The following is a 55,943-nucleotide window of genomic DNA, read 5'->3' on the forward strand; positions in this document are numbered from 1 at the left end:
GCGGGGCGTTGCGGACGTCACAGGGTTACCGTAGGTCACGGAAGAAGGCGCGGATGTCGGCGGTGAGCAGGTCCGGCACCTCCAGCGCGGCGAAGTGGCCGCCGCGGTCGAACTCGGTCCAGCGCGCGATCTTGTACGAGCGTTCGGCGAGCGGCCGGATCGACGGCACCAGATCTCGCGGGAAGACCGCGACGCCGATCGGCACCGGGCATGGGATCGGCAGGCCGCGGATGCCCGTATTGTCGAAATGCAGCCGGGACGACGACGCGCCGGTGCCGGTCAGCCAGTAGAGCGAGACGTTGGTGAGGATCCGGTCGACATCGATCGGGGTGGTCGGGTCGGCCCAGCTGACCATCTTGTCGGCGAGCCACGCCAACTGCCCCACCGGCGAGTCCACAAGTGCGTAGCTCAGAGTCTGTGGCCGGGTCGCCTGCTGGACGGTGTGCCCGGACGGGTTCGCGAGGAATTTCCGTACCGCTGCCACTCTTTCCGCGTCGAGCAAGGAAAATCCGGCCTGGTCTCCGGTTGGCACGGTCGGCAGGTAGTTCAGGTGGACGCCGACCACCTCGGCCGGCGCCAGGTGACCGACCACCCGAGAGATCGGCGATCCCCAGTCACCGCCTTGGGCTCCGTAACGGTGATAGCCGAGCCGGCTCATCAGCGTCACCCAGGTCCGCGCGATCCGCTCGACGGTCCAGCCCCGGTCGGGCAGCGGGCCGGCTGGTCCGTAGCCCGGCAGCGACGGGATGACCAGGTGGAAAGCGTCCGCTGGATCGCCGCCATCCGAACGCGGGTCGGTCAGCGGGCCGATCACGTCGAGGAACTCCAGGAACGAACCCGGCCAGCCGTGGGTCAGAATCAGCGGCAGCGCATCCGGTTCGACCGAGCGTACGTGCAGGAAATGCACCGTGGTGCCGTCGATTTCGGTGGTGAACTGCGGAAATTTGTTGATCTCCGCCTCTTTTTCCCGCCAGTCGTAGGACACCCGCCAGCGCTCCACCAGGTCTTTCACGTAGTCCAGCGGAAGGCCGTCGTCCGCCGCTTCCCGCGGCTGATCCGGCCAGCGGGTCCGATCCAGCCGGTCGCGCAGATCGTCCAGCCGCTCCTGTGGGACGTGCAGCTCGTACGGCCGAATGTCGTCACTCATCGCGTACCCTATCGTTGGTATCACCAATGTTGGTGCCACCAACAATAACACTGGTCATTGGGACGTCCAACGACTAGCCAGCCGGCTTAGGCGAGCAAGTCCCGGACCGCGGCCAAGTGGTGTTCGGCGTCGGCGGCCAGCTGGTCGAGGATCTCCGCGACCGGCTGCTCGGCCCGGACGAACTCGGCCGCCGAGCTGGCGTAGATGACGGCCTGCGAGTAGTCGCCGTCGCGAGCGGCCTGCGCGAGAGTCGTACGTGCCTCGGCCTGGTCGACTGAGAGCGCTTCCTCGTGCCCGTGCCAGCGGTCGGCGAAGTCGTTGCGCAACGCCCGGCCGGGATAGCGAGACGGCCACGCGAGGCCGGCGCCAATGTCGAAAACCCTGGTCAGGACGGTGTCCTCGGCGTCAGCCTCGATCACTTTCCGCTTCGCCGAAGGCTTGCCGGCGGCCTCGGTGGCGGCCAACAGCCGGGTGCCGACCAAGCCGGCCTGCGCACCGGCGGCCAGCACGGCGGCGAGGCCGCGGCCGGTGCCGATCCCGCCGGCCGCCACCACCATTGCCGAGCTGCCCTCGAGCGCCTCCAGAACCGTCTGGAGCAGCGGCAACGTGCCGATGACCGCACCGCTGTGCCCACCCGCGTCAGCGCCCTGCGCGATCACCACGTCGACGCCGGCACGCGCGGCCGCGACGGCTTCGGCGGCCGTACTCACCTGCGAGGCGACCAGCGCGCCCGCCTCGTGCAGCGGCCTGACGTACGACACGGGATCGCCGAAGGAGACCGCCACCAGGGCAGCTCCCGAGGCGCAGACCTCGTCGAACAGGCCCGGCTGGCCGTCCATCGCCCACAGCTGCAGGCCGATCCCGAACGGCGAGCCGCCGGCCGCCGCGATCGCCGCCTCCTCGCGTACGAACGCGGCGTCCGAGCGGTTCGAGACGCCCAGCATGCCGAGCCCACCGGCGGCGCTCACCGCGCGGGTCAGCGCGCCGAGCCCGGGACCGGCCATCGGTGCGCCGATGATCGGCAGTCGCAGTCCGAGCCGGCGGGTAAGTTCGGTGGCGATCATGCCCACTTTCTAGCGCGTTCTCCCGTACGAACGCTATAAGGAGCCGCAAATGCTGCCATGGTCAGCCGAACTCGCCGGCCGGCTCGACAAGCGGACGATCACCAGCGAACTGCTGCGCGACAACCCTCTCGGCGACCCGGCCGAGCGTCCGCTGTGGGTCTACACACCGCCCGGCTACGACGCGGACACCGACCGGCGCTATCCGGCGGTGTACGTGATTCAGGGCTACACCGGCCATCTGGGGATGTGGGAGAACCGAAACCCGTACAGCCAGCCCTATCCGGAGATGGTTGACCGGCTTTTCGTCGACGGGGCACCGCCGATGGTCGTGGTCTTCGTGGACGCCTGGACCGCGTACGGCGGCAGCCAGTTCGTGGACTCCCCCGGCACCGGCAAATATCACTCGTACCTATGCGAAGAAGTCGTGTCCTATGTGGACGCCCACTACCGGACGCTGGCCGATCCCGCGCACCGCGGCATCGCCGGGAAGTCGTCCGGCGGCTTCGGCGCGATGATCACGCCGATGTTGCGGCCGGACCTTTTCGGTGCGCTCGCGACCCATGCCGGCGACAGCTTGTACGAGGTGTCGTACATTCCGGAGTTCATTGGCGCGGTCCGCAGCCTGCGCGACTACGACGGCGACATTTTCCAGTGGTGGGCGGATTTCCAGAGCCGGCCGCCGTTCACCAAACCGGCCGACATCCCGCTGCTGGTGACGCTCGGCTGCTCAGCCGCCTTCTCCGCGTCTGAGGACGGGAAGCCGCAGCTGCCTTTCAAGGCGCACAGCGGTGAGCTGATCCCGGAGCTGTGGCAGCGGTGGCTGGACTGGGATCCGGTGCTGATGGCACCCAAATACGCCGACGCGCTTCGCGGGCTGAAGGCGATATGGATCGACGCGGGCAAGAACGACGAGTTCGCGCTCGACCTGGGCTCGCTGGCGTTCCGGGACGCGCTGACCGACGTAGGGGTACGTGACGAGGTCGTACATTTCGAGCTCTTCGAGGGCACCCACATGCGCATCGACTACCGCTATCCGATGGCGCTCGGGTGGCTCGCGGAGCGGCTCGCCCCTTAGCAGCTCTGCTCAGGCCTGAGCTGACTCGGCTTCTTGCACGGATTCGGGCGGGGTCCGGGCGGCGTCCCGGACCCTGCTCGACACCCGGCCGTAGAAGCCGAAGGTCAGCAGGATCAAGCCGACCACGAAGCTGAAGATGACGTTTTCCATCTGGAAGCCGAAATAGTTCAGCTGGGTCCGCAGCAGGCAAATGTTGATCAGCCCGCTGAGCAGGAACAGGATGCCGAAGGTCACGTTCGCGACCGGCGCCAAGTTGCGGCCGATCAGCGCGGAGATCAACAGCAGTGCGCCGATCACCACCGAGATGATCGAGAGCAGCCCGTTGGACGGCAGGCCCAACACCCGCTGCCCGACCAGCGCGAACAGCGGCAGCTTCTCGACCAGCCCGATCACGCCGAAGATCACCAGCGCCAGGCCGACCAGCCCGCCACCGACCCGATAGACCGCACCCAACCGGTGGTCGACCGGGAACTCGGACTCGTGCTCGGACATCGATCCATCACTCCCTCAGCGGCAATGCCCTCGCCGACCTTCTACGTACGGTCGGACTTCCTCAGGGATCACGGTATCCGCTGACCCGCCCCCGCGCCGCACCGGGCACACCAGTCCGCGCCGACATCACACCACCGCCGGTCGCCGGGCCCCTGAAACTGTCGTCCCCACCGGGAAGACTCGACTTCGGGGGCGGCTTTTCGGCGTCCGTACGAGCCGCCCCCGAAACCAGCCTGCCGCATCGCCCTGACACTTTCGCGCCCCTCACTCGTACGCTGCCGGCTGCCAGTCGCTTGCCTGATTTCAAAGCTCGGTGGACCCAGGCGTACTGCAAGCAACGGGGCGTGGCGGACTTTCCGGGAGTGGTCGGTCAGCGTCGAGTGGCGGACTTTATCCCGCACTCGGCGTCGACTGCGGGATTTTGTACCGCACTCGACGCCGCCCCAACAGCTCAAAGGCCTGGCCGGCGGAAACGTCACACCCGCGGCGAAGACTCGATTCGGGGGCGGCTTCTTTGGCGACGAAAAATGCCGCCCCCGAATCCGAGTCTTCCGGTCGGGGGCGACAGTTTTGGCGGGCGGCGGGTCAGCCTTCGATTTGCTCGCCGAGGGCGAGCCAGCGTTCCTCGGCGGCCTCGACCTGCGCTCGTACGTCCCGGAGCTTCGCGTCCAGTTCGCTGACCTTCTCGTGGTCGGTGGCGTTGGCGGCCAGGTCGGCGAGCAGGCGTTTCTCCGACTCGGCGAGCTTGGACAGATCGCGCTCTAGCCGCGACAGTTCCTTGCGGGCGGCCCGCTGCTCACCGGCCGACTTGCCACTGACAGAAGCGACCGAACTGGGAGCGACAGCGGCCGACTCGATCTTCTCCCGACGCTGGACATACTCCCCGACGCCGCCGATCAGCATGGTCAGCCGACCGTCGCCGAGCAGCGCGTACACGGTTTCGCAGACTCGCTCGATCAGATACCGGTCGTGGCTGACCACAATCAGCGTGCCCGGCCAAGAGTCGAGCAAATCCTCCAGGCCAGCCAGCGTGTCGGTGTCGAGGTCGTTGGTCGGCTCGTCCAGGAGCAGCACGTTCGGCTCGCCCATCAGCAGCCGGAGCAGCTGCAACCGGCGGCGCTGACCACCGGAAAGGTCACCAACCGGGGTCCACTGCGACGACGAGCCGAAGCCGAAGAGCTCCGCCAGCTGACCGGCGGTCATCTCCCGCTTGCCGACCTGCAGCCGGCCGGCGACCTCCTGGATCGCCTCCAAGACGCGCAGGTGGTTGGGCAACTCGACGGCTTCCTGCGACAGGTACGCGACCTTCACCGTCTTGCCGACCTCGACGGTGCCGCCATCGGGCTCGCGCTGGCCGGCGAGCGTACGCAGCAGCGTCGTCTTGCCGGAACCGTTCGGACCAAGGACGGCGACGCGGTCGCCAGGGCCGATCCGCCAGGTCGTGTCGCCGAGCAGCTCACGGCCTTCGGGCGTGGCCAGCCGCAGGTGCTCGGCGTCGTACACGCTGCGCCCCAGCCGCGCGGTCGCGAACCGGCGCAGCTCAACGGTGTCCCGAACCGGCGGCTCGTCGGCGATCAGCGCGTTGGCCGCGTCGATCCGGAACTTCGGCTTGCTCGTACGAGCCGGCGGACCGCGTCGCAGCCACGCCAGCTCCTTGCGCATCAGGTTCTGCCGCCGCGCCTCGGACGCCGCCGACTGCCGGGCCCGCTCGGCCCGCGCCAGCACCCACGCCGAGTAGCCACCCTCGTAGCTCTGCACGTTCGCGTCGACCACTTCCCACGTGGTCGTACACACCTCGTCGAGGAACCACCGGTCGTGTGTGACGACCAGGACCGCGATCTTGGCGCGCGCGTTCAGATGCCCGGCCAGCCACGCGACACCCTCAACGTCCAGGTGGTTCGTCGGCTCGTCGAGAACCAGCAGATCGAGGTCTCGTACGAGCAACGCGGCCAGGCCGACCCGGCGGCGCTCGCCACCGGACAGCGGGTCGACGACCGTGTCCAAGCCGATCCGGTCCAGCCCGAGGCCGTCGAGAATCTCCCGTACGCGCGCGTCCGACGCCCACTCGTGTTCGGCGCCGAGGTCGTCGGACAGCCAGGCGTTGCCCAGCACGACGTCTCTGACGGTGACGCCCTTCGGAAGCACCAACTGCTGGTCGAGGTTGCCCAGTCGCAGCCCGCCGCGCTGGGACGCCCGGCCGGAGTCCGGCGGCTCGGCGCCGGTCACCATCCGCAGCAGGGTCGACTTGCCGGCACCGTTCAGGCCGACGACGCCGACCCGGTCCCCGGCCGCGATGCCGAGCGAGACGCCGTCGAGGGGCACCGTGGTGCCGTAGGTCTTGCCGACGCGCTCCAGGTTGACGAGGTTAGCCACCCCTCAATCCTGCCTCACGCACGCGTACGCGCATTTACTTACCACCTACTTACTACTTTCTTGGCCGCATCGACGCGATGCGTGCGCTGGACGCACGTATCGCGTCGATGCGGACAAATGAGTTGCGGGAGTTTGTAAGCTGCTACTTATGGATGCGGAAACGGTGACGGCGGTCCGGCGGGCCACTGGCAAGTTGGCCAAGCGGTTGCGGCGGGAGCGACCGGACCGCTCGGTCAGCCCGTCGAAGATCAGCGCGATGGGCCAACTGGCTGTTCGCGGGCCGCTGACTGTGGGCGAGCTGGCCGCCGCCGAGCGACTGCAGCCGCAGGCGCTGACCCGGATCCTCGCCGCGTTGGAGGAGGACGGCTTGATCAACCGGGAGACGAGCGAGCACGACCGGCGCAGAACTGTCGTACGCCTCACCGAAGCTGGAGCTGCGGTGCTGAGGCGGGATATCGCGCAACGAGAGGCGTGGCTGGCGATGACAATGAGTGCGGAGCTCAACGAGACCGAGATCGCCCTGCTGCGGATCGCGGCGCCGCTGCTGGAGCGGCTCGCGGACAGCACGGCGGCCATGTCGCTGCGGCAGGCGTCATGACGACGGCGGTCCTGCGCGCCGAGCAGAAGGACGACGAGAAGGACCACAAGGTCCCGCTGCGGCGGATCCTGTTGCTCTTCCGGCCATATGTGCCCCAGATGGTCCTGTTGGTGCTGGTGGTGGTGCTGCAGGCGCTGGCCGGCATCGCGTCGCCGTTCCTGCTCCGGGAGATCCTGGACCGGGCGCTGCCGGCCCGCGACCTCGCCCTGGTCAGCCTGTTCGCCGGCGGCATGATCGTGGCGTCGGTGACCAGCGGCGCGCTCGGCGTGGCCACCACCCGGCTCTCCAACACCGTCGGGCAGAAAGTCATGCACGACGTACGCGTCTCGGTTTACGAGCACCTCCAGCGCCTTTCGCTGGCCTTCTTCACGCGTACCCGGACCGGCGAGATCCAGTCCCGGATCGCCAACGACATCGGCGGCATCAACAACGTCATCACCACGACGGCCACCTCCGCGGTGCAGAGCGGCACCACCGCGATCGCGGTCGCGGTCGCCCTTTTCGTGCTGGATTGGCGATTGGCGCTGCTCGCCCTGCTGGTGGTGCCGCTTTTTCTGCTCATCACGCTGCGGGTGGGCCGGGAGCGGCGCAAGCTGATCCGCGGCCGGGCGCACCGGTTCGCCGCGATGACCACGCTGATCTCCGAGTCCATCTCGGTTTCCGGGGTGCTGCTGGCCAAAACGATGGGCCAGCGGCAGGCGCTGGCGGACCGGTTCGCGGCCGAGTCCCGGCAGATCTCCGACCTGGAGGTGCAGGCCACCATGGCCGGCCGGTGGCGCGGCGCGACCCGCGGCATGAGCCTGACCATCATCCCGGCGCTGGTTTACTGGCTCGCCGGCGTGGAGTTCGCGCACGGCGCGGCGACCACCATTTCGCTCGGCACGGTGGTCGCTTTCACCAGCATGACCAACAGGTTCGTGTCGCCGGCGAGCACTTTGCAGGCCGTTGGCGCGAATGTCTCCACCTCGCTGGCGCTTTTCGGCCGGGTCTTCGAAGTTCTGGATTTGCCGATCGAGATCGCCGACCGGCCAAGCGCCACCAAACTGGCGGTGGCCAGCGGCGATGTGGAGCTGCGGGACATCTCGTTCCGGTACGAGCCCGATGCCGCCTGGACACTGAAAAACGTGTCGGCGAGGATCCCCGCCGGCACCACCACCGCGATCGTCGGTGCCACCGGCTCGGGCAAGACGACTCTCGCCTATCTGGTGGCCAGACTTTATGAGCCAGCGGAAGGATCCGTACGCATCGATGGCGTCGACATCAAGGATGTCACACTGGACTCGCTCGCCGACTCGGTCGGCCTGGTCGCCCAGGAGACCATGCTTCTGCACACTTCCATCAGGGAGAATCTGCGATTCGCCCAACCGGATGCGACCGATGAGGACATCGAGCGGGCGACTCAGGCCGCGCACATTCACGACCTGATCGCGTCGCTGCCCGATGGGTACGAAACGATCGTCGGCGAGCGCGGTTATCGGTTCTCCGGCGGGGAAAGACAGCGCATCGCGATCGCCAGGGTCCTGCTGCGCAACCCACCCGTGCTCATTCTCGACGAGGCGACCAGCGCCCTGGACAACAAGACTGAGCGAGCCGTCCAGCAAGCACTGGACGAGCTTTCCCGCGGCCGTACGACGATCGCCATCGCACACCGACTGTCCACAGTGGAAACCGCGGAGCAGATCCTGGTGTTGGAAGCCGGCGAGATCGTCGAACGCGGCACCCACACCGAGTTGCAGGCACTCGGCGGCCGGTACGCGGAGCTGGCGGCTCGCCAACTCACATCCTGATCCGCAGCGCCTCGGAATCAGTGACCGGTGGGTCGAGCGCGATCCCGTGCAGGACGTGCGCCAGCACCTCGGCCCCGCGCACGACGCGAGGTCCGGGCCGGTTGAAGTAGGCGGGTCCGTCCAGCACCCACACTCGGCCGTTCCGGACGGCGGGCAGGTCCAACCAGCCGGGCCGGTCGGTGAGGAGCGACAACTCGGCAAGCGTACGCTCCGGCGGAAACCCGCATGGCAGCAACAAAACAACGTCCGGCTGGGCGTCCACCACCGCCTGCCAGTCGACCGGGCTGGTGTGCTCGCCGGCGGCCGCGAGCAGCGGCAGACCACCGGCGCAGGCGATCTGCTCGGGCACCCAGTGCCCGGCCGGCCACACCGGGTCCAGCCATTCGATCGCGGCGACCGTCGGGCGGGCCCGACCGGCGACCTGATCGCGTACGGCCGCCAGCCGCGTGGTCAGCTGCGTATGCAGCTCAGCGGCGAGATCAGCGGCGCCCAATGCGGCGCCCAGTGGCGCCAGACAACCGAGCACCTCCGGCAGCGTGCGCGCTTCCAGACTGATCACTTTCGGCCCTCCGCCAGCCAAAACTCGTACGGCAGCGGACACCCGCTGATACGACACCGCGCAGACATCGCACAGGTCCTGGGTGATCACGAGATCTGCCGCGGCCGTCGCCAAAAGACCAGCATCGAGGCCATAGAGCGATGAGCCCCGATGGTTGGCGCCACCTACCGCCAGCGAGATTTCCCGGCTGGACATCCGATCCTGATCGATGGAGCTGGTGGTGACGACCGCGATGCCGGCCAGTGCACCGGCCGGCCAGTCGCATTCGTGCGTACGCCCCACCAGCTCCGACAGTTTTCCCAGTGCCGCCACGAAATCGGTGGCCGCAGGCAGCAGCGAGACGATCCGCATCAGACGGCCGGGATGGCGAAGCGTACGACCAGACCGCCGCCGGGCCGAGCAGTGGCGGTGACGGTGCCGTCGTGAGCGACGGCGACCGACCGGACGATCGCCAACCCGAGCCCGACGCGGCCGGTGCCGGCGGTCCGTGGCCCAAGGCGACGGAACGGTTCGAAAATCTCCTCGACGCGGTCGGCCGGCACGTCCGGACCGGTGTTGGTGACGGTCAATTCGGCATAACCACTGGAGAGTCCCATGTGGATGGTGACCCAGCCGCCAGAATTGTTGTATGTGATCGCGTTTTGCAGCAGGTTCTGCGCGACCCGCTCAAGAAGGACCGCGTCGCCGGACGCGAGCGCTGGTTCGGCTGTCAGCCGCAGGTCGACTCCGGCTTTTTCGGCTTCGGGACGGGAAAGATCGACCGCGTGCGTGATGGTCTCGGCCAGGTCGACTGGAGCGTACGCGGCCAGGCCTTCCTCGCCGCGCGCCAACGTCAACAGACCGTCCAGAAGTTTCTCGTGCCGAGCCGTCGCGGTCAGCAGTTTCTCTGAAAGTTCCCGCAGGTCCGCACAAGCGCCAGGTCGGGCGGCCGCAACCTCCAGCAGGGTGCGGTTGACCGCGAGCGGTGTTCGCAGCTCGTGCGACGCGTCCGCGACAAACCGCCGCTGGCTCCCGAAAGAGCGGTCCAGCCGGGCCAGCATCGCGTCGAAAGTGTCAGCCAGCTCCTTGAGCTCGTCCGGTGGCCCATCCAGCGCGATCCGCTCGTGCAGGGTGGAATGCGCGACCATCCGGGCGGTCGAGGTGATGCGCTGCAATGGCCGCAACGTCCGGCCGGCCAACAACCAGCCGCCACCCATCGCAAGCACACTGACCACGCCAAGCGCCACCAACGAATCCTGCAGCAACGTCCTCGTGGTCGCCGCCTCGACAGCGGCCCGTTGCGCTTGCAGGCTTTTCTCCAGCTGCGTCAGATCGACCGGCGGGGATCCCTCATACTGCCGCGGAATGGACGCCGGGGTCTTGCGTACGACATCTCCTACCAGGTTGGCGCCCTGCCGCGGCGAGACCAGCGTGGTGTCGAGATTGCGGCTCAGGGCGTTCGCGAAGAGCACGTACGTGACCCCGACCAGCAACAATCCGCTCAGCAGCAACATACCGCCGTACCAAAGGGTCAGCCGCACCCGAATGGTCGGCCGCCGGATCAGCCGAACTCGTAGCCGACGCCACGGACCGTGGTGATCAGGTCCGGCGGGCCGAGCTTGCGCCGCAACGTCATCATCGTCACCCGCACCACGTTGGTGAACGGATCGATGTTCTCGTCCCATACCCGCTCCAAAAGAGTTTCCGCCGACACCACCGCGCCGTCCGCCCGCAGGAGTTCCTCAAGAACCCCAAATTCCTTCAGTGAAAGGAAAATCTGGTGACTGTCCCGGGCCACCTCGCGGCGAGCCGGGTCCAGTCGTACGCCGGCGCGCTCCAGCAGCGGCGGCGCGGCCGGCCGGGCCCGCCGGGACAGCGCCCGGACCCTGGCCACCAACTCCACGAAAGCGAACGGCTTGCCCAGGTAGTCATCGGCGCCGAGGCTCAGCCCACCGACCCGGTCCTGCACTGCGGTCGACGCGGTGAGCATCAGGACGCGAACGTTGTTCGGCCCGTCGGCAAGCCGCCGGCAGACGTCGTCGCCGGAAATCGTCGGCAGGTCACGGTCGAGCACCACCACGTCATAGGCGTTGACCGACAGCCGTGCCAGCCCCTCGTCGCCGTCGTACGCCACATCCACCGCGATCGCCTGCTGCCGAAGGCCTTCGGCGATCGCGTCGGCGAGCAGCCGCTCGTCCTCCACCACCAACACCCGCACCAAGACCTCCTTACCCTCGCGAACTCGACGTTTTCGTTGTCGGCGACGGCGTGTCGGCTACCGAAACGTCGACTTCGCGCAGGACCGCGGCGGCGCCGCGGCCATCGGAGCGGGCGATGACGCGAGATCGGGAAACCAGGATGGCGGTTTCGGTGGCGTCGCTGACGGCCGGTACGCCAGCGGCCGCGGCGAGCGCGCCGGTCGGATCACAGACGACCTGCAGGCGCGGCCAGGCCGATGCCGGGAAAGCCTGGCGCAAGCAGACGGCGAAGTCGGCGACGGCCAGCCGCGCGAGCGGGACAAGCTCGTCGGGTGTGTGGGTGACCATGACGGCGGTGACGCTGGCGGCGGACGGCGCCACCCGGACGGCCTCCTCGGCGGCTTCCAGGCGGTGCATTCCGAGGATCGCGACGAAATCCTCGGTCAGCCGCGCGGGCTTGCCGCGTACGAGGTCAACCGCCGGCGGCGGATCCCACGGCTCGTCGACCTTGCGTGGCTGGGTCAGGTAGGGAAGCGACTGCCAACCGTCGTTGAGGTCGAGGTCGGCGAGCTGCTCGCAGGCCCTGACCACGTTGAACGGCTCCAGGAACCCGGGCGCGGCGGCGGCCAGCTGGCTCGCGCCGTGCAGTGTCGTCAGCGCCGCTTCGGCCACCCGCACCAGCCGGCGGCCGGGCCGCAAACTCTCCAGCGCCAAACCGAGCAGGATCGCATTGAGGCGCGTCAGCTGCGCGTACGCGCGCCGGGTCCGATCCTCCGCGACGATTTCCGGCAGCAAGTCCATCGCCAGCCGTGCGTCGTCCGGCCGGTCCTCGAGCAACGGCAGCCGGGTGACCCAGGCGCGGGCGAACGCGCCGAGCGCCTCTCTCACGGTCAGGCCGGGCTCGGGATGCGGCGGCTCCGCCGCGGCCTCCGCCAGCTGAGCCATGACAGCGAAGTAAAGCGCCCGTTTGCTGGGAAAGTTCGAATAGACCGCGCCACGGGTAAGCTCCGCCCGCTCCGCGATCGCGTCCACTTTCGCGTCCCGGAAACCGCGCTCGGCGAACTCGTCGCGCGCCGCCGCAAGCACCTTCGCACGGTTGCGCTCCTGCATCTCAGCCCTGCTCAGGCGCCCCATCAGCTCCCCACTCTTGCCGGCCCGCCAGTCGCCAAGATACAGTCGCCATTCAGATGATCACAACATATGATCTCAACATTTGGAGGCTTCGGTGGATGAGCTCGACCTGAGCGACCCGAGAGTTGTGGGCGATCCCGTCTGCGCGTACGCACACGCCCGCGAGTCGGGTCCACTGGCCCGGCTCGGCGCCCCTGGGATGCCACCAATATGGGCAGTGACCAGGCACGATGAGGCTCGGGCCATGCTCAGCGACCCGCGCTTCGTGATCACCTCCGGGAGCTTCATGCGACCACCCGGACTCCCCGACGAGTACCAGCCGTACCTACGGACAATGTCCGAAATGGACGGCCCCGAGCACTCTCGGCTGCGCCGCTTGGTGGCTCCCTCGTTCACGCCGCGCCGAGCCGCCGACTTCCGGCCGCGCATTCAGGCGATCGTCGACTCGCTGCTCGACAATCTGACCGGCGAGGTCGACTTGCTGGAAACCTTCGCGCGACCACTCCCGATCGAAGTCATCTGCGAACTCGTCGGCATCCCCGAGTCAGACCGACCGCGCTGGCGCTCCTGCGGAGCGGCGATCGCCGCTGGCATCGGGACGGATTTCTTCGAGGCTATTCCTGGCATTGTCGATGGCGCCAAGGCCGCTGTCGCGCTCCGCCGCGCAGAGCCGGCCGACGATTTACTGACCGACCTCATTCGACAGCTGGACGACGGCGATCGGCTCGACGACACCGAACTGGTCACGATGATCTGGCTGCTCGTACTCGCCGGTCAAACTCCCACCAACTTCATCGCCAACGCGGTCGAGGCACTTCTGACGCACCCTGACCAATGGGCTCTGCTACGGGAAAATCCCAGCCTCATGCCTGGCGCTGTTGAGGAACTGATGCGCTGGTGTACGCCACAATTGCTGACCGTTCCACGGTTCCCAACCGAGGACGTCGAGATTTCCGGCACCCTCGTACGAAAGGGTGAACCAACTTCGGCCGCGATCGTGTCCGTCAATCGCGACGCCAGCGCCTTCAGCGATCCCGATCGCCTCGATGTGACCCGCCCGGTCACCGCGCGCGGCCAACTGGGTTTCTCGCACGGCCCACATTATTGCCTGGGTGCGTCTTTTGCGCGCGTGGAAACAGAAATTGCCCTCACAACACTCATCAGCCGGTTTCCTCGGCTTGCTCTCGGCGTGGCGGCTGCGGATCTCGTACGGGCCGCCGATGGGGGGACTTGGCGGCTTGCCGCGCTGCCGGTGATGTTTGGTTGAGCGTGTCTGTTGCGGAGGTGGTGGCCCGGTGTGGGCTGCGGAAATGAGCGCCTTGGTTAGAAGCGGTGTGGGCTGGGGAGGTGATGGCCCGGTTAGAAGCGGTGTGGGCTGCGGAGGTGATGGCCTTGGTTAAAGCGGCGTGGGCTGCGGAAATGAGCGCCCTGATTAAAGCGTTGTGAGCTGCAGAGGTGATGGCCCGGTTAAAAGCGGTGTGGGCTGCACAGATGAGCGCCCTGATTAAAGCGGTGCGAGCCGCGCAAATGAGCGCCCTGATTAAGGCGGTGCGAGCCGCGCAAATGAGCGCCCTGGTTAAAGCGGTGACTGTGAGGGTGCGGCGTCTCGTCTACCAGACACGAGAAAACCCCACCCCGACACCAAAGGGCGGTGTCGGGGTGGGGTTTTCTCGTGCTTACTGCCGATCCGCCCGATATTTCTGGCGCCTTCGGCGCGGGCGCCGTCGACTACGGCTACGAGAGTCCGCCTTTGTAGGCCCCGCAAAGACCGCGGGGCCTACAAAGGCGGACGCTCCTGCCGGAGGGGCGACAACATCGGCCTGGCGGCCGATGGCGCCGGACGGGGCTGGGTCCGTCTAAGTGTGCCAACTCTGGTTTAGAGGTGACGGTCTCGCGCGGGGGTGAGGACACGGGGTTGGGTTCCGCGCGGGGTGGGCAAGCGGGGCTGGGTCCCGTCATAGGGGGCAGTGAGGCGGTTGGTTAGATGACGCGGGCGCCGGGGACGGGGCCGTGGGCGGTGCGGACCGTACGGCAGACGCCTAGGCCGGCGAGGCCCGCGGCTACCCGGATGGCGTGTTCTCGGTCTTCGGCAAGGAAAACGCAGGTGGGGCCGGAGCCGGAGACGGCGCCGCCGAGGGCGCCGGACTCGACGCCGGCGGCGAGCGTACGACGCAGGGCCGGTCGCAGCGAGATGGCGGCTGGTTGCAGGTCGTTGGTGATCACCTTGGCCAGCGGCGCCGACTCCGAATCGCGCAGGGCACGCAAAAGTGCGTCATGGCCGGCCGTTCGCGGGGGCGGCCGGCCAGTGCCGCGCAGGCGATCGAGTTCGGCGAAAACGGTCGGGGTGGACAGGCCGCCGTCGGCGAGGGCGATGACCCAATGCCGTTGCGTACGAGCCAGAACCGGTGAGAGCACCTCGCCATGCCCGGTGCCCAGCGCGGTGCCGCCGTACAACGCGAAAGGCACGTCGCTGCCCAGCTCGGCGGCGGTCTCGGCGAGCTCGTCGCGGGTCAGGCCGGTCCCCCACAGCGCGTCGCAGGCGACCAGCGCGGCGGCCGCGTCCGCGCTGCCGCCGGCCATCCCGCCGGCCACCGGGATGCCCTTTCGCATGGTCAATCGGACGTTCGGCGACCGGCCGGTGGCCTCGGCGAGGGCGTACACGGCGCGGGCGGCGAGATTGCTGCCGTCCAACGGTACGTCGTCGGCGCCCTCGCCAGTGACCGCCAGCTCGAGCGCCGGAGCGGGCTCGGCGGTCAGCTGGTCGTAGAGCGAAATCGCCTGGTAGACCGTGGTCAGCTCGTGAAACCCGTCGTCGCGGAGCGGGCCGACGGCGAGGTGCAGGTTGATTTTCGCCGGCACCCGTACCCGAATCGGCCCGGGCAGGCCCGATAACGGCCGGATCGGCTCGGCTTCGGGCTCAGGCATGGTCTTTCCTGGCCTGTACGGCGATCTCGGCGAACGCCTCGGTGGTCAACTGCTCGCCGCGAGCGGTCGGATCGACCCCGGCGGCGACCAGGATCCGCTCAGCTCGGGGCGCCGAACCAGCCCAGCCAGAAAGCGCCGCCCGCAGGGTTTTGCGGCGCTGCGCGAAAGCCGCGTCGACCACCGCGAAAACCTCCTTGACCGGCACTTCCACCTGCGGCGACGGCTGCCGGGTGATGGCCACCAGCCCGGAGTCGACGTTGGGCACCGGCCAGAACACCGCCCGCGGCACCGAGCCGGCCCGCCGCACCTTCCCGTACCAGGAGGCCTTGACGCTGGGCACCCCGTAGGTCCGAGAACCCGGGCCCGCCGCCAACCGGTCCGCCACCTCCGCCTGCACCATAACCAGCACCGTACGCAGACTTGGCTGGCGCGCCAGTAGGTGCAGCACAACCGGTACCGCGATGTTGTACGGCAAATTGGCCACCAGGGCGGTCGGCGCGGGGTTTTCCAGGGTGTCGATCCGCAGCGCGTCGGCGGTGATCACCCGCAGCCGATCGGCTGTTTCCGGCGCTCGCTCGGCCACCGTACGAGGCAGCCGCTCGGCCAGCAGCGGGTCGATCTCCACCGCGATCACCTGCGCACATGCCGGTAACAAGGCGAGGGTGAGGGACCCCAGCCCGGGCCCGACCTCCAGCACCACGTCGTGCTCGGTCAGCTCGGCGGCCTTCACGATCCGGCGGACCGTGTTCGGATCGTGCACGAAGTTCTGCCCGAGTGTCTTGGTCGGGCGAAGCCCCAGCTCGGCCGCGAGCCGCCGGACGTCGGCCGGCCCGAGCAACCCGTCGGTCACCAAGGACCGAACACCCGCTCGGCGTTCGCGTCGACCGCCGCGCAGACCTCGTCCAGTGGCCGGCGCTGCAGGTCGGCGATCGCTCGCACGGTCCAGGGCAGCAAATACGGCTCGTTCGGCTTGCCGCGGTGCGGATGCGGGGTCAGGAACGGCGCGTCGGTCTCCACCAGGATCTGCTCCAACGGTACGGCCGCGGCCGCTTCCCACAGCGCGGAAGCGTTCCGGAAGGTGACCGGGCCGGCGAAAGACAGCATCCAACCGGCGTCGGCGCACAGCCGGGCCATCGCCGCGTCGCCGGAAAAGCAGTGAAAAATGACCGTCCCTTGTGGACGTTCAGCACGCAACACCGAAAGCACGTCGTCATGCGCGTCCCGGTCGTGGATCATCACCGGTTTTCCCAACCGCTCAGCCAAAGCGATGTGCCAAGCGAAAGCCTCTCGCTGCTCCGCCCGAGGTGGCGCGAAATCCCAGTAATAGTCCAGTCCGGTCTCGCCAATCGCTCGTACGCGTGGATGCCCGGCCAGCTTTTCCAGCTCGGCTTTGACGTCGTCGGTGAAGTCGGCGGCCGCGGTCCTGGTCGGGTGCAGCGCGACGGCACCGTAGAGGTCGTCGTGCCACTCGACCGCCTGACTCACCCAGCGAGCGGACGGCAAGTCGTCAGCGACGGTGACTACTTTCCTTACGCCCACAGCGTTTGCCCGGTCCATCGCCGCACCCACGCTGTCGGCGTCGGTGCAGCCGCACGCATCCAGATGGGTGTGCGCGTCCACCACCGGCGCCGGCAGCGGCTCGGGCGGCGGAGGTGGCGCGCCCCGCCGACCCGTCATCGCTCGATCAACTTGCCTTGATCCGCGGGAAGAGCGGGGTGCCCTTCTCCACCGGCAGGCCGCCCGGGTATTGCCCCCAGCCGGCCGCAGCCGGCAGCCGTACGTCAGCTGGCGAACCCGAAAGGCCGATCCGCCGCCAGACTTCCTCGGCAGCGGTCGGAATTGCCGGATAGGCCAACACCGAGACGATCCGCAGTGCCTCCAACGCGTCGCCGAGCACCGCGCTGACCTCCTCACCGGGCTCCAGTTTCCACGGCTCAGTGGATTCCAGCAGTGCGTTGGTCTCCCGGATCAGCCGCCAGGTGTGCTCCAGCGCGATCGACGGCTGCACCGCTTCCCATGCCTTGGCGGCATTCGCGTACGAGTCACGGGCGACTTGGGCGAGTGGGCTGTCCGGCCGCGGCGCGGGGCCGATGCCGTCGCATTTCTTGCCCACCACCGTACTCACCCGGGCCAGCAGATTGCCGTAGTTGTTGGCCAGATCGGCGTTATAGCGGCTGATCATGCCCTCGTAGCTGAAGTCGCCGTCCGGCCCGAACGAGTTGTCCCGCAGGAAGTGATAGCGGAAACCGTCCACGCCGAAATCCTCGACCAGGTCGGCGGGAGCGATCTGGTTGAGCGCGGTTTTGCTCATCTTTTCGCCGCCCACCAGCAAGAAGCCGTGCACCGACAGGCGGTGCGGCGGAGTTTCGCCGGCGGCCAGCAGCATCGCCGGCCAATACACGCAATGGAATCGTAGAATGTCCTTGCCCAGCAGGTGATGCACATGTGGCCACCACGCGTTGAACTTCTCTTCGTCCGTGCCGTAACCGACCGCGGTCGCGTAGTTGATCAGCGCGTCGTACCAGACATAGAAAACCTGGTCCCGATCCCACGGGATCGGCACGCCCCAGCTGATCGACGACCGGCTGATCGAGACGTCTTCCAAGCCCTGCTTGATGATCCCGAGCGCCTCGTTGCGCTTGGACTCAGGCAGCACCACGTCGGGATGGGCCGCATACCAGTCCAGCAGTGGCTGAGTGAACTTGGACAGCTCGAAAAACCAGTTCTCTTCCTTGAAAAGCTCCACCGGCCGGTGATGGATCGGGCAGAGCCCGAGCCCATTCGGGTCCGGGTTGGGCAGCAGGTCGGCCTCGACGTAATAGGCCTCGCAGGAGACGCAATAGAGGCCGTCGTACGTGCCCTTGGTGATGTAGCCGTTGTCCTTCACCTTGGACAGCAACTTCTGCACCGCGTCGATGTGCCGCGGCTCGGTGGTCCGGATGAAGTCGTCGTACGAGATGCCCAGCAGCTTCCACGCCTCCCGGTAGCGGTCGCTGGTCCGGTCGGCCTGTTCCTGCGGGGTGATGCCATTGGCATCGGCGGCCCGCTGCATCTTCAGCCCGTGCTCGTCGGTGCCGGTCAGGAACATCACGTCGTCGCCGAGAAGTCGGTGCCAGCGCGCCAACGCGTCCGCGTTCACCGTGGTGTACGCGTGGCCGATGTGCGGCGCGTCGTTGACGTAATAGATCGGAGTGGTGACGTAGAACTTCTCGTTCCCCGTCGCCTCGGCGGGTGCGCTCATGTTTCCAGCGTAGTGCGTACGGCCAGTGGATTTTCGCTGGCCGTACGCCACGCCGGAAGCGCCGGGTCCACCGCTCGCACGGGGTGTCGGTGTCCAATAGGGGCGTGACCACCCCATCCGACCCCGAAAGCACCCATCAGTCCGGCCCGCAGAGCGTCTCGGACGACGTTCCCGCGGCCGGCAAGGGCAGCGCCTCGGCTGGAATGGCCACCACCGCCCCGATGCCGGTGGTCGACCGAGCCCGCAGCCTGGACGAACTGGCCGCCGCGGTGATGGCCCGGCCGGTGGACCGTGGCATGCCAGCGCGCCGGACCAGCCGCGCGGTGCCGTACACGCCGCCGCCGCCCGCACCAGCGCCGGTCGTGCCGTCGCCGCCTCGGCTGGTCGTCGCCCCGCCGATCGTCGAAGAGCCCGTCGACGAAGAGCCCCTTGTCGAAGAGCCCCTTGTTGAAGAGGCCCTGGTCGAAGCACCTGTTGTCGACGCGCCCGTCGCTGAAGAGGCCGCCGCAGAAGAGCCGGTTGTCGAAAAGGCCGTTGCCCCGGCTCCAGTGACTGAGCCTGTGCAGGTTCCGGCCGCCCAAGCGCCCGACGCCTCCACGCCCGGCGATGCTGTCTCTGACGCCAACGTTTCCCCAGTTCAGAGCACCGATGTGGGCGAATCCGCCGAGCCGGTACGACAGTGGAGACCGGCAACCGACGAGTCGGCGGAGGAACCGCTGCCGGTCGCCCTGATGCAGGTGCACACGCCAGTGCAGGCGGAACCGGCGCCGACGGAACCGGTAGGGCCACCGATCGTGGTAGAGCCACCGACCCAGGCCATCGTGATCGCCGACCCACCAGCCGAGGCGTCGGCCGAGACAACAGTCGAGACAACAGCCGAGACAACGACCGAGACAACGACCACGCCGGGGCGACGGACCGAGCAGACCGCGAAACTCGCGTACGCGTCGCTGGCGGCTCCGGTGCACTACGGCCGGCCGCGGTGGGAGGAACCCACCGACCCGATGGACCCGCCGGAGCCGTATCCGTCCCGCGGAGACGACGAACCCGGCAGCCGCCAGGACCGCCGGCGCGCCAAGAAGGCCGCGAAGGCGCCCAAGCGCAGCCAGCTACACGACCGCCGCCGTACGGCCGGCCGTCGCCCGCTCTTCGGGCTCGTCGCGCTGGTCATCCTGACTTTTGGCGGTGCGTTCTTCGGCTGGGTGTCCGCCGACCCGTTCTGGCTGAGCGTCGGACGCGGCAGCCAGGGCACCGTGACGGTCACCGACTGCATGTCGCGGGGCGTCGGACAGACGTGTATCGGCAACTACAAGAGCCCCGGCTACACCGCCCGCGACATCACCATCGCCGGCCTGCCGCCGTCCCAACAAAAGGGCGTGCAGCCAGCACGGATGCTGTCGGCCAAGCACGCCTGGGCGTACACGACCTCCAACCGCGGCCTGCAAATGCGCTGGGGCATCGGCGCGTTTTTCGCCCTGCTTCTGGGTTTCCTGGCCGCCAGCGGCACCGGCGCCAAATACCTGCGCCCGTTCGGCCGGCGCCGCGTCTTCGCCGCCCGCGTCCTGGCCTTCGCCGGCCCAGTCCTCGCCTTCTTCGCCCTCATCTTCGCCGCCCTGATTTAGTGTCCTGCGCGACCGAGCGAAGGGGTTGCGCTGGGCCTCTTCGGAACCCGGCGGTTGCTCGGTGGCAAGAAACCCCATGTCCGCAGAAAGGGCAACGGGAGAGTGGGTCAGCTGGGGCGGTCGGCGGCTAGGGAGGCTTCGTAGACCTGACGCTTGGGTACGCCGAGGCGCTGCGCGACGGTGGCGACGGCGTCTCGGCGGGACAGGCCGGCGGACTGTTCGGCCACCACGGCGGCGACCAGTGAGACCTCGTCGGCGGCCAGCTCGACCACCGGCGCACCACCGATGACCAGCGTGATCTCACCGCGTACGCCATCGGCCGCCCAGGTGGCCAGCTCGCCAAGGGTGCCCCGGCGGACCTGCTCGTACGTCTTGGTGAGCTCCCGGCAGACCGCGGCCGGGCGGTCCGCACCAAGCGCGGCGGCCAGGTCGACGAGCGACTCGGGCAGTCGGTGGGTGGCCTCGAAGAGCACGATCGTACGAGGCTCGTCCGCCAGCGCCGCGTAAACGCGACGCCGTTCGGCGGGCTTGCGTGGCGCGAACCCTTCGAAGCAGAACCGGTCGGACGGCAGGCCACTGACCGCGAGCGCGGTGGTGACGGCGCTCGGTCCGGGCAGCACGGTCACGTCGATGCCGTCCACGACGGCCGCGGCGACCAGCCGGTAGCCGGGGTCGGAGACACTCGGCATGCCGCCGTCGGTGATCAGCAGGACGGTCTGGCCGCCCCGGAGCGCCTCGGCGAGCTGCGGGGTGCGCTGGCGTTCGTTGCCCTCGAAGTACGAGACGATCCGGCCGGGCACCTCGACGCCCAGGTCAGCGGCCAGCCGGCGGAGCCGGCGAGTGTCCTCGGCGGCGACCACGTCGGCGCTGGCCAGCCCGTCGCGCAGCCGCTGCGACGCGTCCGCCACGTTGCCCAACGGCGCACCCGCCAGCACCAACCGTCCGCCGGTACGCTCCTCCGCCACTTGATCAGGCTATCGGGCCGGTCACCTACCCTGAGCGGGTGGCAGCAACGGCGACAACCGAGCCGGTCAGCTTGGTCAAGCGACTGGACGACCGCCGGATCCGGCTCACCGCCGAGCTGCGCGACCGGATTTTCCGGCCGCTTCCGGCGGATAAGCGGATATCGTGGCTGTGGGCGCTCGCGATCACCCTGCTGGGCGGGGTGCTGCGGTTCGCCCACCTGACCCGGCCGGCCGGCGACGGCAAGGCGCAGATTTTCGACGAGATCTACTACGTGCACGACTCGTGGACGCTGCTGCATCACGGGTACGAGCTGGACACCACCAATACCTTCGGTGCCTTCGTGGCGCATCCGCCGCTGGGCAAGTGGTGCATCGCGCTCGGTGAGGCGCTGTTCGGCGAGAACCCGTTCGGCTGGCGATGCGCCGCCGCGGTGGCCGGCACGCTGGCGATCCTGGCGCTGATCCGGATCGCCCGCCGGATGTTCCGCAGCACGTTGCTCGGGTGTATAGCCGGCCTGCTGCTCGCCCTCGACGGCCTGGAGCTGGTGCAGAGTCGGGCCGCGTTGCTGGACATCTTCCTGATGACGTTCCTGCTGGCCGCCTTCGGCTGCCTGGTCCTGGACCGCGACCACCGCCGCCGTACGACGCTGGCGGCCCTCCAGGACGGCACCGCGACCGCCCACCGGCTCCCCGGCAGAACGCTCGCGTCCGTCCCGTGGTGGCGGTTCGCGGCCGGCGTCTTCACCGGCATGGCGCTGGGCGTCAAGTGGAGCGCCGTCTACTACATCGTCGCGTACGTGCTGCTCGTACTGGCCTGGGAATATGGCGTCCGGCGCTCCGCGGGCGTGCGCCGCCCCTTCCGCGACACCCTGCTCGGCGAGACCGGCTGGCTGGCCGCCTTCGTTGGCTTCGCGCTGCTCGCGTACCTGGCGACCTGGACGGGCTGGTTCGCCACCAGCGGCGGCTACGACCGCGGTTACTACGCGGCTGGCCACGACGGGCACCCGCTGCCGCCGGTCATCAACGCGCTCTACAACCTCGGCCGCTATCACTACGAGAGCTGCAGTTCCACACGCATCTCGACGTGCCGCACAAATACCAGTCGTGGCCGTGGAGCTGGCTGCTGCTCGGCCGCCCAGTCGCGTACGCGTATTCCGAGGCTGGCCCGTGCGGGGCCGGCCACCAGTGCGCGGCCGAGACGCTCGCGCTGGGCACCCCGGCGCTCTGGTGGGCCTTCATCCCGGCCCTGCTGGTCAGCTGCTGGCAGTGGATCGCCTGCCGGGACTGGCGCCCAGCCGCCGCCATCGTCGGCGCGGCCGCCGGGATCGTGCCGTGGTTCGCCTTCCCGGATCGAACGATGTTCTATTTCTACGCCCTCCCCGCATTGCCCTTTTTGGTGCTGGCGGTGACTTTCTCACTCGGTCTGGTGCTCGGGAGCGAGAGCGCCAACAGGGACCGGCGGCTGGTCGGAGCCGTCATTGTCGGTGGGTACGTCATGCTCGTCGCCGCCGCGTTCGGCTTCTTCTGGCCGATCTACACCTCGGAGATCCTGACCTTCGGGCAATGGCGAGCCCGCATCTGGCTGAACTCCTGGATCTAGGCCACCCGTACGATCGGCGGGTGGCAGCTACCACGGCTCAGATGCCGGTCAGTCTGATCAAGAAGGTCGACGACGGTCGGATCCGTCTCACGCAGGAGTTGCGCGACCGGCTGTTCCGGCCGCTGCCGCAAGACGCGGTGATGTCGTGGGTGTGGACGATCGCGATCACCGTTCTCGGTGGCGTGCTGCGGTTCGCCTTCCTGACCCGGCCGCGTGCTGACGACAAGCTGCAGATCTTCGACGAGGTCTACTACGTGCACGACTCGTGGACGTTGCTCCACAACGGGTACGAGCTGAACACCACTAACGACGGCCCCGGCTTCATCGTGCATCCGCCCGTCGGCAAGTGGTGCATCGCGATGGGTGAGGCGCTGTTCGGGGAGAACCCGTTCGGCTGGCGGGTCGCCGCCGCAGTGGCCGGCACGCTGGCGATCCTGCTGCTGATCCGGATCGGCCGGCGGATGTTCCGCTCGACCCTGCTGGGCTGCATCGCCGGCCTACTGCTCTGCCTGGACGGGCTGGAGCTGGTGCAGAGCCGGGCCGCGCTGCTGGACATCTTCCTGATGACGTTCCTGCTCGCCGCCTTCGGCTGTTTGGTGCTCGATCGCGATCACCGACGCAAGACGACCCTGCGGGCGATCGAAAACGGCCGCGCCACCGTCCGCCGGCTCCCCGGCCGTACGCTCGCGTCGGTGCCCTGGTGGCGGTTCGCCGCCGGCGTCTTCACCGGCCTCGCGCTGGGTGTCAAGTGGAGCGCGGTCTACTTCATCGTCGGATACGTGGTGCTCTCGCTGGCCTGGGAGATCGGCGTCCGGCGCTCGGCCGGGGTACGCCGCCCGATCCGGGACGCGCTGCTGGACGAGACCGGCTGGCTGGCCGCTTTCGTCGGCTTCGTGCTGCTCACGTATGTGGCCAGCTGGACCGGCTGGTTCGTCACGTCCGGCGGCTGGGACCGCAACTTCTACGCTGACGGGCACGGCGGCCACCCGCTGCCGCCGATCATCAACGCGCTCTACAACCTCGGCCAATATCACCTTCAGATCCTGCATTTCCACACCACGTTGGACGCCAAACACCCGTACCAGTCCTGGCCGTGGGGCTGGCTGCTGCTGGACCGCCCAGTCGCGTACGCGTACTCGGGGAAGGGTTTCTGCGGTGTCGGGGTCACCTGCTCGACCGAGACCCTCGCGCTGGGCACGCCCACGCTGTGGTGGGCTTTCCTGCCGGCGATCGCGGCCACCGTCTGGCAGTGGATCGCCGGTCGCGACTGGCGGGCCGCGGCGGTGCTGGTCGGCGTGATCGCCGGCATCGTGCCGTGGTTCGCCTTCCCGAACCGGACGATGTTCTATTTCTACGCGCTGCCCGCGCTGCCCTTCCTGATCCTGGTGCTCACCGTCGTCCTCGGCCGAATCCTCGGCGACCAGAGCGCGACCCGGGAGAGACGCACGGTCGGGGCCATCATCGTCGGCACGTACGTGCTGATTGTGGCGATGACTTTCGCCTATTTCTGGCCGATCTACACATCCGAGACCATCACATACGCGCAATGGCACGCTCGCATGTGGCTCGACTCCTGGATATAGCCGCGAAAAGGCCACCTTCCAGGCGGAAGGTGGCCTTTTTTGCTGGAGAGCAAGGGTTAGTTGTAGGCGAACTGCTCCAGCTCGGTGTCCAGTCGGTTCAGCTCGGAGCGGTCGATCAGCCCGAGCGCCGCGTCCAGCTCCTGGGTGAGCCGCTCCGGCTCGGTGACCACGCCACCCAGCTGGATCTTGCGACCGCCGGTCTCCACCAGCAGCATCGGGAACGAGTCGGCGCCGAGCTGGCGGGCCAGCGAGAAGTCGGCCACCGCGGCCCGCGCGGATTCCTCGCTGTGCAGCTGGGCGAGCACCGCGCTCGGGTCCAGGCCGGCGTCCAGCGCGATGTTGATGTACGTGTCGGCGTCGGACAGGTCGCGACCGTTGCGATAGAAGGCGATCTGCAGGGCGTACGCCAGCTTCAGCGCCTCCTCGGGTGCGCACTGGCGGAGCGCCGCGAACCCGCGGGCGGCGGCCTCGGAGTCCATCACGAACCGGCCGCTGGCCAGCAGCCGCTGATACGGCTGGCCGAACTGGGCGCCGGTCAGCTGGCTGATCCGGTGGTTGGTCTGGGCCAGGTGGCTGAAGGCCGACACCGGCACCCGCGAGTCGCCGGTGAGCAGCCCGCCGCTGATCACTCTCAGCTCGACGCGGTGTTCGTTGGCTTGGATGAACCGGTAGACCGACGGGGCGAACCCGTACGACCAACCGCAGTAGGCATCGAACACGTAGGTGACCCGGGGTAGCGGCACGCCCGCTCCTTTTCCGTAACGCTGCTCGGCGTGGGGTGACCGCAGGGCGGTCGTCGCCGGCAGGCCAACGAAAACGGCCGCCTCACTGCCACCCTGCAGTGCGCTGAATCTACGCGAGCCGCCGGCTCTGGAGCGTATCGACAGGCATCATCCCACTATGTGAGACGATTCTAGAACGATTCAGCCCAGCTAGCCGCGATCCACGATTTCGTTACAGCGGGCACAAGGGGGCATACCGAGGTCGAGGCGTACATTTCGCCCGGCTCACTCCCCCGACTTGATCCAACCCGCCCGGATGCCGTCCTCGATCATGCTGTGCACCGCGTCCCAGAGCTGCCGTGAGCCGTCCTTGATGCCGGACGTACGCGCGCGCACGACCTCGGCGGTGACGCCCGGTGTGTTCCAGGTGCCGCCGCGGGCCATCCAGTTCAGCAGGATCGGCTGCAGCCGGTCGATCGCCTTGGCGAACCGGGCCTCCGGCGTACGCCGAGCCTCGAACTCGTCCCACAACGCCCGGATCCACCGTGCCTGGTCGACTGGCAACAACCGGAACAACCGGTCGGCGGCGGCCTCCTCACGCTCCTGCTGATCGGCCGCGGCGGCGGTGTCGTAGAGCGGAGTGTCGCCGGCGTAGATCTCGACCAGGTCGTGGATGACGACGAGCCGCATGGTGTGCCCGACGTCGATCCGCTCGTCCGCATAGTCGGACAGCAGCATCACCATCAACGCCAGATGCCAGGAATGCTCCGCGTCGTTCTCCCGGCGGTCGGCGGCGGCCAACGGCGACGCCCGCAGCACGGTTTTGAGCCGGTCCACCTCGATAATGAACGACAGCTGGTCGGCGAGCCGGTTCGACAGCGCGGCCGGCAGCGGGTTTTGCTGGACAAGAAGGTGTTCGTCACTACTCACCGCCCCATCGTTTCATCCCGGGCGGGTAAAACCGGCGCGCGGTAACGTCCGACACTGCCCGGACGGGCACCGTGCGTACGATCAACATCCTCGAAACCGGCGGGAGAAACTGCGGATGGTCAGCCTGCAACATCCGAACCGGCCAGCCATCCCGAAACTGCGGGTAGCCACCAGGCTCGACTGGGCGATGCTGGCACTGGCGGTCTGCTCCGTACTACTGCTGGGATATGTCACGTTCTTCCCGCATTCGGAGACCACCGCGCACGTCGTTTTCGTTATCGACACGGGTGTTTGCGCGGTCTTCGCCGCCGAATTCTGCTGGCGTTGGCGCAACCACGGCTGGCAGCGGACTTTCCCGCTGCACAACTGGTACGAGATCCTCGGCATGATCCCGATCGCGCACCCCGCGCTGCGCAGTTTCCGACTGATCCGGATCGTGGTCGTGCTGATCCGGCTCGGCCGCGCCGCCGACCGCGCGTTCGGCGAGGAGTTCACGTACAAACTGGTCGAGCGGCTGTCCCGGCCGATCGTGCTGGCCATCAAGAAACCGATCACCGTCGCCGTCCTGGACGAGGTGGTGAAGGTGGTCGAGACCGGCAACTACCCACGAAACTTGGCCCGATCGCTGGACGAGAGCCGCGAACAGCTGCGGGCGATCGTCACCGAGAAGGTACGAGAAGACCGGCAGGCCGGCGTGTTCCGCCGCCTGCCGTTCCACGACGACGTCGTCGACGGCGTGGTGGACACCGCGATGCGGATCATCCTGGAAGTGCTGCTGGACCCACGGATCGACACGTTCTTCGCTGAGGTCGTACGCGAGAACCGGTTGCAGATCCGGCACGCCGTCCAGCAGGGCCTCAGTGAGAGGCAGCACGACGCAGCTGGGTTGTGACTTAAGACCCACCCTCGCTAGCTGGATTGCCTTTTCATATTCAGCCTCCTAACGTCAGTGGCACCTGCTGACCACTAGGGAGATTTTCGATGAGACTCACCGGCAAAACCGCGCTGATCACCGGCGGCAACAGCGGCATCGGCCTCGCCACTGCCCGCCTGTTCGTGGCCGAAGGCGCGCGAGTCGCGATCGTCGGTCGCAACGCCGAGACGCTGGCGCTGGCCGCGAAGGAACTGGGCGAGAACGCGATCGCGCTGGCCGCCGACGCCAGCGACGAACCGGCCCTGCGCGCCGCCATCGACGCGGCCGCCGCCGAGTTCGGCGGCCTGGACATCGTCTTCGCCAACGCCGGCATCGGCGGCCAGACCCCGCTCGACACCACCACCGCCGCCCGATTCAGCCAAATCCTCGACGTCAACGTGACCGGCGTTTTCCGCACCATCCAAGTCGCTGCCCCGCACCTGCGCGAGGGTTCTTCGGTAATCCTGAACGGCTCCGTACACGCCGTCCTCGGCGCCCCCGGCTACAGCGCCTACGCCGCCAGCAAGGCCGCCGTACGCGCCATCACCCGCGTACTCGCCGCCGAACTGGCCCCCCGCGGCATCCGCGTCAACCAGGTCACCCCCGGCGGCACCAGCACCCCGATCTGGGGCGATGCGGCCCAACTGGCCGCCGCCAGCGAACGGATCAGCCGGAGCGTCCCCCTCCAGCGCTTCGCCGAGCCTTCCGAGGTCGCCGCGGCCGCCCTGTTCCTCGCCTCGGATGACTCGTCGAGCGTCGACGGCGCCGAGATCGTGGTGGACGGCGGAGCCACTTCTTCCCCCTTCGGCGCCCCGATTTATCGCTCTTAGGCGCGGTTTTTGTTTCGGATGGCGACCTTGGGCGTTGAGTGCGGCACAATATCCCGCACTCGACGTCGAGTGCGGGATATTGTCCTGCAGTCGATGAGCCGGGGGCGTCCAGTCGCACGAAAAGTTCGGCGAGTGCCAGGCTGGGCGCACCCGCCAGGCGCGGAAAATTCTTGAAAAGTCAACAAAATTTCGGGCGAGCCGGCCTCTAACCCACCCCCCACCCAAATAAGGGAGGGGGCTAGAAAACAGCATGCGTACGACAGTTTCGCGCCGCACCCCAGGCCGCTACGGCGTGTCGGGGAGGGACACGAGTTTTTCGAAGAGGAATTCGTGTTTAAGGAAGGACACGTCGTATTCGTGACCTGGCTGCGGTGGGAGCAGCGGCGACATCTGGAGCAGTCGCCAGCCGTCTTGGAGGGCGGCGACGCCGGTTTCGTACGGGGGTCCGTCGCTGTCGCCGGTGGTGGGTTTGGTTTGGCCGGTGCCGTCGTAGCGGGACCAGCCGACGACGGTGGCATCGAGGGCGGACGTGGCGAGGTAGAGGACGAGGACCTGTTGGCGGACGGTGGTCACCGGCGGCCTCCGGAACGGGTGGCGAGACTGATGCGGCGGGGGCGGTTGGTGACACGGGTGACCCAGAAGTCGAGGTCGAAGGTCTCGTCGCCGGTCAGCGCCCGCCAGAGTTTGATCCGGTGGTAGATTTCCAACCGGCCAGTGGCCATTTCGTACCAAGGAAAACGGGTGTCAAGCAGTTCGGTCACAGCCGGGTCGTCGAGGTCGTCGGTGTTCCAGAGACGGACCTGACGGACCGTCGGGTTGAAACGGATTTTGAACATATAGCGCGGAATGTCACTGTCATTGCGACGGCCGCCGTGCCAGATTCCGTGGTGCAGCAGGACAATCGTGCCGGCCGGACAGGTGAGCCGGGTCTGGCCGCGCAGGTTCTGGTAGCGGCCGGTGTCGGATTCGTTGGTACGCCGCAAATGACTGCCGGGGACGCTGAGCGTGCCGCCCATGTCGGCGGTGACCTCGTGCGGGTAGTACATCAGCTGCATGTCGAAAGCATCGGGGCGTACGTCGATAATCGCGTCACCGTGCAGTGGCTGCGCCTCGCCGCCGTGCGGCTCCCGGATGTGTACGTGGTGGTGGTCGATCGTCGGACCGGGTCCGACCAGGCTGTGGATCGCCCCGGCCACCGCCGGCAGGTCAATCAACTGGCGGACGAACGAGCCGACCGGGAAGGCCTCGTCGACGGTCGAGCCGTACGGCACGGACGCGATGCCGGCGGTGAAAACGTCGATCGCCCGGGCATTCAGTGCGGCCGGCACGACCGCGTCCATCCGCAGCGCGCCGTGCGAGACGAACTCCGCCATCTGGACAGAGGTGAGCAGGTTCTTGCGTTCCATCGGGCCTCCTTCTTGTGGTCCGGGTACGACCACGCTAAATCTGAAGTTGGCCTTTTTCAGTGGGCTCTGATCACCTTCACTGGTAATTTTTCACCATGCTCGCGAGCTCTCCAGCACGGCTGTCACCCGCTCGCGCCGGCCACCAGCATGGTCAACGCAACCGCCGGCGGCGTACGGCCGACGTCGCCGGTGGCCAGCCGGCGCAGCTGCAGGCCGGCGATCAGCGCCACTACCGGACCGGCCAGCAGGTCCGGGTCCGGCAACTGGAGAACGGTGAGCACGGTGACCGCGAGCCGTTCGTACGCTTCAAAACACTGTGCCGCCGCGCCGCGCAGGTCGTGATCTCGGCCGGCCTGCAAGAAAAGCTCCAACGGCGCGATGTCCTCGCGACCGAACGTCATAGACTCCAGCACCTGCTCGACGGTCGCCGCCGCCGCTGCCAGGCTCGGCGCGCCGCCGGCCGCTCGCTCCGCGATCGCCGCCAGCCGAGCCGTCTCCTCGCGCGCGAACAGCAGCATGCTTTCCCGCAGAACATCGGTCTGGCTGGGAAAGTGATAGGTCAGCGAACCGAGCGAGACCCCGGCCGCGGCGGCGATCCGGCGGTTGGTCAGCGCCGGCACCCCCTGCTCGCCAATGATGTGCAACGTGGCGCGCAGGATCGCTTCACGGGCTGGCATCACAACGGTCATGCTGGCGGCTTCACCGTCTCCCAGCGACGGGAACGCTGCAGCTCGGCGGCGACCGACAACAGCAGCGGCTCGCTGTCGGCCGGGCCAAGCAACTGCGCGCCAATCGGCAGGCCACCATTGGTGCGGCCGGCCGGCACGTTGACCCCCGGCCAGCCGAGCACGTTCCATGGCCAGGTGTAGGGACAGGCACCAACCATCAGCCGGTCGGTGTGGAAGTTGTTGAGCCCGTCGAACATCCCGATTCTGGTCGGTGGCAACGCGGTCGTCGGTGTCAGCACCACGTCGACGTCCGCGAAGATCGAGCCGAGCTGCCTGCGCAGCGGCGCGTCCGCGGCACGGGCCATCTTCAGCGCCGGACCGCTGAGCAACCAGCCGGTGCGGCCGTTTTCCCTGGTGCGCTTGTCGAGCAGCCGCCGCTCCGGGACGCGCTGGCTCCACTCGTACACACCGGTCAGCGAACGCGGCAGGAACGCCAGCCCCATCGCGCCGTAGCGTGGCTCGGCCGTCACGACCCGGTGGCCGAGCGCGGTCAGCGCACCGGCCAGGCCGCCGACCGCGGCCCGGATCTGTGGATGCAGGCGGGCCGGCGCGATGCTGTACGGGATGCGGAACGACAACCCGATGCGCAGCCTCTCCGGGGTCGTTTTCACTGCTGTCGCGTACGTTTCGCCAGTGCCGGCCAGGACGTCGAAGAGCAGCGCGGCGTCCTCGACCGTACGCGCGATCGGGCCGATCACGGTGAGACCGTTGAACAGCTCCGGATGTGGCCAGGTGGGGACCCGGCCGGTCTGCGGCTTGATCCCGACGAGGTGATTCCACGCCGCCGGGATCCGGACTGACCCGGCACCGTCCGACCCCACCGCCGCCGGCACCAACCCGGCCGCCACCGCCGCCGCCGATCCGCCGCTGGAGCCGCCGGCACTGTGGTCCAGATGCCACGGGTTGCGGGTGGCGCCAAACGCGGGCCCTTCGGTGAACGGCCACTGTCCCAGCTCCGAGGAGTTGGTCTTGCCAACGATCACGGCACCGGCCGCACGCAACCGTCGCACCGCCTCACAGTCCGCGTCAGCCGGCGGAAACTCACCCGCACAACCAAAAGCCGTCGGCTCGCCGGCCATGTCAACGTCGTCCTTGATGGCGATCGGCACCCCCAGCAGTGGCAACCGCTCACCGCTTGCCAGCCGCCGATCCGCGTCCCGCGCCTCGGCCATCGCCGCCGCGTGCCGTACCACTCGGAACGCGTTCAACGTCCCCTGCGTCGCGTCGATCTTCCCGAGCGCTTCCGCGACCAGCACTTCCGACGTCGTACGTCGGTCGGCCAGCTGCTCCACCAGCTGCACCAACGTCGGCAACGCGCTGGTCACATCATCGGTCACGATCGGTCGCATGAGTCACCTCCGGCAGTCGTTCGTTCGAACGAACGATACGCCGGTTCGGTTCCCCGCGCAGGCCGGCGGACTCGGGTTACAACCTCCCCAGCAGCTCCGTCTTCTTGGCGTCGAACTCCTGCTGCGTCAGCACCCCCTGGTCGCGCAGCGCGGCGAGTTGCGCGATCTGGCCAGCGATGTCACCGCCGCCGGACGGCGCCGCCTTGGCGCGAAACTTGGCCCGGATGCCGTGCACGCGCAGCCTGTCCTCAAGCTCTCGGCATTTCTTCGCCTGACCCATCACGGTCATGCCGGTGAGCATTTCCAACCGCAGCACCACCTGAGTCCCAGCTTCGTCGAGGTAGTCGAGGTGGATGTTGTTGGCCTGCGCGAGATCGGAGTCGGGTTGGCCGGCCAGTCCGCTCATGAGCGACTCGGCGGTGCTCACCTGGCGCACCACGAACTGCAGGTCGTTGACCGCGGCGTACGGGATCCGGACGAGGTTCCAGAATGACTTGCTGCCGATGGTCGGCTCCAGCTGAAACTCCTCGGCCATCAGCAGAAATTTGATTTCGCCGGACTTCGCCTTCGGCAGCGACGCGAATCCGCCTTTGTAGACGACCTTGTACGTCTCCAGTGGCGCCTCGCCGGACGGCTCCGCTTTCTTCCCGAACAGCCCCATTTTTCCCGTTCCTTGCCCGTTGCCGGTGGCTCACCGCTCGGCGGCCGAGCGCAGTGTAGCGGTAAAATCAAGCACCGCAAGGGTGAACCCCAAAGTCGGTGTAGTCCGCAGGTTTGTTGGGCTTTTCAGTGGGCTCTGATCACCTTCACTGGTAATTTTTCACCATGCTCGCGATCCCATTGGACCATCCACCGGAGGTCGTCAACATCGGCGTCGGCCGGCACGGAACGGCCCGGCGCACCGACACCTTCCGACTGCCGGAGCTGTGGTCGCTGCATCTCTACTCGTACGACGCGGATCTGTCCGTCGACGGCGTCCCGTACCCGATCCGGCCCGGCTCGGTCAGCCTGGTGCCGCCGGCCGCACAAAGCCACTACCGATATCGCGGGCCGTCCGACCATTTGTACGCACACCTGCGACTCACCGAAGCCGGCGAACGTCAGCAGGTGCCTGTCATGCAGGAGGCCGGCGTCGAGAGTCCGACGCTCGCCGCGCACCTGCGACAAGCCCTGACCGCGTACGCGCAGTCGCCGGCACGGGCGACGGCTGAGGTGTGGGCGGCACTGTGGCGGGTCGCCCGGCTGGGCGGCGTGCCGGCCGAGTCCGGCCCGGCGCCGGTGGCGGTGGCCCGGGCGGTGGCGCTGATCGAGGCCCGGTTGGTGGGTCCCCTCTCGGTCGCCGACATCGCCCGCGAAACCGGCATCTCACACAATCACTTGACCAGACTTTTCCAAGAAGAGATGGGAAAAACGGTGGTCGCGTACGTACGGGAGCGGCGCATGGAGCGGGCCCGTCACCTGCTCCGCGAGACCACCATGTCGATTCCGGCGATCGCCGCGTCGGTCGGCATCGCGGACCTGCAGGCCTTCAACAAGACCTGCCGCCGCGAGTTCGGCGTACCACCTCGACAGCTGCGTTTTGGCGAAAACACATGTTAGAGTCATTCACAATGTAAAAGCATCTGACATGGAGGATCTGCGATGACGAGCGCCGTGACCCACCGCCGGCTCGGCCGGACCGACCTCGAGATCAGCCCGATCGGCATCGGCACGATGCAGATGGCGAACCGGGGCATGGTGACCGCCGCCTACCCGAGCATCACCGCTGATGCGTCCGCCGCCGTCGTACGTGCCGCCATCGACGGCGGGGTGAACTGGTTCGACACCGCGGAAATGTACGGGCGCGGCGAGTCCGAGCGGGCCTTGACGACCGCGCTGCGGACGGCCGGCGCCAACCCCGGCGACGTGCTGGTCGCCACCAAATGGGCGCCGATGCTGCGCACCGCCGCGAGCATCGGGAACACCATCGACACCCGGCTGGCCGCGCTGCAGGGCTACCCGATCGACCTCTACCAGATCCACCACCCGTACGGCGGCTTCTCCTCGATCCCGGCGCAGGTCAGGGCGATGGCGCAGCTGGCGAAGGACAGCAGGATCCGGTCCATCGGGGTGAGCAACTTCTCGGCCGCGCAGATGGAGCAGGCCAGTGCCGTGCTGGCCACGTACGGCCTGACACTCGCTTCCAACCAGGTGAAGATCAACGCCCTGCATCGGAACATCGAGACCAACGGCGTGCTGGCCGCGGCCAACCGCCTCGGGGTCACGCTGATCGCGTACACGCCGTTGGAAAGCGGCATCCTCACCGGCCGTTTCCACGACGACCCCCAGGCGGTCGAATCGCTCACCAGGGTCCGCCGGATCGCCGGTGGTTTCGCCAAGAAGGTCACCCAGGCGACGCCACTGGTCGACGAGCTGCGGGCGGTCGCGAAGGCGCACGACGTGTCGCTGTCGCAGGTCGCGCTCAGCTGGCTCGTCACCTATTACGACGACACCGTCGTGGCGATCCCGGGCGCGTCCAAGCCGCACCAGGCGACCCAGGCGGCGGCCGCGATGAGTGTCCAGCTGAGCGCCACCGAACGGGCCGGGATCGCGGACGCTTCTCGCCGCAGTGGTGCGCTCTGAGTTCGCGGGCCGCGAGGTGTCCGTAAAGTTAAGCGTATGAAACGCGCGGTGAAGCGAGGCCAATACCACCACGGTGACCTGGCCGCCGCCCTGATCGACACCGCCGTCGACCTGATCGCCGAGCGCGGAGTGGCCGGCTTCTCGCTCGCCGAAGCCAGCCGCCGCCTCGGCGTCACCGTCGCCGCGCCCTACCGCCACTTCGCCGACCGCGACGCGCTGCTGGCCGCCGTCGCCGCCCAAGCCGCCACCCAACTCGCCGCCGCGGTGGCCGCCCAAACCCACGGCCTCACCACCCCCACCGAACGCCTGGCGGCCGGCGCACAGGCGTACGTACGCTTCGCCGCCACTCACCGCGCCCTCTTCCAGGCCCTTTTTGCCGCCGGCCTGGACAAAGCCACCCGCCCCGAGCTGGAAAAAGCCGCCGCCCCGCTGGTCGAGGCCCTCTGCCAACCCACCGACACCCTCTGCGGCGGCGGCCCCGACAGCGGCAAAGACCTCACTCTCGCCGTCCTCGCCACGTACCACGGCCACGCCACTTTGTTGCTGGACGGCGCTTTCGGCCCCGGCGAAGACGCCGTCACCGATGCCGCCAACCGGGCCGTTTCGGCGACTCTCGCCCTGGTCGCCGGCCGAGACGCCCTCTGACTGGCGCGGTCGGGCCGGAATGCCCTCATTTGTCACCCCGAAACGTCACCCTCGCGAGAGCCAGCTCCAGGCCGGTTCGAACTCCGAAGCAGGCATCAGATCCGCTTTACTGAAATCTGACTTTTTCATCGCTAAATGGGCCTGGCGACGGCTACCATGCGGACTACCAAGTACGGGCTTGTTTGGTCGTCGCCACGTCGTCCTGCCGGCGGGGTGGTGATCATCGCTTTGGGGGTGTTGGGGCCGGCGTACGTGCAATGGGCAACCCACCCCGAGTTCCACTTCCTCATTTGTGTCGTTGTTGTCACGGTCAGCGTGCTTTTGCTTTTCCTCCCGTTTGGCCTACCCAAGGCTTGATGACGGCATAAATAAGGAGAACGTCGATGATCGACCTCAGCTACGAGATCCCGATGGACCACGCCTTTCTCCGTGGAGTCGTACGGGCAAATGCCGGAAAGCGCATCTGGCTGTCCCGCATCGTCGGCGCGGTTGGAGTCATCGTCGGCGTTTTAGCACTGTTGGCGGGACTCGTGCCCAGCGCGCGCTCGTCGCTGTTTTTCGGTGTGATTCTTGTGCTTCTCGGCGGCTATCTGCTTTTCAGAGTGCGGATCGGGGCCGCGGTGGCGTGGCGGCGGATCGCGAAGATGCCGGCCGGGCAGTGGGCGGTGCGAATCACCGAAGGAGGCATCGAGGAAATCACCCCGGTCGGGCGCGAGCAACATCCGTGGACGTCCATTCGCAAGGTGACCCACACGGACTCGCTGTTCGTTTTCCGGGTGGCAGTGCCGGCCGGCGTGATCGGGATCCCGCGCGCGTCGATGTCGATGCAGGACACCAGAGATCTACACGATCTGCTGGTCCGGCACGGCCTCCGGCAGGCCTGGCCATCCAGTACGGGTGTGCCAAACTAAGCAGTCACAGAGCCAGAAATCAGGTGCTCGATGCCCGCCGGCGAGAGCAGATGGTCGGTGGCGAGGTGGCGGGCCCCTTCCAGGCCGGCGCGTTCAGCGAGGGCGGACGTTTCGATCGTCAGCGTACGGGTGGCAAGCGGCAGCGCGCGGGCGTAGATCGCGCCCCGAATGTCGGCGAGCAAATCCTCGTGCAGCTGCGAAATGCTGCCGCCGACAACGATCCGATTCGGGTTGTAGAAGCTGACAATTGACGCGAGTGCCTCGCCGATTCGTTGGCCAGCCAACCGAACCTGCCGGCGAGCGAGCGGATTTCCCTCCGTCACCAGGCGTACGACGTCCTCCGCGCCGGACGCGGTGAGGCCGGCCGCGCGCAGGGTGCCGGCGATCGCGGCGCCGGACGCGACGGCTTCCAGGCAGCCGGTGTTGCCGCAGTGGCACAGCACGTCGTCGTGGCCAGCCAACCGGAGGTGGCCGATGTCGCCGGCCGCGCCGGCCGCGCCTCGGTGGACTGTTCCGCCAGTCACGATGCCACAGCCGATTCCGGTGCCCACCTTGACAAAAAGCAGGTAGCTGTCGTCCCGGCGGTGCGCGTACTCACCGAGCGCCATCAGGTTCACGTCGTTGTCGACCAGCACCTTCGCGGACAGTCGGCCGGCGAAGAACTCCGGCACCCGACAGCCGTCCCAGCCGGCCATGATTGGCGGCCGGACCACCGTTCCGGTGGCGGCCTCAACCGGGCCCGGCACCCCGATGCTGACGGCCAGCACCTGCTCGACCGGTCGACCAGCGCGTTTGAGCAGGCCGCGGATCAGGTCGTACACCCGCGTCAGCACCCGGCGCGGCCCGATGCCGATGTCCAGGGCCACCGCGGTCTCGGCGAGAACCTCGCCGCCCAGGCCGGCCACCGCCAGCCGACAGTGCCGGGCGCCGAGGTCGACCGCGCACACCACGCCGGTGTCGGTGGCGAGGCGCAGCGCCTTGGGTGGGCGACCTCGGGGCGTAGGGGCCGGATTCGACTCGACCAGCAGCCCGTGCGCGATCAGCACATCCACTCGCTGCGCCACCGCGGCCCGGGAGAGTCCGGTTTCGGCCGCCAGCTCCGCCCGGCGTACGGCCGCGCCGCTCGCGACCAAATGCGCCAGCTCACTGAGCCCGGCGAGCTGGCGCCGGGTCACTCTCGCCATCGACGACCTCCATTTAGGTCAGAAAGTAGCCGAATCTGGAAGGTTGGCAACCTAAAGAATGGCACCTAGGCTTTTTCTTATCACCACGAGCGGAGGACATGACTGATGGCTGGCTCGTTGAGCGTGCAGCTCTACAGTGTTCGCGAGCAGATGGCCGCGGACCGGGACGGCTGCCTGCATCGGCTCGCGGAAATCGGGTACGACGCCGTCGAGCTGTAGGACCCGACCGCGGATCCGCGGGGTTTTCGCCGCGTGGCCGACCAGCTCGGGCTGGGCGTGACCAGCACCCACGCGTACAAACTGCTGCAGGAACCGGAGCTCACGTCGCAAACGCTGGACGACATCGCCACCGTTGGCGCTAGCCTCGCGATCATCCCGGGTGGCATCGCGCACGAGGAGTTCAGCAGCCTCGACGGGCTGCGCCGAACCGCCGACATTCTCAATGGAATAGCCGAAAAGGCCGCCGGCCACCAGATCAGGATCGGTTATCACAATCACTGGTGGGAAATCGAGCCAACCTTCGACGGCCGGCATGCCGTGGAGTTGCTGGCGGACTTGCTGGAACCCAGCCTTTTCCTGGAAATCGACACCTACTGGGCCGCCGTCGGCGGCGCCGACCCGGCCGCGCTGCTGACCCGGCTCGGCGACAAGGTGCTTGCGTTGCACGTCAAGGACGGCCCGGTCCGCCAGGGCGAGCCGCAGGTCGCGGTCGGCACTGGCGCGATGCCGGTGCCGGAAATCCTCGCCGCCGCGCCGAAAGCGGCCCGGATCGTCGAGTTCGACGAGTGCGCGACGGATCTTTTCCAGGCGCTCGCGGCCAGCCGCGACTATTTGGTGGGCCTGGCGTGACCGGACCGGTCGGTGTCGCCCTCGTCGGGGCGGGGGTGATCAGCAAGCAATACCTGGAAAACCTGAGCACGTTCCCGGACGTACGGGTGCTGGGGATCGCCGACCTGGACACCGCCCGGGCCGCCGCGGTGGCCGCCGAGCACGGCGTGCCAGCTTCCGGTGACCTCGACACGATTCTCGCGCTGCCGGAAGTCGAGATCGTCGTCAACCTCACCATCCCGGCCGCGCACGCCGAGGTGGCGATGGCCGCGATCACGGCCGGAAAGCACGTGTACGGCGAAAAACCGCTGGCGATGACCACCGCGGACGGCGCGAAAACGCTCGCCATGGCGGCCGAGGGCGGGCTGTTGGTCGGATCCGCCCCGGACACTTTTCTGGGCTCCGGCCTGCAATCGGCGATCCAGGTGGTGGAATCCGGCGCGATTGGCGAGCCAGTCGCGGCGGCGCTCATCACCCGGGGCCCCGGCCCCGAGCGCTGGCATCCGAGCCCTGCTTTCCTTTACCAGCAAGGCGCCGGCCCGCTGTTCGACATCGGCCCCTACCACCTGACCGCGCTGGTCGCCGCGCTCGGACCGATCGCCCAAGTGGCCGGCCTCGGCCGGCGCGCGCAACCGTGGCGGACAGTCGGCTCGGGGCCGTTGAAGGACACCCGCTTCGAGGTCGAGGTCGATACCCACGTGATCGCCCTGCTCGATTTCGCGGCCGGCCCGAGCGCCAGCGCCACCTTCAGTTTCGACTCGGCGGCACCGCTGGTTTCCCTGGAGATCACCGGCACCGAGGGGGTGCTGAAGCTGCCCGACCCGAACACCTTCGGCGGTCCGGTGCGGGCGTACGCGCGAGGCTCCGCCGACTGGCATGAGGTGCCGGTCAAGGGACATGTCGCCGGCCGTGGCCTCGGGGTGCTGGACCTCGCCCGGGCGGTGCGGACCGGTCAACCGCCGCGGGCGTCCGGTGCGCTGGGAATGCACGTTTTGGAAGCGATGAGCGCGATCCTGGACTCCACTGAGCACGTCGACTTTCGCACCCTGACCTCCACAGTGGACAGACCGGCGGCGCTGCCGGCCGACTGGAACCCCTGCGAGCGCACCCTCAGCTGACCGTGGATCGCGCACAGATGGCAGTTTCTCGAGGGCGGGCGCTGGTGACCAGGCCCTAACGTCCTGGGCATGACGATTCCTCCGGACACCAAGAACTGGACCTGGGTGCTGGGCCGCGACTGCCCGGACTGCGGATTCGACACCCGCGACCTGCCACCGACCGCGGTTGGCCAGCTCCTACGCGACAACGCCACCGCCTGGCACACCGTGCTGACAGCGTCCGAAAAAGTCCGCGAACGCCCGTCGCCGCAGGTCTGGTCGGCGCTGGAGTACGGCTGTCACGTACGAGACGTTTTCGGTATTTTCGCTGGCCGGCTTGACTTGATCCTCACCAAGGACGACCCGACCTTTCCGGACTGGGACCAGGACGCGACCGCGGTGGAAGATCGCTACGAGGAACAGGAACCGGCTACAGTGGCCGCGGATTTGGTGAGCAATGCCGAAAAGCTGGCCGCCGGTTTCGACGCAGTGACCGGCCCGCAGTGGCAGCGGACCTGCCATCGCAGCGACGGCTCGGATTTCACCACCGAAACCTTCGCCCGCTATCTGGCCCACGACCCGGTCCACCACCTCTACGACGTGACAGGAAACCGTTCCTTACGGTAATAGCCTGTTGGCCGATTTCGTCCTTCTTTGTTGCTCCCTTCGCCTGTCGATCATGTGCGTACGACAGGATCGGGTTATGCCCACGAATGAGGAGCTTTCATGCGCTTCACCGGTCTTCGCCTGATCGCGGTCGCCGGCGCCCTCGCCGCGTGCGCCGGCTCGCTGGCGGCCGCCGCGCCGGCCGCCGGCCAGCCATCCGTCGACCTCGGCGTACGACTGAACCAGGTCCAGGTCATCGGCACCCACAACAGCTACCACCGCGAGCTGACCTGGGCGGAAAAGGTCGAGCAGACCAAGACCGACCAGAACGCGTGGAATCTCTGGTATTCGCACGCCTCGCTGCCAGTGCAGTTCGCGTCCGAGTCGGTCCGCCAGATCGAGCTGGACGTGATGCCGGACAGCGACGCCGGTGGCCTCTACACGCATCCTTTGGTACGCACCGATGCCGGCCTCGGGCCGCTCACCGACCCGGACATGGCCAAGCCAGGCATCAAAATCATGCACTGGGCCGACCACGACTACAACAATTCCTGCGCCACGCTGGTGAAATGTCTCAGCCAAACCAAGGGCTGGTCAGACGCCCACCCTGGGCACGTGCCGATTGTCGTGCTGATCGAACTAAAACAAACCGACCCGGCGATGGAGGCCCGCGGCGGTCCGAAGAGCCCACCATGGGACACCAAACGTTTCGCCGATCTGGACAGCGAAATCCGCTCGGTCATCCCAACGAACCAACTGATCACGCCCGACACCATCCGGCGGCCTGGTCTCACCCTGGAACAGTCGGTGCTTCGGTACGGCTGGCCAACTCTCGCGCAGTCGCGCGGAAAGTTTCTCTTCCTGATGGACAACAAGGACCCGCAACAGCAGGCGCCCTACCTGGACGGCAGGCCGAGCCTGCAGGGCCGGGTGCTGTTCACCGACTCCGCGCCCGGCCGCGCCGACGCGGCTTTCCTGGAGCAGAACGACCCGACCGGCCCGAACACCGCGCACATCCAGGACTGGGTCCGGCGCGGATATTTCGTTCGTACGCGTGCGGATGAGCCTTTCGACGCCGCCTCCACCGGCAGCACCGCGCGGCTACAGGCCGCGCTGGCCAGCGGCGCCCAAGTCGTCAGTACGGACTTCCCGATCGCCGGACTCTCGGCCCGCTATGGCAGCGATTACGTGGCCCCACTGCCCGGACGCGTACCGGCGCGCTGCGATCCGGTGTCGGCGCCACGCTTCTGCGCGTACCAGCCGCTGGACCTGGCAGGCTAAAGAAACAGCTGGAACGGCGCGGAAAGTCCGCGCCGTTCCGGTTTTTCTCAGGACCTGACTTGACCGTGCGAGGGATCGCCGGCCGGCACCGGGGACAGGAACCGCAGGTCCACCGGCTTCGCCATTTTTCCTTTCAGCGCCACGTTCATCTCGGCCAGCGCGGGCAGGCCACCGTGCTTGGTCAACGCCTCCTGGCTGACCCACTGTTCGATCATCACGAACCCGTCGGCGTCCTCGTTCAGCGAATAGAGCTGACAGCCGTCCTCGGCGTGCACCTTCGGGACAATGCTGGTGAGAATCTCGCGGACCTCATCACGATGTTCGGGCTTGGGATGCAGCAAAGCAACAACGACAACGGGCACGACGGGTCCTCTCAGGCGATCTTCAGGTCGACGGTGATGTTTCCCTTGGTGGCACGCGAATACGGGCAGACCTCGTGCGCGGCCGCGGTCAGTTCCTGCGCTTTCTCGGCTTCCACACCCGGAAGTTTCACGATCAACGTCACGGCCAGCCCGAAAGCTTGGCCCTCCGGACCGATGCCGACCTGGGCGGTCACCTCGGAACCGTCCACATTGGCCCTGGCCCGGCGCGCGACGACCCGCAGCGCGCTGTGGAAACAGGCCGCGTAACCGGCCGCGAACAACTGCTCCGGGTTGGTGCCTTCACCCGTACCACCCATCGCTGGCGGCATCGCCAGGTCGAGGTCAAGCTGCTTGTCAGACGACGTGACATGACCGTTGCGGCCGTCTCCAGTCGACAACGACTCTGCTGTGTAGAGAATCTTTTCCGGCATGACGCACCCTTTCGTTCCGGCAGGGCTGACCTGCTCACACTATGGGAACAAGGGCGAGTCGCATCTTGTGCCGTGGCGTACGACTCAGTCCGCGACGGACGCGGCCGCGAGGCTTCCGAGCAGCGCCAGCGCATCGGCCGTACCGGTGTCCGGCACCGCTTGGTAGATCTTCAGCTCGTAGTCGGGCGAGGCGTTGATGGTCAGCGATTCGTAGAGCAGATGCACAGTGCCAACCTCACGGTGGTGCAGCGTGACCCGCGCGCGGGTCTTGCGGCGCACCTCGGCGCCCGCCCAGAGCTGGCGGAACTCGTTGCTTCCCAACGAAAGCTCGCCGACCAGCGCGACCAGCTCGGGGTCGTCCGGATCCGCTCCGGCGGCACTGCGCAGTGCGGCCACCGTCCGGCGCGCGGTGTATTCCCAGTCGTCGTAATACGCTTTTGCCGCCTCTTCCAGGAAAACGAACCTGGTGAGGCTGTCGCTGTACCGATAGCCGGCATGCAACGCCTGGCCGAGTTGGTTGCCGGCGACCACATTCAGCAACCGGTCGACAATGAGGGCCGGGGTGTCGCGCCACTGGTCGATCAGGCTCAGCAGCATCGGGCTGACCGGCTCCCGGTCGGGCCGCTTCGGGTGCAGCCGTACGCCCGCGGCAGCCACCGAATGCAGGTAACTCCGGGCCTCCGACTCCAGCTCCAGCGCCTTGGCCAACGCGTCCAGGACGGCCTCGGACGGATGCTGCTCGCGGCCCTGCTCCAGCCGTGTGTAGTAGTCGGCGCTCATGCCGGCCAACATCGCGACCTCTTCCCGGCGCAGGCCCGCGACCCGGCGCCGCCCGGTCACTGGCAGGCCGGCCGCCGCCGGCGAGACCTGGGCCCGGCGGGCCCGCAGGAACTCCCCAAGGTGGTTGCTGGTCGTCACGCACCTGAGCGTACGTCCGCGTGCCGGTCCCTGCCTGGGTGTGCCGCACCCAGGAACAACGTGCCCAGGCCGGAGCCCGTTTCGGCTCGTACGGTCGGACCTGCGAGCAATCATCGAAAGGGACACCCCATGTCAGTCTGGTTCATCACCGGCACCTCCCGCGGACTCGGCCCGGGACCTCGCGCTCGCCGCGTTGCACCGCGGCGACCAGGTGGTCGCGACCGCCCGTAAGGCCGTTTTTGACGGACCCAGCAACGAAAACCTGGAAGTCGTCGAGCTGGATGTGACCGATCCAACGCAAGCGCAAACGGCCGTGGAGGCCGCTGTCGCAAGATTCGGGCGTATCGACGTGCTCGTCAACAACGCCGGCTACGGCGTGCTCGGCGCGGTCGAGGAGACCTCGGACGCCGAGGCGCGGGACATGTTCGACGTCAACGTCTTCGGGCTGGTCACGGTGACCAAAGCCGTGCTGCCTGTCCTGCGCGAACAGCGGTCCGGGCACATCATCAACATCGGCTCCATCGGCGGGTTCGCCGCCGGCGTGGGGTCCGGCTTGTACGCGGCCACCAAGTTCGCCGTCGAGGCGATCACCGAATCGCTGGCCGGCGAGGTCGGGCCGCTCGGGATCCGGGTCACCGTGGTGGAACCAGGCGCGTTCCGTACCGACTTCCTCACCCCGGAAAGCATCCGTCCGGCGGCCGTGACGCTGCCCGACTACGACGGGACCGCGGGTGTCGCCCGGCGAACGCTGATCGCGGCAGATGGCCGGCAGGCCGGCGACCCGGGCAAGGCCGCCGAGGCCATTGTCGAGCTCGCGCACGCCAACAACCCGCCACTGCGGCTGCAGCTCGGCCCGGACAGCATCGCCCGGGTGGAGACCAAGCTCACGTACGTACGCACCGAACTCGACGCCTGGCGACACGTCGGCTCCGGCACCGACTTCAGCTGAAACCGCGCTGGTTCGTTACCGTCGGCGGGATGCAACCGTTCTCGGCGGCCGCAGGGTCAGCCCTGTGAAAGCTTCACCAAGAGCTCGCAGGGGGATTTCTTACGCCGCCGTGTGCTCCAGCCAGTGGTCGGCCAGGTCGCGGTCGCCGGTGATCGTGACCTGGCCGGCCGGCAGCCGTCGGGTGAGTACCAACAACAGCTGCCCGATGGGACCGGCCAGTGTCGCGTCTGCGGTGTCCGTGGCGCGCACCCACCGCACGCCGTCGGGAGTGCGGGTGATCAGCCAGCCCAATCCCGTGTCGGGGCGGAGCTGGAGGGTCTGGCCGGTGCCGCGCAGTGCTGAGAAGGCCGGTTTCAGCGTCGGCGTGACCGGATCGGACAGCAGCTCCAGCCACTCGCTGATCGCGTCGGCCGCGAGGTCCGGCGCCACCTCGAATGCGGTGCCGGTGGCGAACGCCGCGTCCGCGTGGTGCACGGTCGTGTCGTGGAGCATCCGGCGCAGCCAGAACGTCGCCGGTCGCGGGCCGAAGAACGTCCACACCGGATCTTCGGCGGCAGTCAGCACCGCGTCGGTGAGGTCCGCGGCGCCCTCATGCAGCCAGTTGGACCACTCGCCGGGCGAGCCGGGGTCCGCGTCGAACGGTTCCGGAACCGGGGTCGGCCCGGCCTGGACGATGTCCGCCGCCCAGCGGTGTGCCTGGCCAATGTGTCCGACCAGCACCCGCAGCGGCCACTCCGGACAGGTGGGCACCCGGGCCTCCGGGTCGACGCCGGCCACCGCCTTTGCGAACCCGGCGGTGTGCTCGTGCAGTCCCTCGACAAGTCGTGCGGTATCCATGGCCGTACCGTAAACACTCCACTCGACTGGAGATTCAACCGACAGTGACCGACGACACACTCGGGATCGGCGACCTGGCGCGGCGGACCGGCGTGCCGGTCCGTACGATCCGCTTCTACAGCGACGAGGGGCTGCTGTCGCCCGCGCGTAGCGTCGGTGGACACCGCCGATTCGACCCGGCCGCAGTCAGCCGCCTGAACCTGGTCCGGCGGCTGCGCGGGCTCGGACTGAGCCTGCAGTCGATCATGGAAGTCCTGGCCGGACAGCGGTCCCTCGACGACGCCGTGGCCGCCGAGCGCGCCGCGCTCGACCGCGAGGTGGCGACGCTGGGCTGGCGACGCTCGATGCTCCGCGCGGTCGAGCAGGCCCCGCCCACTGACCGCGCCGCCCGGCTGGAACTGCTGTCGGCGGTGGCGGACGGGTTCGCCGCGCACGACGCCCTCGTCCGCCTCTGGCACCCGATGACCACCGGACCGATCCCACCGGACACGGCCCGCATGTTCCTCGACATCAGCGCGCCGCGGCCGCCAGAGCTGCCGACCCCAGCGCAGGTGGTCGCGTACGCCGAGCTAGTTCTGCTCGCCACCGACCGCACGCTCGCGACCCAACTGCGGGCCAGCACGCTCGTCAACCACGACCGCATCGCCGACCTCGGCGCTCTCCACGCCGCCGTCGGCGCCGCCTGCGAGCTGGCGTTCGGGCAGGTGGCGGCCGGAGCTCGACCGGAACCGGGGCCCGCACTCGACCTGTTTGTCGCGGCCCACGCCGCCGCGCTCGGCACCGGCGACACCCCGGAGTTCCGGCGCGTGTTGAACCGGCGCACCGCCGCCGACCGGCACCCGCGGTTGCGCCGCTACTGGCATCTCGCCGGCGAGATCACCGGCGAACCTGCGCCGGTCGGTGTCACCCACACCTGGCTGCTCGACGCCCTGGACGGCTCGGTCAGCTGACCGCGCCACTGCCCTGAACCACACGAACAGGAGACTTAACGTGCTCAGCGGCGCCTTCGAGGCATGCGTCATGCATGACGCTTGCCGGTTTTCCCTTAGAATTCCCGGATTTCGCTGGTTCCGTCCGGGTGGCCGATCACGGTGGCGGCGGCGATGCCGATGAAAAGACCGTGTTCGACGACCCCCGGGATCGGGTTCAACCTGGCCGCCAGCGCCGGCGGGTCGGCAATTTCCTCCAAATACGCGTCAAGGATGTAGTGCCCGCTGTCGGTACGCAGATATTCACCGTCTTTCAAGCGAATCTCCAGTCGTACGTCCGAATAGCCGAATTCGGCGAAAACGGCCCGCAGGTGCCGTTCGGTGCTTCGCCAGCCAAACGGCACCACCTCGATCGGCAGCGGGAACTTCCCCAGTTTTTCCACCACCTTGCTGTCGTCCACCACCGCGATCATCTTCTTTGACGCGGTGGCGACGATTTTCTCCCACAGCAGGGCCGCGCCGCCGCCCTTGATCATGTTTCCGCTCGGGTCGATCTCGTCGGCGCCATCAATGGTGATGTCGAGTTCGGGCACCTCGTTGAGATCCGCCACCCGTACGCCGACCTCGGTCGCCACGTCCAAAGTGGACGTTGAGGTCACCACCCCGACGATGTCGAGGCCGTCCCGCACCGGCTGGGCCAGCGATCGTACGAACCAGTGGGACGTGGTGCCGGACCCGAGCCCCACCCGCAGGCCGTCGGCGAGGTATTCGGCGATGGCCCGCTCCCCGGCCGCCCGCTTGGCGTCGTCCTGATCCCCCACTGCCGCTCCAGCCCGTCGATTTCCGTTGTGCTTCGACCGTACCGTGTGGGCCTGGCGGCCGGTCAGCGGGAAATGCGCAGAACGTACCGATGATGTGAGCCGCGAATCACCGGCCAGCGGCCAGTACGGTGACGCCATGGCCGTGCCCGACCTGGTTTTCCCCGCCGAAGCGTCCGAGCTGCTCGGCGCGGAGGGCACCCTCCGGGTCCGGGACCGGGTCTGCGCCAGCGGTTATTGCCCGCGCTGCAAGGAACCCTTCGACGGCCGGCCGCTCTCGGCCAGCGTTGGCGTTTCGGACGACCTGGTGGTCACCGTCGCGTTCCACGCGGACTGCCAACCGGCCCAGGTGAGCGCCGATCCGGCCGCGGTCGCCGCCCCGACCGATCTGTTCTCCAGCTCCGCGGTGGGTCGTCTGGTGCCCAGCACGTATCTGGACGAAAACGGCGCCGGCCAGCGGTTCGTGCCTTTCGTGCTGATCCATCCCGGGCATGCGATCGTACGGCTGCGGCGCAGCGAGGGCGGCTGGCGGATCGCCGACCTCGACGATTTCGAGACCGCCGGTTTTCGCCGGATGGACAGCGAAAACAAGCAACGGCTGGAGCCCGACCCGGCGCTCACCTGCGAGGCTTTCATGGACGAGATCATCATGAGAGGCCCCGGAAAACAGCGCTGGAGCGCGACCGTCGACGACACTTTCGCTGGTCTGGTCCAAGAACGCGGCGGGCTGATGGTGTGCGTCAGCACCGCCTGGGATCCGGATCCGCGGTTGGAAGAGGACGACCAGCATCCACTGTGGTTCGCCAGCACCGATGTCGTACACGCCTGGTATCGCTGGGTTTTCAGCTAACCAGCGGGCGGACTTCCTCGGCCACGAAACGTACGAAGCCTTCCGGGTCCGGCTCGTCGGCGGTGTGCTGGAGAATCACCGTGTCAGCACCGGCATCGGCCACCGCTCGTACGGCCGCCGCCACGGTTTTCGCGCTCACGCCGTCCTGATATTCCGGTACCGGGGGCTCATTCCAGCGTGCCAGCTCGGCCTGGATCCGCGCGGACGCGTCCGGCCCGGTGGCCGCGTGCAGGTAGACGGTCAGTTCGTGGCGGTCCTCCCGACCGCCGGTGGCGCGTCCTTCGTCGATCAGCGCGCGGGCCCGGCGGACAATATCGGGGCGACTGCTGGCATCCAGCACAGTTCCATCGGCCGCTTCACCGGACAGCCGCAACGACCGGGGCCCGGTGGCACCCACGAAAACTGGCGGCGCGGACGCCGGCGGCCAGTCCAGCGCCACGTCGGTCAGCTGCACATAGCGACCGTCGGTGGTCACCCGCTCGCCGCGCAACAACGCCCGCATCGCCGCGAGATTTTCCCGCAGCAACGTCATCGGCGATGCCACCTTCACCCCGGCCTGCGCCATCCACTCCTGATTGCCGTGACCCACTCCAGGAATGAACCGGCCCGGGAAAAGCCGTTCCAGGGTGGCGATCTCCATCGTGGTCATCGCCACATTGCGCATCGGGACCGGAAGGACCCCGACGCCCACTCGCAACCGATCGGTGCCAGCCAGCGCGGCGGCCGCGCTCGCCATGCCGGCCTGGAAAAAACAGTCCTCCCACAACCAGAGCTCTGCCAAGCCCGCGTCGTTCGCCGCACCCGCCACCGCCGGCAGCCGTTCAGGAGCCAACTGCGGCCTAAAGACCGCACCAAGTTTAGTCACAGAGATCATTCTTACGGGATGGCATTCGGCCAAACAAGTGCGTCACATCATCGTCGCATTTCCGCCAGATCGAGACGGCCTTCGCTGTTCTAGTGAAGTGGTGTCAACTGTAGAAGCTCGCAGCCCACTAGCCAGCTGGCTGGCCGTCAGCTCCGTCATGATGGGGATATTCTCCATCGTCACCACCGAAATCCTGCCGATCGGCCTGCTGACTCCGATCGCATCGGCTTTCCACATCCCGGCTGGAGTGGCGGGCTGGACCATGACGATGCCCGGAATCGTCGCCGCCGTCGCCGCGCCCGCCGTCACCGTCGCCACCGGCCGGCTCGATCGCCGGGTCATGCTGTGCGTTCTGATGATTCTGTTGGCGGTGGCCGATTTTCTCGCGGCTACGGCAGCTGCCTACTGGACGATGCTGCTCGCCCGTACGCTCGTGGGCCTCACCATCGGCGGCTTCTGGTCGATCGGAGCCGGCCTGTCGAACCGGCTCGTGCCGGCACGGAAAGGCTTGGCCACCGCGGTGATTTTCGCCGCTGTCCCGCTCGGTTCGGTCCTGGGCGTACCAGCCGGCACCCTGATCGGTGAGTTGGCCGGCTGGCGTGCGGCTTTCCTGGTGATGGGAATTCTGACAGTCGGTGTGGTGGTGGCACTGATCATCTTGTTGCCACCACTGCCAGCCGTCCACGCGACGGACCTTGCCAGCTTGTGGAATGTGTTGCGCAGCAGGAAAGCACGGCCAGCATTGGTCGTGACATTTCTACTGGTTCTCGCGCATTTCGGCACGTACACATATGTGACGCCGTTCCTCCACCAGGTCACCCATCTCGACGCTGGCCTGATCAGCCCCTTCCTGCTGGGGTACGGCGGCGCCGGCATCGTCGGCACCTTTCTGGCCGCTCGTTGGCCGACTTTTCCTTTAAGTGCCGCACTGCTGGCCGGAGCCACACTGTTGTTGCCGATATTCGGCGGATCACCGGCCGGCGCGCTCGGCCTGCTGATCATGTGGGGAATGGGGTATGGCGCCGTACCAGTTTGCTCGCAGGCCTGGTTCTCCCGAGCCGCCCCAGCCGCGCCGGAAGTGGCCACCGTACTTTTCACGTCGTCCTTCCAAGCGACGATTTCAGTGGGTGCACTGCTCGGCGGCATAGTCGTGGACGCCACCTCACCTTCGATCGTGATGCTTTGCGGCGGTGCGGTCGCCCTGATCGCGGTGTTGTTCGCCAACGTCGCACGCTGGCCAGAACCGGACGTTTCGGTTACGTAGTCCGGAAATTTTGCGGAATTCGTCGACAACGGCACGTATTTATTTGGAACAACGTTGACAACCACCGATCTGGCGCAGAATGTCGTTAGTTGTTCACCTTGTCGTCGACCCGACGCGGCAGTCTTGAGCATTCCCACTGTGGTCCAGGAAGGGTCATCCATGCCCCGTATCCCGCTGCCCGTACGAGTCGTGGCGACGGTCGCCAGCGCACTGCTGGTTTCCTCGGTCGGTGCCGCGCTAACCGCCGCACCAGCCGGGGCCGCCACCGTGCACCGGATCCTTTTCGACAACACCAAGGCCGAGACCGCCGGCAACGCCGACTGGATCATCAGCACCAGCCAACCGGATCCGACCGCCCAGAAAGCCGCGCCGGTCGCCGAAACCGACTGGACCGGCGCCATTTCCGCGTGGGGTGTCGCACTGCAGCGTACCGGCCAATACAGCCTCAAAACCCTGCCGGCTGGCAACACCATCACGTACGGGAACACCAGCAACGCACTGGACCTGTCGAATTTCGACGAGTTCGTGCTGCCCGAGCCGAACGTCCTGCTCAGCTCGGCGGAAAAGGCCGCGGTGCTGCATTTCGTCCAGAATGGTGGCGGACTTTTCCTGGTATCCGACCACAACGGCAGCGACCGCAACAACGACGGCAAGGACTCGCCGGCCATCATCAACGATTTGATGACCAACAACGGCGTCGACAACACCGACCCGTTCGGTTTCTCGGTCGATCTGAAGAACATCGGCAGCGACCACCCGGTGGCGATCAGCGACTCCACCAACCCGGTCCTCAACGGATCCTTCGGGACGGTGCACCACAGCCTGATCGCGAACGGCACCACCTTCACCCTGAAACCGGCCGACAATCCAGCCGTCAAAGGCCTTCTCTACCTGAGCACCGCCACCCCGGGAAACACCAACGCGTTCTTCGTCACCAGCACGTTCGGCTCCGGCCGAGTGGCGATCTGGGGTGACAGCTCCACCATCGACGACGGCACCGGCCAGTCCGGCAACACCCTCTTCAACGGCTGGACCGACCCCACCGCGGACAACGCCGCACTGGGCCTGAACGCGACCGCCTGGCTGGCCGCCGCCAGCACCGGCGGTGGCGGCGGGACCAACGACTGCACCAGCCCAGGCCAGAAACTGGCCAACCCGGGCTTTGAATCCGGCGACACCACCTGGACCGCCAGCAGCGGGGTCATCGCCCAACACGGCACCGCCGAACCAGCCCACACCGGCACCTGGGACGCCCGCCTCGACGGCCTCGGCACAGCCCACACGGACACCCTCTCCCAGTCCGTCGCCCTTCCCGCCAACTGCACCTCAACCCTGTCCTTCTGGCTCCACATCGACACCGCCGAAACCGGCACCAAGGCGTACGACACGATGAATGTCCAGCTGCTGAACACCTCCGGAGCCGTACTGTCCACAGTGGCCACCTACACCAACGTGAACCCGAATTCCGGCTACCTGCAACACAGTTTCGACGTTTCCGCGTACGCGGGCCAAACTGTGACCCTTCGCTTCGCCGGAACCGAGGGCAGCATCAAGCAGACCGCTTTTGTTTTGGACGATGTCGCCGTTACCGCTGCTTAGGTTTTCTCCATCACGCTGCTGGCCCCGGCGCCGAGCGCCGAACAAAGTCCCACACTCGGCACTGAGGGAGGTACAAAGTCCCACACTCGGCGACTCGGGCCCCCCAGGGGCGAACCCCGTTCCTCGCCGGGAAGATGGATGCCGCGCACCCGCGACGGCATGAGGAGAGTTCATGAGCGAGCCGAGCCACCAGTACGACGTCATCGTGGTCGGTGGCGGGCCGACCGGGGAGAACGCGGCCGCTCGGGTGGTGGAGGCGGGCCTGTCGGCGGCGATGGTGGAGAGCGAGCTGGTCGGCGGGGAGTGCTCATATTGGGCCTGCATGCCGAGCAAGGCGCTGCTGCGGCCGGCCGCCGCGCTCGCGGACGCGAAGGCGGTCGCCGGGTCGCGGGAGGCGGTGACCGGCACGTTGGACGCGGCGGCGGTGCTGGCGAGGCGGGACGATTTTGCGACGCATTGGAAGGACGACGGCCAGGTCGCGTGGGCGGAAGGCGCCGGCATCACGGTCGTCCGCGGACATGGCCGGTTGACCGGTGAGAAGCAGGTCACGGTCGGCGAAGCGGAGTTGACCGCGGCCCACGCGGTCGTCCTGTGCACCGGCTCGGACGCGGCGCTGCCGGCAATCGAGGGCATCGCGGACATCGGCGTGTGGACCAGTCGTGAAGCGACTTCGGCGCAGGCCGTGCCGGGCCGGCTCGTGGTGATCGGTGGCGGGGTGGTCGGGTGCGAGATGGCGGCCGCTTGGTCCGCGCTCGGCTCGCAGGTCACCATGCTCGTACGCAGCGGACTGCTCGGCGGGCTGGAGCCGCTCGCTGGCAAGGCGGTCCAAGCGGGGCTGAAGGCGGCCGGTGTGGACGTACGCTCCGGCGTCCAGGCCACCGACGTCGTACGGGAAGCGGGCATGGTGGTCGTGACCTTGGACAACGGCCAGACGCTGGAGTGCGACGAGCTGCTGGCCGCCGCCGGTCGCCGGCCCAAGACCGACGACCTCGGGCTGGAAACCGTCGGGCTGCGGCCGGGCAGCTGGCTGGACGTGGACGACACCTGCCAGGTGACCGCCGTCGACGGCGGCTGGCTCTACGCGGCTGGGGACGTAAATCACCGGGCACTGCTCACCCACATGGGCAAATACCAGGCCCGCGTGTGTGCAGCCGCTATTGTCGCTCGCGCACAGAAACAGGAATTGCCAATTAAGCCGTACGTCCCGTGGACGGCGACAGCGGATCGTACGGCGGTGCCGCAGATTGTCTTTACTCATCCCGAAGTCGCCGCGGTCGGGATGACCGAACGACAGGCTCGCGCGGCCGGCCTGCGGGTACGGGCCGTCGAATATCCGATCGGCCGGGTGGCCGGTGCCTCCCTTTATGCCGATAGCTACGACGGCACCGCGAAAATGGTTGTCGACATCACCCGCGATGTCATTGTCGGAGTGACGCTCACCGGCCCCAACGTCGGCGAGCTGATCCACGCCGCCACCGTCGCGGTCGTCGGCGAGGTCCCGCTGTCTCGACTCTGGCACGCCGTTCCGTCCTATCCGGCGGTCAGCGAGATCTGGCTTCGCCTTCTGGAGACGTACGGCCTCTGAAGGTAGGGTGAGCGCCATGGCGATCGTGACGCCGGGATTTCGAGGCCGGCGAGGTGGCGCTGAGGTCAAGCTGCCGCCTGGGCAGTATTTGGCGGAGGATTTTCCGGTGCTCTCGGCCGGCCCGACACCGCGGATTCGGACGGACCGATGGGAATTCCTCATCACCACCGAAACCGGCCAGAAACACACCTGGTCATGGGCTGATTTGCTCGCGCTGCCCAGCCAAACGCCGACGGTCGACATCCACTGCGTCACCAAATGGTCGAAGCTGCGGACGAACTGGCAAGGTGTTTCACTCGACACCCTTATGGAAGACGTCGAGAGCGCCGCCGATTACGCGCTGGTGCACTCGTACGGCGGCTATACGACAAACCTCCCGCTGGAGGATCTGCTCGACGGCCAGGCGTGGGTGGTTTACCAGTACGACGGGGATGATCTGCATCCTGAGCATGGCGGCCCGGCCCGGTTGCTGGTGCCGCACCTGTATTTCTGGAAGTCCGCCAAATGGATTCACGGCATCGAGTTGCTGCTGGAAGACGAACCGGGTTTCTGGGAAACCGTGGGATATCACAACTACGGCGATCCGTGGCTCGAGCAACGTTACCGAGGAGACTGATGGCTCCCCGACTGGCCTGGCGGGTGGCCAAGCTGGTGGAAAGCCGGCCGGAAACCGACTCGGCGCACACGCTGGTGCTGGAGGTGCCGGACTGGCCGGGACACCTCGCTGGGCAACATGTGGACGTACGACTGACCGCCGAGGACGGCTATTCCACTCAGCGCAGCTATTCCGTCGCGGGTCCAGCGAACGGCGATCGCATCGAGCTGACCGTGCAGCGGCTCTCCGATGGCGAGGTTTCTCCTTATCTCACTGACGTTTTCGCGCCGGGCGATCCGATCGAGCTGCGCGGCCCGGTGGGCGGCTGGTTCGTCTGGCGGCCGACCGCGACCGAGCCGGTGCTGCTGGTGGCCGGCGGTTCCGGGATCGTGCCGCTGATGGCGATGATCCGAGCGCGCCGGGAAGCCGGCAGCCGGGTGCCCTTCCGGCTGATTTATTCGGTGCGTACGCCCGAAGACGTTTATTACGCGGCCGAGCTTCGGCGCGGCGCACCCGGCCTGGACATCGCTTATGTCCACACCCGGACAGCGCCCGAGCAAGCCCGCCGGCCGGCCAAGCGGATCGGTTTGCCAGACGTCACCACACATGGCTGGCCACCAGACTTCCAGCCAACGTGTTTTGTGTGTGGTCCCACCGGTTTCGTGGAGACAGTCGCCGACATCCTGGTCGCGGTCGGCCACGATCCGCAGCGGGTGAAAACCGAGAGGTTCGGATAGAAATGGCATATCAGGACGGAAACGCGCTGGCCGGCCCGCTCTCGGAGATCTTCGCCGTCGACGTGACGTCCGCGGTCAGCACCTGCGCTGGCTGCGGTCGCGCAGGGGTTGTCGCGTCACTACGCGTTTTCTGGCACGCGCAGGACGCCATCGCACGCTGTCCCGGCTGCGAGAGTGTCATGTTGCGGCTGGTACGCGTGCAGGGCGAGCTTTGCCTCGACTTCACCGGCATGACTCACCTGCGAATCCCCGCCTGAAGCTCGTTCGCCGACGACGAAGCTACCCTCTGAGGGTGACAAATCTGGAAGAGCGGCCGGTGGCCGAGCGATACGAGACGCGCGAGGTGCCGCTGGGCGGAGTCCGCGGGATGTCCGTACGCCGAACCCTCCCGCAGCGCGCGCTGCCGACCGTCGGCGCGTGGTGTTTCCTCGACCAGTTTGGCCCGCAGCGGACCCAAATGCGGGTGCTGCCGCATCCGCACATCGGCCTACAGACGGTGACCTGGCCGCTGACCGGCGAGATCCGGCACCGGGACAGCCTCGGCAGCGACGCTGTGCTGCGGCCGTCGCAGCTCAACCTGATGACCAGCGGTCGTGGGGTGGCACACTCGGAGTTTTCCCTGACCGGGGACCAACTCCTGCACGCTCTGCAGCTCTGGGTGGCGTTACCGGCGGACCGCGCGGCTGGCCAGCCGGCTTTCGAACGGCACCCGGATTTGCCAGCGTACGAGACAAAAGGTCTCGTCGCGACCGTTATCATCGGCGCGCTCGGCGACGCCACCTCACCGGCGACCGCGTACACACCGCTGCTCGGCGCTGACCTCGCGCTGACTGCCAGCGCGACCATCCCACTACGCAAGGACTTCGAGCACGCCGCCCTGGTTCTGGACGGCTTCGTCACGATCGCCGGCCAGTCGGTCGAGCCGGGCCTGCTGCTCTATCTCGGCACCGGACGCGACGAGCTCCGACTGGGCACCGACGGGACGGCTCGGGTGCTGTTGCTGGGCGGCGAGCCTTTCCCGGACAACCTGGTGATGTGGTGGAACTTCGTCGGCCGGAGCCACCAGGAAATCGCGGCAGCCCGCGATGACTGGGAAACCCACGACCACGACCGGTTCGGCCTGGTCGCCGGGCACGGCAGCGACCGGATCCCAGCCCCGCCGCTGCCCGCCGTCCGCCTCACTCCGCGTCATCGCGCCTGACCAGAAAGTCGCGCTCGCACCGATCGTGACCGTAGTCGCATCGATGTGATGACATTTACCAATGGTGCGTTTTGTCCATCGCCGGCACAATACCCGCGACACCGTCACCCAGACAGTTGAACGGAGATCCACCTGCGATGTCGTTATTCAAACGCCTGGCTGGCGCTATTGCCGTAGCTGCCGCGATCCTGATGATCGCGGCACCGGCGACCGCCGCACCCGCCACTCAGGGCGTGCCCTGCACCTCCACCGAATTCGCTCAAATCGACGCGTTCGCAGGTCATTTCTGCTATGCGTATGCCGGAAATATCAACGTCGATGAACAGGTCTGGACCTTCGACAGCGGCAACAACGCCGGCTACTTCGTCTTCGACGCCCCACTCAACAGTTGCATTCACTGCACCCAGCCATTCCACAAATACCAGCACTTCTATTTCCAGAACTCGGTCCATATCTGGACGCTGCACATCAACTAGCAACTTCTGACCCTCGGTTGGCCGAATGTCCCCCATGCGTGCGTTGAACGCATGGGGGACATTCGGATGAGGGCGACCTTCCAAGGCGGCTAGTGGACGCCAGCGGTGATGGCGGCGACGAGGTCCTCGCCGGTGTACGCTTCGCCGCCGAGTCCCCAGCCACCATCGGGGGCGTTGAGGATGTTGACCCAGGTGTTCCCGCGGTCATGACCGTCCACTGTGGACGAATCGACAATTTTGGTGGCGGCCTGGATAAAAGCAGCCCGCGCCTGGACCGTGCCGAGCCCGATGTTCGGCAGCTTCAATTCGACCATCACCACGGGGCGGTTGATCCCGCCGGCGTAGATGTGCTGCGGCGCGAGGACGTGCACGGTGCCGCCAACCATGGCCGTGAAGGCGGTGTTGCCGGTGAGGCCGCTGACCTCGACCAGCGCGGCGGTCAACCGCGGCAGGATCTCGCGCTCGCCGGCTGTGGTGAGTACGCCCTGCGGGGCGGTGACGGTGATCGGCATGAAAGAACCCTTCACTAGAGACTAGCTAGTACGTCCGTACTAGTGCTGTCAGCATGCAGTAGGATGGCCGTACTAGTCAAGGGGGCAGATCCAATGGCAGGCGACACCCGTACCCGGATGATCGAGGCGACGGTGGCGGCGCTGCAGCGACAGGGGGTCGCCGGCATGTCGTTCACCGGCGTGCTGCACGGCAGCGGGGCCGCCCGCGGCGCGATCTACCACCATTTCCCGGGCGGCAAGGCGCAAATCGTCGCCGAGGCCGCCGCGCGCAATGGCCAGGACGTACGAGCGCATTTGGCGGAACTGCCGGCGGACAGCCCGCCAGCCGTCGTTGAGGCCTTCCTCGCGGCCATCAGGCCCGTCGTCGAGGCCTCGGCCTCAGGAGGCGGCTGCGCGGTCGCGGCCGTCACCGTCGATCCCGGCGACGACGGCACGCTTCGGGAGGTCGCCGCCACCGCTTTTGCCTCCTGGGTCGACCAGCTCGCGGAGCGGCTCGCCGCCGCGGGCGTTCCGTCCGGCGAGGCCACCGACCTCGCCGCCACCTTGATCACCTTGCTCGAGGGCGCGCACGTGCTGTGTCGGGCCGCCGGCACGCTCGACCCTTTCGAGCGAGCCGCCCGTACG

At 67.6% G+C, this 55,943-nt stretch carries 57 protein-coding genes and 1 pseudogene (1 of these 58 only partly in view); 30 read left to right on the forward strand and 28 right to left on the reverse strand.

The genetic code is table 11. The annotated features are described in order from the left end of the window. Nucleotides 1–25: 25 nt before the first annotated feature. Nucleotides 26–1,147, reverse strand: coding sequence for an epoxide hydrolase family protein (locus tag ABD301_RS21185; protein ID WP_163569505.1), 1,122 nt, complete (start codon nt 1,145–1,147; stop codon nt 26–28). 86 nt (nt 1,148–1,233) lie between these two features. Then, nucleotides 1,234–2,211, reverse strand: coding sequence for an NAD(P)H-dependent flavin oxidoreductase (locus tag ABD301_RS21190; protein ID WP_344312029.1), 978 nt, complete (start codon nt 2,209–2,211; stop codon nt 1,234–1,236). A 49-nt stretch (nt 2,212–2,260) separates the two neighbouring features. Here ABD301_RS21190 and ABD301_RS21195 point away from each other — a divergent pair, with 49 nt between their 5' ends. Next, nucleotides 2,261–3,286: an alpha/beta hydrolase gene (locus ABD301_RS21195; RefSeq protein ID WP_163569504.1), complete on the forward strand. Its 1,026-nt coding sequence runs from the start codon at nt 2,261–2,263 to the stop codon at nt 3,284–3,286. Nucleotides 3,287–3,295: 9 nt separating this feature from the next. Here ABD301_RS21195 and ABD301_RS21200 read toward each other — a convergent pair whose 3' ends face one another. Together ABD301_RS21200 and ABD301_RS21205 are read right to left on the reverse strand one after the other, a co-directional pair. Beyond that, on the reverse strand, nt 3,296–3,778 hold the full coding sequence (locus tag ABD301_RS21200) for a DUF4383 domain-containing protein (protein WP_344312031.1): 483 nt from the start codon (nt 3,776–3,778) through the stop codon (nt 3,296–3,298). Between the two features lie 585 nt (nt 3,779–4,363). Further along, nucleotides 4,364–6,151 carry an ABC-F family ATP-binding cassette domain-containing protein gene (locus tag ABD301_RS21205; RefSeq protein ID WP_344312032.1) on the reverse strand — a complete coding sequence of 596 codons (1,788 nt, stop codon included), beginning with the start codon at nt 6,149–6,151 and terminating at the stop codon, nt 4,364–4,366. A gap of 148 nt (nt 6,152–6,299) precedes the next feature. On the opposite strand from ABD301_RS21205, the gene ABD301_RS21210 reads away from it, so the two are divergent. Both ABD301_RS21210 and ABD301_RS21215 read left to right on the forward strand, forming a co-directional pair. Next, nucleotides 6,300–6,749 (forward strand): MarR family winged helix-turn-helix transcriptional regulator, encoded by a 450-nt coding sequence (locus ABD301_RS21210; protein ID WP_163569502.1) that lies wholly within the window; start codon nt 6,300–6,302, stop codon nt 6,747–6,749. Then, nucleotides 6,746–8,536 carry an ABC transporter ATP-binding protein gene (locus tag ABD301_RS21215; protein WP_344312033.1) on the forward strand — a complete coding sequence of 597 codons (1,791 nt, stop codon included), beginning with the start codon at nt 6,746–6,748 and terminating at the stop codon, nt 8,534–8,536. The genes ABD301_RS21210 and ABD301_RS21215 overlap by 4 nt, the downstream gene beginning before the upstream one ends. On the opposite strand, the gene ABD301_RS21220 is transcribed toward ABD301_RS21215, so the two are convergent. From ABD301_RS21220 to ABD301_RS21235, 4 genes are read right to left on the reverse strand one after another with little or no spacing between them, the layout of a single operon-like run. Continuing rightward, nucleotides 8,526–9,446: an ABC transporter substrate-binding protein gene (locus ABD301_RS21220; protein ID WP_344312034.1), complete on the reverse strand. Its 921-nt coding sequence runs from the start codon at nt 9,444–9,446 to the stop codon at nt 8,526–8,528. The genes ABD301_RS21215 and ABD301_RS21220 overlap by 11 nt on opposite strands. Then, complete coding sequence (locus tag ABD301_RS21225) at nt 9,446–10,615, reverse strand: sensor histidine kinase (protein WP_344312035.1); 1,170 nt, start codon at nt 10,613–10,615, stop codon at nt 9,446–9,448. The genes ABD301_RS21220 and ABD301_RS21225 overlap by 1 nt, the downstream gene beginning before the upstream one ends. Nucleotides 10,616–10,635: 20 nt before the next feature. Continuing rightward, nucleotides 10,636–11,292 carry a response regulator transcription factor gene (locus ABD301_RS21230; protein WP_344312037.1) on the reverse strand — a complete coding sequence of 219 codons (657 nt, stop codon included), beginning with the start codon at nt 11,290–11,292 and terminating at the stop codon, nt 10,636–10,638. 10 nt (nt 11,293–11,302) lie between these two features. Further along, the gene (locus ABD301_RS21235; protein ID WP_279582885.1) at nt 11,303–12,382 is read right to left on the reverse strand and encodes a TetR/AcrR family transcriptional regulator; all 1,080 of its coding nucleotides are present in this window, start codon (nt 12,380–12,382) and stop codon (nt 11,303–11,305) included. A gap of 115 nt (nt 12,383–12,497) precedes the next feature. On the opposite strand from ABD301_RS21235, the gene ABD301_RS21240 reads away from it, so the two are divergent. After that, the gene (locus ABD301_RS21240) at nt 12,498–13,670 is read left to right on the forward strand and encodes a cytochrome P450 family protein (RefSeq protein WP_163573066.1); all 1,173 of its coding nucleotides are present in this window, start codon (nt 12,498–12,500) and stop codon (nt 13,668–13,670) included. Between the two features lie 713 nt (nt 13,671–14,383). On the opposite strand, the gene ABD301_RS21245 is transcribed toward ABD301_RS21240, so the two are convergent. From ABD301_RS21245 to metG, 4 genes are read right to left on the reverse strand one after another with little or no spacing between them, the layout of a single operon-like run. Beyond that, complete coding sequence (locus tag ABD301_RS21245; protein WP_344312039.1) at nt 14,384–15,328, reverse strand: 4-(cytidine 5'-diphospho)-2-C-methyl-D-erythritol kinase; 945 nt, start codon at nt 15,326–15,328, stop codon at nt 14,384–14,386. Next, nucleotides 15,321–16,181 (reverse strand): 16S rRNA (adenine(1518)-N(6)/adenine(1519)-N(6))-dimethyltransferase RsmA, encoded by an 861-nt coding sequence (gene rsmA / locus ABD301_RS21250; RefSeq protein ID WP_425551967.1) that lies wholly within the window; start codon nt 16,179–16,181, stop codon nt 15,321–15,323. Before rsmA ends, ABD301_RS21245 begins: the two co-directional genes overlap by 8 nt. Further along, nucleotides 16,175–17,005: a TatD family hydrolase gene (locus tag ABD301_RS21255; RefSeq protein WP_344312041.1), complete on the reverse strand. Its 831-nt coding sequence runs from the start codon at nt 17,003–17,005 to the stop codon at nt 16,175–16,177. The genes rsmA and ABD301_RS21255 overlap by 7 nt, the downstream gene beginning before the upstream one ends. A 7-nt stretch (nt 17,006–17,012) precedes the next feature. Then, a complete protein-coding gene (metG, locus tag ABD301_RS21260; protein WP_344312044.1) occupies nt 17,013–18,569 on the reverse strand; it encodes a methionine--tRNA ligase in 1,557 nt (518 codons plus the stop codon). Nucleotides 18,570–18,673: 104 nt separating this feature from the next. Here metG and ABD301_RS21265 point away from each other — a divergent pair, with 104 nt between their 5' ends. Then, nucleotides 18,674–20,191, forward strand: a complete 1,518-nt coding sequence (locus tag ABD301_RS21265) for a hypothetical protein (protein WP_344312047.1) — start codon at nt 18,674–18,676, stop codon at nt 20,189–20,191. Nucleotides 20,192–20,298: 107 nt separating this feature from the next. Here ABD301_RS21265 and rsmI read toward each other — a convergent pair whose 3' ends face one another. Then, entirely contained in the window at nt 20,299–21,156 is an 858-nt protein-coding gene (rsmI, locus tag ABD301_RS21270) for a 16S rRNA (cytidine(1402)-2'-O)-methyltransferase (protein WP_279582881.1), read from the reverse strand. A 341-nt stretch (nt 21,157–21,497) separates the two neighbouring features. On the opposite strand from rsmI, the pseudogene ABD301_RS21275 reads away from it, so the two are divergent. The 3 genes and pseudogenes from ABD301_RS21275 to ABD301_RS21285 form a co-directional block, all read left to right on the forward strand. Next, nucleotides 21,498–21,965 (forward strand): annotated as a pseudogene (locus ABD301_RS21275) (glycosyltransferase family 39 protein); the annotation flags it as partial. A gap of 275 nt (nt 21,966–22,240) precedes the next feature. Next, nucleotides 22,241–22,756: a dolichyl-phosphate-mannose--protein mannosyltransferase gene (locus tag ABD301_RS21280; protein ID WP_279582879.1), complete on the forward strand. Its 516-nt coding sequence runs from the start codon at nt 22,241–22,243 to the stop codon at nt 22,754–22,756. A 20-nt stretch (nt 22,757–22,776) separates the two neighbouring features. Continuing rightward, the gene (locus ABD301_RS21285) at nt 22,777–24,339 is read left to right on the forward strand and encodes a dolichyl-phosphate-mannose--protein mannosyltransferase (protein WP_344312049.1); all 1,563 of its coding nucleotides are present in this window, start codon (nt 22,777–22,779) and stop codon (nt 24,337–24,339) included. A gap of 56 nt (nt 24,340–24,395) precedes the next feature. Here ABD301_RS21285 and ABD301_RS21290 read toward each other — a convergent pair whose 3' ends face one another. Together ABD301_RS21290 and ABD301_RS21295 are read right to left on the reverse strand one after the other, a co-directional pair. Continuing rightward, a complete protein-coding gene (locus ABD301_RS21290) occupies nt 24,396–25,082 on the reverse strand; it encodes a DsbA family protein (protein WP_163573061.1) in 687 nt (228 codons plus the stop codon). Nucleotides 25,083–25,346: 264 nt separating this feature from the next. After that, entirely contained in the window at nt 25,347–25,991 is a 645-nt protein-coding gene (locus ABD301_RS21295) for an HD domain-containing protein (protein ID WP_344312052.1), read from the reverse strand. 115 nt (nt 25,992–26,106) lie between these two features. Here ABD301_RS21295 and ABD301_RS21300 point away from each other — a divergent pair, with 115 nt between their 5' ends. Continuing rightward, the gene (locus ABD301_RS21300) at nt 26,107–26,883 is read left to right on the forward strand and encodes an ion transporter (RefSeq protein ID WP_344312054.1); all 777 of its coding nucleotides are present in this window, start codon (nt 26,107–26,109) and stop codon (nt 26,881–26,883) included. Nucleotides 26,884–26,972: 89 nt separating this feature from the next. Continuing rightward, nucleotides 26,973–27,734, forward strand: a complete 762-nt coding sequence (locus ABD301_RS21305; protein ID WP_344312055.1) for a glucose 1-dehydrogenase — start codon at nt 26,973–26,975, stop codon at nt 27,732–27,734. A 285-nt stretch (nt 27,735–28,019) separates the two neighbouring features. Here the strand turns inward: ABD301_RS21305 and ABD301_RS21310 are convergent, their stop codons facing one another. From ABD301_RS21310 to ABD301_RS21330, 5 genes are all read right to left on the reverse strand, one after another. After that, complete coding sequence (locus ABD301_RS21310; protein ID WP_344312057.1) at nt 28,020–28,307, reverse strand: hypothetical protein; 288 nt, start codon at nt 28,305–28,307, stop codon at nt 28,020–28,022. Continuing rightward, nucleotides 28,304–29,140, reverse strand: a complete 837-nt coding sequence (locus tag ABD301_RS21315; RefSeq protein WP_344312059.1) for a phytanoyl-CoA dioxygenase family protein — start codon at nt 29,138–29,140, stop codon at nt 28,304–28,306. The genes ABD301_RS21310 and ABD301_RS21315 overlap by 4 nt, the downstream gene beginning before the upstream one ends. A 122-nt stretch (nt 29,141–29,262) precedes the next feature. After that, nucleotides 29,263–29,829, reverse strand: a complete 567-nt coding sequence (locus ABD301_RS21320; RefSeq protein WP_344312061.1) for a TetR/AcrR family transcriptional regulator — start codon at nt 29,827–29,829, stop codon at nt 29,263–29,265. After that, nucleotides 29,826–31,217: an amidase gene (locus ABD301_RS21325; protein ID WP_344312062.1), complete on the reverse strand. Its 1,392-nt coding sequence runs from the start codon at nt 31,215–31,217 to the stop codon at nt 29,826–29,828. The genes ABD301_RS21320 and ABD301_RS21325 overlap by 4 nt, the downstream gene beginning before the upstream one ends. 76 nt (nt 31,218–31,293) lie before the next feature. After that, nucleotides 31,294–31,878 (reverse strand): SHOCT domain-containing protein, encoded by a 585-nt coding sequence (locus ABD301_RS21330; protein WP_344312063.1) that lies wholly within the window; start codon nt 31,876–31,878, stop codon nt 31,294–31,296. Between the two features lie 164 nt (nt 31,879–32,042). Here ABD301_RS21330 and ABD301_RS21335 point away from each other — a divergent pair, with 164 nt between their 5' ends. The 4 genes from ABD301_RS21335 to ABD301_RS21350 all read left to right on the forward strand — a co-directional run bounded on the left by ABD301_RS21335 (nt 32,043) and on the right by ABD301_RS21350 (nt 35,395). After that, nucleotides 32,043–32,816 carry a helix-turn-helix transcriptional regulator gene (locus ABD301_RS21335; RefSeq protein ID WP_344312065.1) on the forward strand — a complete coding sequence of 258 codons (774 nt, stop codon included), beginning with the start codon at nt 32,043–32,045 and terminating at the stop codon, nt 32,814–32,816. Between the two features lie 42 nt (nt 32,817–32,858). Beyond that, complete coding sequence (locus ABD301_RS21340; RefSeq protein WP_344312066.1) at nt 32,859–33,839, forward strand: aldo/keto reductase; 981 nt, start codon at nt 32,859–32,861, stop codon at nt 33,837–33,839. Between the two features lie 36 nt (nt 33,840–33,875). Further along, the gene (locus ABD301_RS21345; protein WP_163573055.1) at nt 33,876–34,484 is read left to right on the forward strand and encodes a TetR/AcrR family transcriptional regulator; all 609 of its coding nucleotides are present in this window, start codon (nt 33,876–33,878) and stop codon (nt 34,482–34,484) included. A 383-nt stretch (nt 34,485–34,867) separates the two neighbouring features. Beyond that, a complete protein-coding gene (locus ABD301_RS21350; RefSeq protein ID WP_344312067.1) occupies nt 34,868–35,395 on the forward strand; it encodes a YcxB family protein in 528 nt (175 codons plus the stop codon). Here the strand turns inward: ABD301_RS21350 and ABD301_RS21355 are convergent. Further along, nucleotides 35,392–36,579: an ROK family transcriptional regulator gene (locus ABD301_RS21355; RefSeq protein ID WP_344312068.1), complete on the reverse strand. Its 1,188-nt coding sequence runs from the start codon at nt 36,577–36,579 to the stop codon at nt 35,392–35,394. The genes ABD301_RS21350 and ABD301_RS21355 overlap by 4 nt on opposite strands. Nucleotides 36,580–36,831: 252 nt before the next feature. On the opposite strand from ABD301_RS21355, the gene ABD301_RS21360 reads away from it, so the two are divergent. The 4 genes from ABD301_RS21360 (at nt 36,832) to ABD301_RS21375 (ending at nt 40,391) form a co-directional block, all read left to right on the forward strand. Continuing rightward, on the forward strand, nt 36,832–37,428 hold the full coding sequence (locus ABD301_RS21360) for a sugar phosphate isomerase/epimerase family protein (protein ID WP_344312069.1): 597 nt from the start codon (nt 36,832–36,834) through the stop codon (nt 37,426–37,428). Then, complete coding sequence (locus tag ABD301_RS21365) at nt 37,425–38,525, forward strand: Gfo/Idh/MocA family protein (protein WP_163573051.1); 1,101 nt, start codon at nt 37,425–37,427, stop codon at nt 38,523–38,525. The genes ABD301_RS21360 and ABD301_RS21365 overlap by 4 nt, the downstream gene beginning before the upstream one ends. Before the next feature lie 69 nt (nt 38,526–38,594). Further along, a complete protein-coding gene (locus tag ABD301_RS21370; RefSeq protein WP_163573050.1) occupies nt 38,595–39,131 on the forward strand; it encodes a DinB family protein in 537 nt (178 codons plus the stop codon). Nucleotides 39,132–39,230: 99 nt separating this feature from the next. After that, nucleotides 39,231–40,391: a phosphatidylinositol-specific phospholipase C1-like protein gene (locus ABD301_RS21375; RefSeq protein ID WP_344312071.1), complete on the forward strand. Its 1,161-nt coding sequence runs from the start codon at nt 39,231–39,233 to the stop codon at nt 40,389–40,391. A gap of 47 nt (nt 40,392–40,438) precedes the next feature. Here ABD301_RS21375 and ABD301_RS21380 read toward each other — a convergent pair whose 3' ends face one another. The 3 genes from ABD301_RS21380 to ABD301_RS21390 form a co-directional block, all read right to left on the reverse strand. Next, nucleotides 40,439–40,753: a putative quinol monooxygenase gene (locus ABD301_RS21380; protein ID WP_344312073.1), complete on the reverse strand. Its 315-nt coding sequence runs from the start codon at nt 40,751–40,753 to the stop codon at nt 40,439–40,441. A gap of 11 nt (nt 40,754–40,764) precedes the next feature. After that, the gene (locus tag ABD301_RS21385; protein WP_163573048.1) at nt 40,765–41,184 is read right to left on the reverse strand and encodes an organic hydroperoxide resistance protein; all 420 of its coding nucleotides are present in this window, start codon (nt 41,182–41,184) and stop codon (nt 40,765–40,767) included. Between the two features lie 84 nt (nt 41,185–41,268). Next, entirely contained in the window at nt 41,269–42,102 is an 834-nt protein-coding gene (locus tag ABD301_RS21390; protein WP_163573047.1) for a helix-turn-helix transcriptional regulator, read from the reverse strand. A 193-nt stretch (nt 42,103–42,295) separates the two neighbouring features. Between ABD301_RS21390 and ABD301_RS21395 the strand changes: the two genes are divergently transcribed. Next, complete coding sequence (locus ABD301_RS21395; RefSeq protein WP_279582867.1) at nt 42,296–43,051, forward strand: SDR family NAD(P)-dependent oxidoreductase; 756 nt, start codon at nt 42,296–42,298, stop codon at nt 43,049–43,051. A gap of 99 nt (nt 43,052–43,150) precedes the next feature. On the opposite strand, the gene ABD301_RS21400 is transcribed toward ABD301_RS21395, so the two are convergent. Next, on the reverse strand, nt 43,151–43,888 hold the full coding sequence (locus ABD301_RS21400) for a maleylpyruvate isomerase family mycothiol-dependent enzyme (RefSeq protein WP_344312074.1): 738 nt from the start codon (nt 43,886–43,888) through the stop codon (nt 43,151–43,153). A 44-nt stretch (nt 43,889–43,932) separates the two neighbouring features. Here ABD301_RS21400 and ABD301_RS21405 point away from each other — a divergent pair, with 44 nt between their 5' ends. Further along, complete coding sequence (locus ABD301_RS21405; RefSeq protein WP_163573045.1) at nt 43,933–44,838, forward strand: MerR family transcriptional regulator; 906 nt, start codon at nt 43,933–43,935, stop codon at nt 44,836–44,838. A gap of 95 nt (nt 44,839–44,933) precedes the next feature. On the opposite strand, the gene rpiA is transcribed toward ABD301_RS21405, so the two are convergent. Further along, nucleotides 44,934–45,638, reverse strand: coding sequence for a ribose-5-phosphate isomerase RpiA (gene rpiA, locus ABD301_RS21410; RefSeq protein ID WP_344312076.1), 705 nt, complete (start codon nt 45,636–45,638; stop codon nt 44,934–44,936). A gap of 136 nt (nt 45,639–45,774) precedes the next feature. Between rpiA and ABD301_RS21415 the strand changes: the two genes are divergently transcribed. After that, entirely contained in the window at nt 45,775–46,485 is a 711-nt protein-coding gene (locus tag ABD301_RS21415; protein ID WP_163573044.1) for a hypothetical protein, read from the forward strand. Here the strand turns inward: ABD301_RS21415 and ABD301_RS21420 are convergent. After that, nucleotides 46,478–47,359 carry an LLM class flavin-dependent oxidoreductase gene (locus ABD301_RS21420; RefSeq protein WP_344312078.1) on the reverse strand — a complete coding sequence of 294 codons (882 nt, stop codon included), beginning with the start codon at nt 47,357–47,359 and terminating at the stop codon, nt 46,478–46,480. The genes ABD301_RS21415 and ABD301_RS21420 overlap by 8 nt on opposite strands. Nucleotides 47,360–47,450: 91 nt before the next feature. On the opposite strand from ABD301_RS21420, the gene ABD301_RS21425 reads away from it, so the two are divergent. The 8 genes from ABD301_RS21425 (at nt 47,451) to ABD301_RS21460 (ending at nt 54,807) form a co-directional block, all read left to right on the forward strand. Beyond that, nucleotides 47,451–48,614 (forward strand): MFS transporter, encoded by a 1,164-nt coding sequence (locus tag ABD301_RS21425; RefSeq protein ID WP_344312080.1) that lies wholly within the window; start codon nt 47,451–47,453, stop codon nt 48,612–48,614. A 159-nt stretch (nt 48,615–48,773) separates the two neighbouring features. Continuing rightward, complete coding sequence (locus tag ABD301_RS21430) at nt 48,774–50,213, forward strand: hydrolase (protein ID WP_163573042.1); 1,440 nt, start codon at nt 48,774–48,776, stop codon at nt 50,211–50,213. A gap of 172 nt (nt 50,214–50,385) precedes the next feature. Beyond that, complete coding sequence (locus ABD301_RS21435) at nt 50,386–51,798, forward strand: dihydrolipoyl dehydrogenase family protein (protein ID WP_344312082.1); 1,413 nt, start codon at nt 50,386–50,388, stop codon at nt 51,796–51,798. A gap of 16 nt (nt 51,799–51,814) precedes the next feature. Further along, entirely contained in the window at nt 51,815–52,414 is a 600-nt protein-coding gene (locus tag ABD301_RS21440; protein WP_344312084.1) for a sulfite oxidase-like oxidoreductase, read from the forward strand. Further along, a complete protein-coding gene (locus ABD301_RS21445; RefSeq protein ID WP_279582860.1) occupies nt 52,414–53,130 on the forward strand; it encodes a ferredoxin reductase in 717 nt (238 codons plus the stop codon). The genes ABD301_RS21440 and ABD301_RS21445 overlap by 1 nt, the downstream gene beginning before the upstream one ends. Nucleotides 53,131–53,132: 2 nt before the next feature. Then, nucleotides 53,133–53,387: a DUF6510 family protein gene (locus ABD301_RS21450; RefSeq protein ID WP_344312086.1), complete on the forward strand. Its 255-nt coding sequence runs from the start codon at nt 53,133–53,135 to the stop codon at nt 53,385–53,387. Nucleotides 53,388–53,422: 35 nt separating this feature from the next. Then, complete coding sequence (locus ABD301_RS21455; protein ID WP_344312087.1) at nt 53,423–54,331, forward strand: pirin family protein; 909 nt, start codon at nt 53,423–53,425, stop codon at nt 54,329–54,331. A gap of 137 nt (nt 54,332–54,468) precedes the next feature. Then, entirely contained in the window at nt 54,469–54,807 is a 339-nt protein-coding gene (locus ABD301_RS21460; protein WP_344312089.1) for a hypothetical protein, read from the forward strand. Between the two features lie 89 nt (nt 54,808–54,896). On the opposite strand, the gene ABD301_RS21465 is transcribed toward ABD301_RS21460, so the two are convergent. Continuing rightward, entirely contained in the window at nt 54,897–55,319 is a 423-nt protein-coding gene (locus tag ABD301_RS21465) for a hypothetical protein (protein WP_163573039.1), read from the reverse strand. 93 nt (nt 55,320–55,412) lie between these two features. Here ABD301_RS21465 and ABD301_RS21470 point away from each other — a divergent pair, with 93 nt between their 5' ends. After that, nucleotides 55,413–55,943: the 5' portion of a TetR/AcrR family transcriptional regulator gene (locus ABD301_RS21470; protein WP_344312091.1), read on the forward strand. The gene runs 42 nt beyond the window's last position; only the first 531 of its 573 coding nucleotides appear in the window; the start codon lies at nt 55,413–55,415; its stop codon lies off the right edge, out of view.

Origin of the sequence: Fodinicola feengrottensis (genome assembly GCF_039530045.1) — a bacterium.
Lineage (GTDB): Bacteria > Actinomycetota > Actinomycetes > Mycobacteriales > HKI-0501 > Fodinicola > Fodinicola feengrottensis.

Excerpts from the sequence above, each read along its gene's own strand:
- ABD301_RS21185 (WP_163569505.1), bottom strand. The coding sequence starts at position 1,147 with ATGAGTGACGACATTCGGCCGTACGAGCTGCACGTCCCACAGGAGCGG.
- ABD301_RS21190 (WP_344312029.1), bottom strand. The coding sequence starts at position 2,211 with ATGATCGCCACCGAACTTACCCGCCGGCTCGGACTGCGACTGCCGATC.
- ABD301_RS21195 (WP_163569504.1), top strand. The coding sequence starts at position 2,261 with ATGCTGCCATGGTCAGCCGAACTCGCCGGCCGGCTCGACAAGCGGACG.
- ABD301_RS21200 (WP_344312031.1), bottom strand. The coding sequence starts at position 3,778 with ATGTCCGAGCACGAGTCCGAGTTCCCGGTCGACCACCGGTTGGGTGCG.
- ABD301_RS21210 (WP_163569502.1), top strand. The coding sequence starts at position 6,300 with ATGGATGCGGAAACGGTGACGGCGGTCCGGCGGGCCACTGGCAAGTTG.
- ABD301_RS21215 (WP_344312033.1), top strand. The coding sequence starts at position 6,746 with ATGACGACGGCGGTCCTGCGCGCCGAGCAGAAGGACGACGAGAAGGAC.
- ABD301_RS21220 (WP_344312034.1), bottom strand. The coding sequence starts at position 9,446 with ATGCGGATCGTCTCGCTGCTGCCTGCGGCCACCGATTTCGTGGCGGCA.
- ABD301_RS21235 (WP_279582885.1), bottom strand. The coding sequence starts at position 12,382 with ATGCAGGAGCGCAACCGTGCGAAGGTGCTTGCGGCGGCGCGCGACGAG.
- ABD301_RS21245 (WP_344312039.1), bottom strand. The coding sequence starts at position 15,328 with ATGCCTGAGCCCGAAGCCGAGCCGATCCGGCCGTTATCGGGCCTGCCC.
- ABD301_RS21255 (WP_344312041.1), bottom strand. The coding sequence starts at position 17,005 with ATGACGGGTCGGCGGGGCGCGCCACCTCCGCCGCCCGAGCCGCTGCCG.
- metG (WP_344312044.1), bottom strand. The coding sequence starts at position 18,569 with ATGAGCGCACCCGCCGAGGCGACGGGGAACGAGAAGTTCTACGTCACC.
- ABD301_RS21300 (WP_344312054.1), top strand. The coding sequence starts at position 26,107 with ATGGTCAGCCTGCAACATCCGAACCGGCCAGCCATCCCGAAACTGCGG.
- ABD301_RS21305 (WP_344312055.1), top strand. The coding sequence starts at position 26,973 with ATGAGACTCACCGGCAAAACCGCGCTGATCACCGGCGGCAACAGCGGC.
- ABD301_RS21315 (WP_344312059.1), bottom strand. The coding sequence starts at position 29,140 with ATGGAACGCAAGAACCTGCTCACCTCTGTCCAGATGGCGGAGTTCGTC.
- ABD301_RS21320 (WP_344312061.1), bottom strand. The coding sequence starts at position 29,829 with ATGACCGTTGTGATGCCAGCCCGTGAAGCGATCCTGCGCGCCACGTTG.
- ABD301_RS21325 (WP_344312062.1), bottom strand. The coding sequence starts at position 31,217 with ATGCGACCGATCGTGACCGATGATGTGACCAGCGCGTTGCCGACGTTG.
- ABD301_RS21330 (WP_344312063.1), bottom strand. The coding sequence starts at position 31,878 with ATGGGGCTGTTCGGGAAGAAAGCGGAGCCGTCCGGCGAGGCGCCACTG.
- ABD301_RS21335 (WP_344312065.1), top strand. The coding sequence starts at position 32,043 with ATGCTCGCGATCCCATTGGACCATCCACCGGAGGTCGTCAACATCGGC.
- ABD301_RS21340 (WP_344312066.1), top strand. The coding sequence starts at position 32,859 with ATGACGAGCGCCGTGACCCACCGCCGGCTCGGCCGGACCGACCTCGAG.
- ABD301_RS21345 (WP_163573055.1), top strand. The coding sequence starts at position 33,876 with ATGAAACGCGCGGTGAAGCGAGGCCAATACCACCACGGTGACCTGGCC.
- ABD301_RS21350 (WP_344312067.1), top strand. The coding sequence starts at position 34,868 with ATGATCGACCTCAGCTACGAGATCCCGATGGACCACGCCTTTCTCCGT.
- ABD301_RS21355 (WP_344312068.1), bottom strand. The coding sequence starts at position 36,579 with ATGGCGAGAGTGACCCGGCGCCAGCTCGCCGGGCTCAGTGAGCTGGCG.
- ABD301_RS21370 (WP_163573050.1), top strand. The coding sequence starts at position 38,595 with ATGACGATTCCTCCGGACACCAAGAACTGGACCTGGGTGCTGGGCCGC.
- ABD301_RS21375 (WP_344312071.1), top strand. The coding sequence starts at position 39,231 with ATGCGCTTCACCGGTCTTCGCCTGATCGCGGTCGCCGGCGCCCTCGCC.
- ABD301_RS21385 (WP_163573048.1), bottom strand. The coding sequence starts at position 41,184 with ATGCCGGAAAAGATTCTCTACACAGCAGAGTCGTTGTCGACTGGAGAC.
- ABD301_RS21400 (WP_344312074.1), bottom strand. The coding sequence starts at position 43,888 with ATGGATACCGCACGACTTGTCGAGGGACTGCACGAGCACACCGCCGGG.
- ABD301_RS21415 (WP_163573044.1), top strand. The coding sequence starts at position 45,775 with ATGGCCGTGCCCGACCTGGTTTTCCCCGCCGAAGCGTCCGAGCTGCTC.
- ABD301_RS21420 (WP_344312078.1), bottom strand. The coding sequence starts at position 47,359 with ATGATCTCTGTGACTAAACTTGGTGCGGTCTTTAGGCCGCAGTTGGCT.
- ABD301_RS21430 (WP_163573042.1), top strand. The coding sequence starts at position 48,774 with ATGCCCCGTATCCCGCTGCCCGTACGAGTCGTGGCGACGGTCGCCAGC.
- ABD301_RS21435 (WP_344312082.1), top strand. The coding sequence starts at position 50,386 with ATGAGCGAGCCGAGCCACCAGTACGACGTCATCGTGGTCGGTGGCGGG.
- ABD301_RS21440 (WP_344312084.1), top strand. The coding sequence starts at position 51,815 with ATGGCGATCGTGACGCCGGGATTTCGAGGCCGGCGAGGTGGCGCTGAG.
- ABD301_RS21445 (WP_279582860.1), top strand. The coding sequence starts at position 52,414 with ATGGCTCCCCGACTGGCCTGGCGGGTGGCCAAGCTGGTGGAAAGCCGG.
- ABD301_RS21450 (WP_344312086.1), top strand. The coding sequence starts at position 53,133 with ATGGCATATCAGGACGGAAACGCGCTGGCCGGCCCGCTCTCGGAGATC.
- ABD301_RS21460 (WP_344312089.1), top strand. The coding sequence starts at position 54,469 with ATGTCGTTATTCAAACGCCTGGCTGGCGCTATTGCCGTAGCTGCCGCG.
- ABD301_RS21465 (WP_163573039.1), bottom strand. The coding sequence starts at position 55,319 with ATGCCGATCACCGTCACCGCCCCGCAGGGCGTACTCACCACAGCCGGC.